This is a genomic window from Brevibacterium sp. MGP-B1, from assembly GCF_057766545.1.
Map to the genome: position 1 here is coordinate 973,407 of NZ_CM173407.1, position 57,671 is coordinate 1,031,077.

Here is a 57,671-nt window from a genome sequence, read left to right on the forward strand (position 1 = left end):
GTGCCTTGAGTGACGGTATGTCTGTTGATAGACATGCTCCCGGGTCGGATCAGCTCCCGTTCTGCGGGGACTGCGATCACCGATGCGGCTGTGGACGGGGGATTCGCCCTTAAAATTTCGGCAGACTCAGCAAACTCACAAATTCCGAAGACTGTTCGTCTTCAGAATCGGTTCAGGGCCGCCGCCACGGTTCCAGTGACGCTGTCACCGCGTCAGTGTGGTTTCCTATGATGGTCCGGTGAGCAGAGCACAGCGGTGGAGTGAAGAAGAGGTGTTGCGGGCGATCGCCCGGGGCGAGATAGAAGTGCGTCGATCGGCGCGGCGGAAGAAGACCGTCGCCGTGTCGAAGGAGGTCGAGACCTACGTGCTGCGCACTCCCGTTCGCTACAGCGTGGAGCGCAACATCCGTTCGCTGACGGATCTGTTCAATCGTCTCTCCGCCCGTGATCATTCGTCGGATGCCGACCTCGCCGAGCTGGCTGAGGAGATGAGCCGTCGCTTCTTCGGCGGCAGGCTGCGACCGACGTCGATCCGCTGGGTGACGAATCAGAATGTCAGCAGATGGGCGTCAACCACGACGTCGACAGGTGACATCCGCGTCTCTCATCGCCTGCAGGCCGTGCCTCGCTGGGTGCTGGAGACGGTCGTCGTCCATGAACTCGTCCATCTCCAGATCGGTCCGCACTCGAAGGAATTCCATGCATTGGCCGATCGCCATCCGCGGCAGTCCGACGCAAAACTCTACCTCGAAGGATTCAGCGACGGGGAGCGATTCAGGCGCGGGAGCTGAGCGCTGACACTGCGGAGCGGAAGAGGCCCGGCAGCCGGTCCGGCAGGTCGGGCATGAGGTCATCGGGCAGTCGGTCCAGAGGAAACCACGCGACGTCGAAGGACTCGTCCGACACATTCGGCGAATCGGCAGTCGAAGCCTGGGCTGCGAAGACGACGTCGAAGTGTCGGGTGCAGTTCCCGAACGCGGCCGAGAGGTCATGTACATGCACGTCGATGGGATCAGCAGTGACTCGCGTGAGCGGGCGCAGACCGCTTTCCTCTTCTGCTTCTCTGCGCGCGGCATCACGGAGCGAGGCGTCGGCGGATTCGAGGTGTCCTCCGAACTGACCCCACAGGCCGGCCTTCCGGTGGTGGTTGAGCAGAACCGCCTCGGTGACCGGATCGATGACCAGACAGCTGGCCGTGAGGTGGTGCTCACCGCCGGAGCGGTGCAGGGAAACGACGCCCAGCCGGTCGAAGAGCTCCGCGAAGGATTCGGAGAATGAGTTCCGCGGTCCGCGCTCGACTTCCTGCCGGGCGGTATCGAGATCGATCATTCAGCGATCGTCGCGATCGTCCGAGCTGTCGTCGTCGGGGCTGCTGTCGTCGGTCGGCGCAGTGTCGTTGCGATCCGTTTCCTCGGACTCTGCTTTCGCATCGCTGCCGCCGGCTCCCTCGAGGCCCTCGGCGAGGATGCGTGACAGGGCCTCATCGATGCTCGATTCATTTGTCCACTCGGCCTGACGTCGCTCGGAATAGCCCAGCGGGTCGTCCAGATCCTGCGTGGTCGGCAGCAGATCCGGATGAGAGAACACGCGATCGCGGGCTTCGGCGCCGCCCTGGGTCTCGAGGTACGCGAAGAGCGCGGCAGCATCGCGAAGACGACGGGGATTGAACTCGAGGCCCACAAGGGTTGAGAAGGTCTTCTCCGCCGGTCCCGCGGTTGCCCGCCGACGGCGCAGTGCTTCGCGGATCTGATCGCGACCGGGCAGATGCTTGCACGCTTCATAGACGACGACGTCGACCCACCCGGCGATGACGGCGAGGAGGTTCTCCAATGACGTCAGCGCCTTCTTCTGATCGTCTGTCGTCGGCGGGTTGAACAGTCCCTGGCGGATATTGTCGCTGAGGTCGGAGATGTTCGACGGATCGATGTTCGACGCCATGTCCTCGATCTGCGAGGTGTCGACCTTCAGCCCCTGCGCATAGCGAGTCAGGACAGTCTCGACCTGGGCGCTCAGCCACGGTGCACGCTCGAACAGAGCGAGGTGGGCGAGCTCCTGAGCCGCGAGGTAGATGCGGACCTCGGAGACGTCGACGTCGATCTCGGAAGCGAACGTCTCGACGTTCTTGTCAATGACCACGGCAGTGTCGTGGGGGAGCAGCGGGAGTCCCACCTCGGTGCCGGTGAGGACGCTTTCGGACAGCGCGCCGACGGCCTGTCCGATCTGCATGGCGAACATCGAATCGCTCATCGATCCGAACATCGACGATGCGCCTGCGAGGATGCCCTTCATCTCGGCCGGGACCTGGGACTCGAGCGTGTCCGTCAGGGCCGAGGACATGTTCTCCTTGATGGGGAGCACGAACTTCTGCCAGCCGGGCATCGTCTCGTTGACCCAGTCGGCTCGGCGCAGCGGACGGGCGGAGCGGTTGGCGACGGAGAAGTCGGTAGCCTCGGCGAGCCAGAGCTCGGCCAGACGGAACGCATCGGTCGTGGCCCGCTCGGCGTCCTCGGACACGGCAGGGTCGGGAGTCGGAACGGCCTTCTGAGCGATCGACACTGCCTGGGCCTGCGAATCGGCACCCTGGCCGAAGAGCCCCTGCATCTGATTCATGATCGTGGACATCATCGCCGGATCGATCGAGAAGCCCTGCGGCATGCCCGAACCGTTCTTGTCATCTCCCTGACCGGATCCGGGACCATTGGCACCGAAGAGCATTCCGAAGATCTGCTCGAACGGATTCTGCTCGTTGTTGTTGTCATCGGTCATTGTTCTACAGCCCCCAAGAATCGGTTTGACATCAACGTTAACGGTTCCGAATGTGCGAAGCTTCCCAATTCCGGGAGGTTTCGCAGGATGTTCGCACCGGGCGAAAGGAGTCTGTGAATCGGACGCTGAGGTTTCAACTAGACTGGTGGGGCGGTGCAGCGAAAGGATTACATGACAGAGAACGCCCCTCGGGCCGTGCCGGCGTCACCGGTACCGACACGCGGCACCAAACGACGACGGACTCCACGTCTGGCCACAACCTCGGGCGTCCTCACCTACGTCTTCATCGCGCTGGCCGTGCTTCTGCCGGTTCCGTACATGCTTCAGCTGCCGGGACCGGTTTTCAACACCCTCGGCGACTACCAGGGTGACCCCATGATCAGCGTCTCCGGAGCCAAGAGCTATCCGACAGCAGGCCGCATCGACATGCTCACCGTCGCCGTCAGCGGCGGACCCGGCCGCGACATCTTTGCCTCTCAGGCACTCGGCGCACTCATCAACGGCGAACAGACCGTCGTCCCCACGGAGGCGTACTACCCGCTGGACACCACTCGCGAGGATGTGACCGAATCGAATGCGGTCGAGATGTCCTCGAGCCAGGATGTCGCCATCGCCGCTGCGATGGGCCAGATGGACAAGTCGTACTCCGTGCATCTGTCGGTCGATGACGTCGTCGCCGATGCTCCGGCACAGGGCAAACTGCGCAAGGGAGACCGACTCATGTCGGTCAACGGCAAGAAGCTCGATTCCGATCCCCAGGCCGCGCAGATCATGAGCAGGACAGTGCAGGGGTCGGACTCCGTCGAGCTCGGCATCGAACGCGATGGGAAATCGAAGACGATCACCCTGACTCCAGCCAAGGTCGACGACCGCAAGGCGATCGGCATCACTATGAAGCAGGACTTCGAGTTCCCCGTCGACGTGAAGTTCAACGTCGACGGCGTCGGCGGTCCGTCGGCGGGGACGATGTTCGCTCTGGCCATCATCGATGAGCTGACTCCCGGTGCGATGACAGGCGGCAAGCATGTGGCGGGCACGGGGGAGATCACTCCTGACGGAACGGTCGGCCCGATCGGCGGTGCTCGCCAGAAGGTGGCCGCCGCCTCCGAGAAGGGAGCGACGCTGTTCCTCTCGCCAGCCGACAACTGTGCGGAGGTCATGGCCGCCGCAGACCAATCCAAGATCACGGTGGCACGCATCGACACGCTCGATGACGCGCAGACCACCGTGGAGCAGTACGCCGCCGGCAACACTTCGGACCTGCCGAAATGTCCTGCCGATGGTGCCGACAACAATGAGAAAGGGCAGTAGTGAGCACCTCGTCCTCACCCACCTCCGCACGCATGCCGGCGAATCGGCCAAGACGTTCGCCGCTGCTGCTCACCCTCGTGTCTGTGGCGATCCTGCTGATCGCCTTCATCGCCTTCACCCAGGTCTACACCGAGGTGCTGTGGTTCCGCCAGGTCGACGCAGCGAACGTCTTCCGGACCATGTGGCTCACCCGCGGACTGACGTTCCTCGGCGGATTCATCCTCATGGCCGTTCCGGTCTGGCTGAGCCTTCATCTGGCCTACCGCCATCGTCCGGTCTACGCGCCGACGACGCCGCGACAGGAGAACCTCGACCGCTATCGTGAGGCCATCGAGCCTCTGCGTCGGGTCGCGACGATCGCGATTCCCGCGGTCATGGGTGTCCTCGCCGGCATCACCGCCTCGGCGAATTGGAACACAATCCTCGAATGGATCAACTCGACGTCCTTCGGCTCGAAGGACCCTCAGTTCGGTCTCGACAAGTCGTTCTTCGTCTTCGTCCTTCCCGGTCTGCGCCTCATCGGCAACCAGCTGGGCATGGCGCTGCTCTTGGCGCTCATCGCCGCCCTCGTGGCCCACTACCTCTTCGGCGGAATCCGTCCGGGGGAGCAGAAGGGCGTCATCCTGACGAAGGCCGCCCAGTGGCAGCTGGGCATCACCGTGGCGGTTCTCGTCATCGTTCAGGCCGGCCGGCTGTGGCTCTCCCGCTACGACCGGATGACCGCTGCCGGCGGGATCGTGCCCGGCGTCACCTACGTCGATGATCATGCCGCCCTGCCGGCCATGGCGATCGTCGCCATCGCCGCCGTGCTGGTCGCACTGCTGTTCGTCTATACCGCATGGAAGGGCAACTGGCGGATCTCGATCATCGCGACGCTCACCCTCATCGTGCTCGGCGGCGTTTCGATCATCGCGTACCCGGCCCTGCTTCAGCAGTTCCAGGTCAATCCGTCGCAGCAGAGCAAGGAATCCGATTACATCCAGCACAACATCGATGCCACACGCGATGCGTTCGACTTCGATGACATCGAGGTGACTCCGTACTCGCCGAGCACCACTGGTAAGAAGGGCGATCTGCGCAAGGACGCCGAGACCGCGGCGTCGATCCGTCTGCTGGACCCGAACCTCGTCTCGGACACCTTCCGGCAGCTGCAGCAGGTGCGACCGTACTACTCGTTCCCGCAGAAGCTCGACGTCGACCGCTACAACATCGACGGGGACATGCGCGACACCGTCATCTCGGTGCGCGAACTCGCCCCGAGCTCGGTGAACAACCAGAGCTGGTTCAACCGGGCGATCGTCTACACCCACGGATTCGGTGTGGTCGCAGCCAACGGCAACCAGCGCAACCCGGACGGCGAACCGCTGTTCATGGAGTCGGATATTCCGCCGAAGGGCGAGTTCCCTGACTACGAGCCGCGTGTGTACTTCGGAGAGTCGTCTCCGGACTACTCGATCGTCGGCGCCCCGAAGGGCGCGACTCCGCGTGAGCTCGACTACCCCTCCGATGAGAAGAGCGGCTCCGGTCAGGTCAACAGCACCTTCTCCGGTGACGGCGGACCCTCGGTGGGCAATGTGTTCAACCGTCTCGCCTACGCCCTGAAGTTCCAGGACGAGCAGATCCTTCTCTCGGACGCGCTCAACGACGAGTCCCAGATCCTCTACGATCGTCATCCGCGTGAGCGTGTGGAGAAGCTCGCACCCTTCCTCAAGGTCGACGGCGATCCGTACCCGGCCGTCGTGGACGGAAAGATCAAGTGGATCCTCGACGGCTACACCACCGCCGAGGACTACCCGTATTCGACACCGCAGCCACTCCAGCAGGCCACCGAGGACTCGACCACGGCGTCGGCTCCGAACTCGGTGGCGACTCTGCCGGACGATGAGGTCAACTACATCAGGAACTCGGTGAAGATCACCGTCGATGCCTACGACGGTTCCGTCGACATGTACCAGTGGGACAAGGACGATCCGGTTCTCAAGACATGGATGAAGGTGTTCCCCGGACTCATCAAGTCGTCCTCGGAGATGTCCGGTGACCTGATGAGCCACGTCCGGTACCCGGAAGACATGTTCAAGGTCCAACGCGACCTGCTCACGAAGTACCATGTCACCTCCGCCAGTGAGTTCTACTCCGGTCAGGACTTCTGGACCCTGCCGACCGATCCGACGACGAAGGCGAGCAGCGGACTGACGCAGCCGCCGTTCTACATGACCCTGCAGATGCCGGGTCAGCAGTCCCCGTCGTTCTCGCTGACGAGCTCGTATATCCCGGCTCGATCGTCCGAGGGGCAGTCGCGTAACAACCTCACCGGGTTCCTCTCTGCCGATGCAGATGCCGGCAATAAGAAGGGCGAGACAGCCGAGGGCTACGGCAAGCTGCGCCTGCTGCAGCTTCCGCGCAACACCACCGTGCCCGGACCTGGTCAGGCTCAGAACAACTTCAACACCGCACCCGATGTGCAACGCAGTCTGAACCTGCTGCGTCAGGGTGAATCCGAAGTCGAGAACGGCAACCTGCTGACTCTGCCGATCGGCGGGGGTCTGCTGTACGTCCAGCCGGTCTATGTCCGATCCGCCGGTGAGACCTCCTACCCGCTGCTGCAGCACGTGCTCGTGGCCTTCGGTGAGGACATCGGGTTCGCTCCGACCCTCGACGAGGCACTCGACCAGGTGTTCGGCGGAGACTCCGGAGCCTCGGCCGGCGACGCCGGAACCGAGGACAGCGGAGACGGCGAATCGGGATCGACCTCGGGCGGAGAGGACGCGGATTCGAAGTCCGGCTCGCCGGACAAGGCTCTCAACGACGCTCTGCAGGAGGCGAAGAAGGCCATGGAGGACTCCGATGCCGCGCTGAAGGACGGCGACTTCGCGGAGTACGGAAAGGCTCAGGATCGTCTGAAGAAGGCACTTGAGGACGCCGTCGCCGCTGACCCGTCGCTGGCCGAGGATGCGGCGGGCAAGGAATCCTCTGCTCCCGCCTCGGAGCCGGCTGACGAAGGCGGAGACTCGGGCAACTGAGTCTGAGGCGAACCGGTACGGCGCTGTGAGGCCGTGCCGACCGAGTTCGGGCTTTCCGCGACGAACGCCCCTGGGACATCCCAGGGGCGTTCGTCGTTCTCAATGGATTCGCCGTGGTGAGACCGGCGTCGTTCGCTTCTCTGGACGCACTCCCACCGCTGTGTCAGCCTAGGTGCGGTGCGCTCTATCTGTCTGAGGCGCTGAGCCAGCTGAGGGCACCTCAGCTGGCTGAAACGCTGCCTCAGTCCGAGGTTCGGCAGCGGTCGGGACTTGAGGGAACGGCAGTGCGGAGAAACAGGCCATGCGCTCTGCGGACCGACATCTGCCAGGGCGCCTGATGGCGTTCGACTTGCCGAACGCTCGAGTTGCCGTCACTGTATCGAGTTATGCTGCGAGCGGTCGACGCTGAGTCGAGCGGTCGGCAGGGAATCGGCTCTGCAAAGTCGGTCGGCAAGGGGTGTGAATGAGAAGAACCCCCAGTCAGAGAACTGACTGGGGGTTCTGCCGCTATCGTGGCGGGGGAGGGATTTGAACCCCCGACCTCCGGGTTATGAGCCCGGCGAGCTACCGAACTGCTCCACCCCGCGGCGTGTTCTTAACTTTACACGAGGGGTCACCTGGCGGCCAAACCGAATACAGGTGACCTCCGCCACATGGTCACTTGTCGTTCATCTGCAGGGGTTGCAGATGATTGAAAGTTGAACTAGAGTACATTTTGTACTTCAAATTTCAACCAAAAGGAGAAATCGTGACTGCTCTGCCTCAGGGACTCACCGCCGGAACCTGGAACATCGACCCCATTCACTCGGAGTTCACCTTCACTGCTCGCCACGCGGGCGTCTCGAAGGTCCGCGGCCACTTCGAAGAGATCGCCGGCAGCGTGAACGTCGGTGAGACCCTCGAAGACAGCGCCGTGTCCGCCGAGGCCTCAGCGAACTCGATCAACACCCGCAACGAGCAGCGCGACGGTCACCTCAAGAGCGGTGACTTCTTCCTCGCCGAGGAACACCCGAAGCTGAGCTTCAAGTCGACCGCGATCAAGGCCGACGGCGCCGATGAGTTCTCGACCGTCGGTGAGCTTACGATGCGCGGCGTGACCAAGGAAGTCGCCTTCGCCACCGAATTCGCAGGAGTTGCCACCGACCCGAACGGCAACCAGGTCGCCGGCCTCTCGGCCACCGCCACGGTCAACCGCAAGGACTTCGGAATGTCCTTCGAAGCTCTCCTCGGCGGAGGAGAGCTCCTCGTCTCCGACAAGATCAAGATCGAACTCGAACTCGAGCTCGTCAAGGCCTGATATGTCCTGAGCTGAGCTGCTGATCGGCGCGTGCGCCGACACGGAGCCAGACTCAACGGGCAGCGTCGCTGCCCGACACAGAAGGGGCGAACCGCCTATGCGGTTCGCCCCTTCTGGCGTCTTTCGGCGCGGCGACTCATGTCACTCGGCGTGGCGACTCATGTGCCTTCCCTTGCATCAGGAACTCGTTCTGCCTCGACCGCGAAAGCGGGTGATGCTCAGTGCCTCCGACGCAGCGCCTCCGGGTGCTCCCGCAGATGCCCACCGAGTGCGATGAACAGCTGTGCGCCCTTGTCGACATCGGCAACGGACTTGCAGAACGAATATCGGATCGAGGACCTATAGGCCGCGTGCGCCGGGCTGCCCGGCCTGCACAGAGCAGGGACGGGAATCCCGACCAAGGAGAATTCTCTGGCCAGCAGCTCATTGAGCTCGAAGGCATCGAGATCTGTCAGCGCAGAGAAGTCCACCACTGTGAAATAGCCGGCCCGCGGAGTGGAGACCCGAGCACCCGGCACCGAGCGACAGGCGGGCACGAGAACCTCAGCGCGGGCCCGCAGCGAAGCTCGGTTCTCGGCGACGAACTGCGAATCGCCGACCAGCATATCGGCCATTCCGATCTGCATCGGACCGCCGGCCGTGAACGACAGGAACTGCTTGACGGTCTGAATGGCCTGGCGAACCTCGGGAGAGGCGATGACCCAGCCGATCTTCCACCCCGTCGTGTTCCATGATTTGCCCGCCGAGGAGACCGTGACGACGCGTGCAGAATCCTCGATGGCAACGGCGGGAGGGACATGCCCCAGATCGGTCAGGACGAGCTGCTCGTAGACCTCATCGGAGAGCACCCAGGCGTCGACCGCCTCGGCGGCTCGTCCGATGCGGGCGAGATCAGCGGCAGAGAAGATGAACCCGGTGGGATTGTGCGGAGTGTTGACGAGGATGATCGCCGGATCGACCTCGGCGATCACTCGGTCGAAAGCCTCCCAGTCCGGGGCGAAGTCGCCATGGCCATCGGGGATGATCGGCACCGTGTGCAGAGTGCCTCCGGCGGCAGCGATCGCCGCCGGATAGGAGTCGTAGAAAGGTTCGAAGGCGACAAGGGAGCCGCCGCGCGGCAGCAGTGCGAGGATCGCAGCGGTCAGGCCCTCCGTGGCGCCCGCAGTGTAGAGCACCTCGTCAGGATCGACGTGCTGGCCGAAATCGCGTCCGCGTTGAGCGGCCACAGCCTCGAGCAGCTGCGGGTATCCCTGACCGGGGGCGTACTGATTGAAACCGGCCCGCATCGCCTCTTCCGTCGCGGCGATGAGCTCGTCCGGAGGTTCGGTGCCTGGAGCGCCCTGCCCGAGGTTGACGGCTCCGACCTCGGCGGCGAACTTCGTCATCTGCCCGTAGATCGTCTCACCGATCGACCCATCCGGATTCGTCAGACCGGCGGCCTCGGCCATCTCATGCCACAGCGGGGCTCTCATGATGTCCGGCATCAGGAGACCTCCGCGGGAGCGACCCGACCGAGTCGATCGAGTGCGGCTTCATGGAGTCGAGAATTGCTGGCCAGCGCATTGCCGCCGAACGGCCCTGGAACACCGGCCGTGTTCGTGAAGGTGCCTCCGGCTTCGAGGACGATGGGTACGAGCGCTCCCATATCGTAGAGCGCGAGCTCGGGTTCGCAGGCGAGGTCGACAGCCCCCTCGGCGAGCAGCATATAGGAGTAGAAATCGCCGTATCCGCGAGTGCGCCACAGCGAATCGCAGAGATCGAGGAACTCATCGAGGATGCCGAGTTCCTTCCAGCCCGACAGCGACGAATACGACAGGGACGCATCGGCGAGAGAATCGACCGATGACACAGCGATGCGTTCGGCCGGGGACCCGAACTCGGTCGCATAGGCGCCCTGGCCCGCTTCCGCCCACCACCGGCGCCCGAGTGCGGGAGCGGAGACGACTCCCAGCAGCGGCTGATCACCGTCGTAGAGGGAGATCAGCGTCGCCCACACTGGCACTCCGCGCACGAAGTTCTTCGTTCCGTCGATGGGATCGATGATCCACCGTCGCGATGACTGTCCGTGTGCACCGAATTCCTCACCGAGCACGCTGTCATCGGGTCGAACCTCTGTGAGGCGATCCATGATCGCTTTCTCCACCGCACGGTCGCATTCGGTGACCGGGGTGAGATCGGGTTTGGTTTCGACGGCGAAGTCCTGTGCCCGGAAGTGCGGGTGGCTGATGGCATCGGCGAGATCGGCGAGTTCGATCGCCAGGTCGAGGTCGTTCATGCCTCCAGCCTATCCAGTCGAGGGCAGCAGCCGGCGCAGGGACTCCAGCCGTGAGACTCCTCCCGGTCCGGCCTTGCCATCGGCCACCCATTCATCGAGTCGGCAGCCGGGAGAGTCCGCGAGGTGAGTGCATCCGCGGGGGCAATCGGCCGTGGCCTCGACGAGTTCGGGGAAGGCGGAGAGCAGGGTCTCCCGGTCCACATGGGCCAGGCCGAAGCTGCGCACTCCCGGGGTGTCGATGAGCCATCCGCCGCGTTCCAACGGCAGGCACACGGCCGAGGACGAGGTGTGACGTCCGCGTCCGGTCACGTCGTTGACATGGCCCGTCGCGCGGTCGGCGGCGGGAACGAGAACGTTGGTCAGCGTGGATTTGCCCACCCCGGAATGGCCGACGAGGACGCTGATGCGTCCGCGGAGACGCTCGGCCACCTCGGCGTGGGGTTCTGCTTCGTCGCGGGCCGCATCGTTCGCGGCGATTGTCGTATCGGTCGGCTCAGCATCGGGATCGATGGAGGATTCGACGATGTCGATCCCGGACGCGGAGAAGCGTTCCTGCAGTTTCGTCGCCGGGTGCAGATCGGTCTTCGTGACGATGAGCAGCGGAGTGATCCCTGCATCGAAGGCCGCGACGAGCGCGCGATCGATGAGTCCGAACGAGGGATCCGGGTCCACGGTGGCCGTGACGATGCCCATGACGTCGACGTTGGCGACGAGGACGCGCTCTGTCGGGTCGGTGTCATCGGCGCTGCGGCGCAGCAGGGTCTGCCGCTCGGTGATCTCCACGAGCCTGGCCAGGGTCCCCTCGGCCCCCGAGGTGTCGCCGACGAGGCGGACGACGTCGCCGGGGACGATCGCGTGCTTGCGCAGGTGCGAGGCGCGTACCGCCGTCACCGAGGTGGCCCCACGTGACCGTTTCCCCTTCTTCCGAATCGGGGGACTCGACGGAAACTTCCCGTCGTCGTCAGCGAGGATGACCCGGTACCGGCCCCGATCGACCGCGGTGACCAGACCCGAAACAGCGTCCTTGTGGTCGGGACGGTTCTTCGTCCGCGGTCGTGAACCGCGTCGGTTCGGCCGGGGGCGGTAGTCCTCATCGCGCAAGATCTTCGCCATATCAGGCTCCGGGGGTGAGCATGGCTTCCCACAGCTGAGTGAAGGCAGGCAGGGTCTTGGCGACAGTGCCGGCGTTCTCGATGACCATACCGTCATTGCGCAAGGCGAGGACGGCACCGGCCATGACCATGCGGTGGTCGTGGTAGGTATGCCACAGCGCCGGGCGCAGGTGCGTGGTGCCGGTGATCGTCAGCGCCTCGGCATGTTCGACGACATCGACGCCGATGGCACCGTACTCTCTGGTCAGAGCCGCCAGACGGTCGGTCTCGTGCCCACGCAGATGCCCGATACCGCGCAGCTGCGACGTTCCTTCGGCCAAAGCGGCGAGAGCCGAGACCACTGGGGTGAGTTCGCCGACGGCCGACAGGTCGAGATCGACCGGGGTGAGCCGGTCCGGGCCCTGCACATGCAGTCCTTCCCTATCGAGGCGCACCGTGGCTCCGAACGCCTCGGCGATCTCGCGGAAGCCGTCACCTGCCTGCGTGGTGTGCACGGGCCAGTCGGCGATGGTCACGGATCCGCCGGTGGCCACGGCCGCCGCTGCGAAGGCTGCGGCATTGGACAGGTCGGGTTCGACCTGCACGTCGAGACCGCGCGGAAGTCCTGGTTCGACGATCCAGCGCTCGGGTTCGGGCTCGCTGATGTCGACGCCCGCATCGCGGAGGACTTCGATCGTCATGTCCACGTGCGTTCGGCTGGGCACCGAGTCCGCAGTGTTGGTGAGTTCGAGTCCCAAAGGCATGACGGGAGCGGTGAGGAGCAGACCAGAGACGAATTGGCTGGAGGCGCTGGCGTCGATGCCGAGGTGGCCGCCGCGCAGCTGTGAGTCGGCGTGGATCGTCATCGGCAATGTGTTCGCGGCGGAGGTGATCGACGCACCGAGCTCCCGCAGCGACTCGATCGTCACCGACATCGGCCGCACCCGGGCCTGTTCGTCGCCGTCGAGGACGACCTCACGGCCGGTGAGCGCGGCAAGTGGGGGGATGAAGCGCATCACGGTTCCGGCGAGACCGCAGTCGATGGTGATCGGTGCGGAATCCTGCGCAGCTGCGTCTGTGGGCGCGTGTCCGCCCGAGAAGGGGATCGGCTCGATGTGGAGCTCATCGCCGTCTTCGTCGATCACGGCGCCGAGGCGACGCAAGGCGTCGACCATGAGCAGGGTGTCGCGGCTGCGCAGCCATCCCTTGAGATCGGAGCCGGAACGGGCGAGAGCCGCAAGGATGAGATAGCGGTTCGTCAGGGACTTGGAACCGGGAACGGTCACAGTGGCAGAGACGGCGGAACCGGCGACCGGCGGCTGCCAGTCGCCGGTCGCCGGGGGAGTGTGCGTGGAGATGTCAGTCAACTCCGAGTGCGCTCAGAGCCTGCTTCGAGGTGTCTTCCACGCTCGACCACAGGTCTTCGGCCGCGTGCTGGGTCCGCCACCACAGGCCGGGGCGTCCAGCAGTGTCGACGGCGGCGAGCAGGGCACCGCCGAGCATCGAGGTGCGCAGAAGAGTGCGTTCGTTGCGGACCTTCTTCTCCTCCTTCGACGTCGTCTTGTCAGCAGACAGACGCTCCCCGACGGTGTCGAGCAGGTAGGTGCCGACGAGGATCGATGCGCTGAGGCGGGGGAAGCGTCCGATGGCGAGCATCGAACCGGCAGCGACCTGGGCAACCCCGGTGGCTCGGGCGAGAGTCACTGCGTCGACGGGGACGTCGACCCGCTTGCGAGCCTGGTTGAGGAGCGGGCCGACCGATGCGGCCGCTGCCTCCGGCTTGCGCAGTCGTTCGACGCCGTTGAGGATGTAGCCGGCGGCCAGCATGGGCCGTGCGATAAGACGAATGGGAGACACAGTGGTCCTTCCTACGTGGCGGTCATCTCACTGGCAAGCATAACTGCTGAGGTGGGAATAGTGGGACGTCGGTCCGATGTTGTACGGGGTGAAGCCATTCGACGGGTGCACCCGTCGGGAAGTCGACAGGCAGAAGGAGAAGTCTGTGAGCGCCACTGCCGTCCTGGAGAGAACGGGCGTACCATTGACTGCGATGACCGAATCAGTCAAAGAAGCCCCCGAAACCGACGCCGAGAGGTCGGCGCGTTTCGAACGGGATGCTCTGGAATATGTCAACCAGCTCTACGCAGCTGCTCTGCGTATGACCCGGAATCCGGCCGACGCCGAAGACCTCGTCCAGGAAGCCTATGCGAAGGCGTATGCCGCCTTCCACCAGTACAAGCCCGGAACCAACCTCAAGGCCTGGCTGTACCGGATCCTGACGAACACCTTCATCAACAACTACCGCAAGAAGCAGCGTCAGCCGCAGGAACACGGCAGCGAAGACATCGAGGACTGGCAGATCGCCCAAGCGAACAGCCACTCGTCCTCCGGCGGTCGTTCCGCGGAACTCGAAGCCCTCGACCACCTTCCCGACTCCGACGTCAAGGAAGCGCTCTCGGCACTGCCCGAAGACTTCCGCATGGTCGTCTACTACGCCGATGTCGAAGGCCTGCCGTACAAGGAGATCGCCGAGATCATGGAGACGCCGATCGGCACTGTGATGTCCCGACTGCACCGCGGTCGCCGACAGCTGCGGGAGATGCTGGCCGACTATGCCGCCGAGCGCGGTTTCGTGAGTCCCGAGGGAGGTGCGAAATGAGCGACGAAGGATGCTGCGAAAGCGTCAGGACCGAGTCACTGATGCGCATCTACCACTACCTCGACGGAGAACTGACGACGACGGAGATCCGCGAGATCTCGATCCACCTCGAACAGTGCCCGTCGTGTCATGACGAGTACGAGATCGAAGCGCTGCTCAAAGAGCTCGTGCGTCGTTCGTGCAGTCACGACCGTGCCCCGATGGGACTGCGAGAGAAGATCCGGCAGCGGATCGCGCTCGAACAGAACTCCTGACCGGCGCCCAGACACAGGGCAGTCCACGGACACAACGAAGGCGGGAAGAGAATCGAATCTCTTCCCGCCTTCGTCATTCACCGAACGTATCAGCGAATCATGCGTTTGGACGCTTGCCGTGGTTTGCTTTCTTACGGCGGCGATCGCGACGCTTACGGCCACGCTTGCTCATTGTGCCCTCCTTTGATAGACGCTCAATTGTCTCATGATCACCCGAGCAGAGCAAAGTCGGACCAGGTCACCCACCTTGCCGAATCGGTCTGACAAGAGGATGCGACTGTCACCGCTGAGCTCTTCGTCGGCCGGGCACCGCAGAGATCTTCGGTCGGGCGCCCCATCGACGGCTCAGCTGTCGCCGAGGACGTCCTGGACTCCCAGCCAGTTGAACCAGCCGCGATGGAGAACGAGCCAGGCCAGCAGACCGTATCCTTCCTGCGCCGGCAGATGGTCCCGCGACGATGCGACCTCGCGCTGCCATACGGGATGGCCGAGGAGGGGCGTGAAGGTGTCGACATAGGTGATGCCGCGCCGCTTGGCCACATCGGAGAAGCTGGCGTTGAGCTCGGCGATGCGACGGTTGCGGTCACCGTCGTGTTCAGGCGGTGGGCCCAGCACGAAGGTCGAGACCTTCCGAGCCAACGCCTCGTCGAGGATGTTGGCCACATCGAGCCGGGCCCTGGCCACCGAACGCCCCGAATCGAGATCCCCGGAACCCAGAGCCAGCACGAGACGATTGTCCCCTTCCCGAGTGAACCGCAGGGACGCCTCGGCGATGGTCCGAGCGTGAAGACCCGCGGAATCCTCGGTCGGGACGGCCAGGGGATACACCTTGAGCTCAGGCAGACTCGGCAGAGTCCTCGCCGTCACCCGACCGACCCACCCCAGGCCACGGCCATCGCCGTGGCCGGCGACCAAAGGGCCTCCGACCACGGCGATGGTTGTGGTGACGTCGCTGCTCACCGGCTGAAGATCCGGTCGACGAGTTCCTTCTGCTGGGCTTCGTGGAAGTGCTTGAGCCCGGTCGAGGTGGCGGCAGAAGCGGCACGGGAGATGACCTTGACCTCACGACCGCCGAGGAGCTCGGGCAGGTGCAGTGCCATGAACGGCCATGCTCCCTGGTTCTCCGGCTCTTCCTGGGCCCAGACGATCTCGGCATCGGCCGGGAAGCGATCGAGCACGGCGGTGATGGCCGCCTCGTCGAGCGGGTAGAGCTGCTCGAGGCGGACGAGCGCCATCTTCGTGTCGTTGTCCTTCTCCCGCTTGGCTTTGAGCTCCCAGTAGAGCTTGCCGGAGACGAGGACGACGCGCTCGACCTGCGAGGCGTCGACGTCCGTATCGTCGATGACGGCCTGGAACTTGCCCGAGGTGAAGTCCTCCGGCGAGTTCGCCGCAGCCTTGAGGCGAAGCATCGACTTCGGGGTGAAGACGATGAGCGGACGCTTGTTCGTCGTCGAGGCGTGGCGACGCAGCAGGTGGAAGTACGAGGCACCCGAGGACGGGTAGGCCACCGTCATGTTGTTCTCCGCGCACAGCTGGAGGTAACGCTCGATGCGACCCGAGGAATGGTCGGGTCCCTGCCCCTCGTAGCCGTGGGGCAGGAGCATGACGACACCGGAGTTCTGCTGCCACTTCTGCTCGGAGGAGGAGATGAACTCGTCGATGACGGTCTGCGCACCCTGTGCGAAGTCACCGAACTGAGCCTCCCACGCCACGAGGGCGTCCTTGCGTTCGACGGAGTAGCCGTATTCGAAGCCGACGGCGGCGTACTCGCTGAGCAGGGAGTCGTAGACCCAGAAGCGAGCCTGCTCCTCGGTGAGGTTCTGCAGCGGCGTCCATTCGTTGCCGTTGACCGAGTCGATGAGCACGGAGTGGCGCTGGACGAATGTTCCGCGACGGGAGTCCTGACCTGCCAGCCGCACCGGCACGCCGTCCATGAGCAGCGAACCGAAGGCCAGCAGCTCGGCGAAGCCCCAGTCGATTCCGCCGGACAACGACATCTCCTTGCGCTTCTCGAGCAGCGCCCGCAGCTTCTTGTGAACCGTGAAGCCTTCGGGGATCTCGGTGAAGGCCTCGCCGATGCGCTGCAGCGTCTCGGGGCTGATGGCCGTCTCGGCGTCGTTGAAGGTCTCGATGTCGCTAGGCTCGTAGGGAGCGTTGAATGCTTCTCCGTCGTAGGAGCCGGTCTCGGCTTCCTTGGTCTCGGCGAAGGCCGATTCCAGCTTGGACTGGTAGTCCTTGAGCGCCTCGGCGGCCTCTTCGTCGGTGATGCACTTCCTGCCGACGAGGGATTCGGTGTAGAGCTTGCGCACCGAGCCCTTCTTCTCGATGAGGGAGTACATCGTCGGCTGGGTCATCGACGGATCGTCGCCCTCGTTGTGGCCGCGGCGGCGGTAGCACACGAGGTCGATGACGACGTCCCGGTTGAATTCCTGGCGGTATTCGAAGGCCAGGCGGGCCGCCCGGACGACGGCCTCGGGATCATCGCCGTTGACGTGGAAGATCGGGGCGTTGATCGACTTGGCGACGTCCGTGCAGTAGAACGAGGACCGCGCCGAGGCGGGGGGAGTGGTGAACCCGACCTGGTTGTTGATGATGACGTGGACCGTTCCGCCGGTGCGGTAGCCGCGCAGCTCGGAGAGGTTGAGCGTCTCGGTGACCACACCCTGTCCGGCGAATGCGGCATCGCCGTGGACGAGGACCGGCAGCACGGTGAAGCCGGACTCGCCCTGGTCGACGAGATCCTGCTTGGCGCGCACGATGCCTTCGAGGACCGGATCGACGGTCTCGAGGTGGCTGGGGTTGGCCGCGACGTAGACGCCGGTGGTGTTGCCTGCCGGCGAGGTGAACGAACCCTTGGTGCCCAGGTGGTACTTCACATCGCCGGAGCCCTGGACGCTGTCCGGGGACATGGTTCCGTCGAACTCACGGAAGATCTGCGCATAGGACTTGCCGGCGATGTTCGTCAGCACGTTGAGGCGACCACGGTGGGCCATGCCGATGGCGACCTCATCGAGGCCGGTGTCGGCGGACTGGTTGAGGATCTCGTCGAGCAGGACGATCGCGGACTCTCCGCCTTCGAGGCTGAAGCGCTTCTGTCCGATGTACTTCGTCTGGAGGAAGGTCTCGAAGGCCTCGGCGGCGTTGAGACGGCCGAGGATGTGTCCCTGCTCCGAACGGGTGAGCTCCTGATGCGGGACCTCGATCTTCGACTGGAACCAGCGGCGCTGGACCGGGTCGGCGATGTGCATGTATTCGAAGCCGGTGGTCCGGCAGTAGCTCTCACGCAGCAGCCCGAGGATGCTGCGGAAGGGCATCATCGGCTTCGATCCGAACCCGCCGGTGGGGAACTCGCGTTCGAGATCCCACAGGGTCAGACCGTGCTGATTGATGTCGAGATCCGGGTGGGACCGCTGACGGTAGACCAGAGGATCGATATTGGCCATGAGGTGACCGCGCGTGCGGTAGGCATCGATGAGTTCGATGACGCGTGCGGTCTTGTTGACGTCGTCCTGGTCTTCGGCCGAGACGTCGGGAACCCAGCGCACCGGCTCGTAGGGCAGGCGCAGGGATTCGAAGACATCGTCGTAGAAGCCGTCTTCGCCGAGCAGGTAGCTGTGGACGAGCTTGAGGAACTCGCCCGAACCGGCTCCCTGGATCACGCGGTGATCGTAGGTCGAGGTCATGGTCAGCACCTTGGACACGGCCAGAGAGTTGATGGTCTGCTGGCTGGCACCCTGGAACTCGGCGGGGTAGTCGAGCGCGCCGACGCCGATGATGCAGCCCTGACCCTTGGTCAGACGCGGAACGGAGTGGACCGTGCCGATTCCGCCGGGGTTCGTCAGCGAGACGGTGGTGCCGGCGAAGTCGTCGGCGGTGAGCTTGCCCTGCCGTGCCTTGTCGACGAGGCCGTCGTAGGCGTCGACGAACTGGCGGAAGGTCAGCGTCTCGGCCTTCTTGACGTTGGGCACCAGCAGGGTGCGTGATCCGTCCTTCTTCGGCACGTCGATGGCGAGGCCGAAGTTGATGTGGGCGGGGGAGACCATCACGGGCTTGCCGTCGCGGACGTCGTAGGAGACGTTCTGCGAGGGGAAGTTCTGCAGGGCGCGGATCACGGCGAAGCCGATGAGGTGGGTGAAGGAGACCTTCCCGCCTCGGGTGCGCTTGAGGTGCGAGTTGATGACGATCCGGTTGTCGATGAGCGCCTTGGCAGGCAGGGCCCGGACCGAGGTGGCGGTCGGGACTTCGAGCGACTCATCCATATTCTTGGCGATGAGCTTCGCGGGGCCGCGCAGGGGAGTGATCGTCTCCTCCGGTGCGGGCTTCGGTGCGGCTTCCTTCGCGGTGACCTTCGGCACGGACTTGGTCTCTGCCTTCAGCGTCTCGGACTCAGCCGAAGACGGGGAGACGCCGCGAGAGGTCTCACGGGAGGTCGCCGGGGCTGCAGCTGAGGCAGGGGCCTTGGCATCCGACTTCTTCGCGGCCGGCTTCGCCTCCTGCTTGGCGGCGGGCTCGGCAGCGGACTGAGCGCCTCCGCCGTTCTTTTCGTACTTGTCGAAGAAGGGCCACCAAGACTGGTCGACCGAATTCTTATCTGACTTGTACTGCTCATACAATTCCTCGACCAGCCACTCATTCGACCCGAAGTCTTCAACGGTGCGGTTCGGAGTATTGACGGACACGGCGTTGATCGCCTACTTCCTGATTCAAGACTTGCTGCTTAACGACATCTCCAAGCCTAACGTGATGTGCCATCGAATGTGCAGTTAAGGGACAATAGTGTTATGCGTTTCATCTCAAATGACCCGAACACCGATCTCACCTACTCAGATGTCTTCCTCGTGCCGAACTCGTCGGCGCTGACTTCGCGCTTCGAAGTCGACCTCACAACGACCGATCCGACCGGGTCGACGACGCCACTCGTGGCAGCGAATATGACCGCTGTGTCCGGTCGACGGATGGCGGAGACGATGGCACGTCGCGGGGGACTGGCGGTGCTGCCCCAGGACATTCCGCTGACCGTTGCGCAGGAGACCATCGCCTGGGTCAAGAGCCGCGACCGGATCTTCGAATCCGCGCTGCGCTTCTCACCCGAGGACACAGTGCTCAATGCTCTGCACGTGCTGGCCAAGCGTCCGCACGGCTTCGGCGTCGTCGTCGACGACGCGGGAAAGCTCGAAGGCATCATCAATGCCGCAGATCTGCGCGGAGTCGATCGCTTCACCTCGGTGGCGGAGCTGTTGGACTCCTCACCGCATGTCATCCGCGCCTCCGAGGTCGACTGGGAGGACGCTGCGCAGCTGGAGTCCCTCTTCGAGTCGATGACGGAGTCGCGAGCCGAGTTCGCCGCCGTCGTCGACGATGAGAACACGGTGCTCGGCAGCCTGACTCCGAAGTCGCTGCTGCGCTCGTCCATCTACACGCCCAATTTCGACGATCGGGGACGGCTGAAGGTCGCCGTGGCCATCGGCGTCAACGGTGCCGCGGTCGAACGTGCCACAGCGCTGGTCGAAGCCGGTGCGGACGTCCTCGTCGTCGACACCGCCCATGGCCACCAGGTGAAGATGCTCGACACACTGTCGGCGATCGCCGATGCCGAACTCGGGGTGCCGATCGTGGCCGGAAACGTCGTCACCGCCGAGGGGGTCCGCGACCTCGTCGCTGCCGGCGCTGACATCGTCAAGGTCGGAGTCGGCCCGGGCGCCATGTGCACGACCAGGATGATGACCGCGGTCGGTCGTCCCCAGTTCTCCGCAGTGCTCGAATGCGCCGAGGCGGCTCGCGAGCTGGGCGCCCACGTGTGGGCCGACGGCGGAGTCCGCTACCCCCGCGATGTCGCTCTGGCCCTGGCGGCCGGGGCCTCTCAGGTGATGGTCGGATCCTGGTTCGCCGGGACCCACGAATCGCCTGGCGACCTGCTCGTCGACGGAGAGGGCCGGAAGTACAAGGAGAGCTTCGGCATGGCTTCGGCTCGGGCCGTGGCCAACCGGACCAGAGCGGAATCGGCCTTTGCGCGCGCTCGGAAGGGACTGTTCGAAGAAGGCATCTCTTCGTCGACCATGTACATCGACCCTGAATCTCCTGGGGTCGAGGACCTGCTCGACGGCATCACTTCGGGCGTCCGCAGCTCCTGCACCTACGCCGGGGCCGGTGATCTCGGAGAATTCGCGCGTCTGGCCGCGGTCGGTGTCCAGAGCGCCGCCGGCTACGAAGAGGGCCGACCGCTGTCGGGAAGTTGGTAAGATCTCCTCATGCACAGTGACAGTCCCGGCCGGCGGGAAGCCGGCGCCCCAGATGACGACCCTCACCCCGCGAGGGTCTCACACCTCAACTGCTCTGCTGAGCAGATAGCGAACTGCGGGGACAGTCACTGATGGAATGGATACTCCTCGCCCTCGCACTGCTGCTCATCCTCGGCACCGGAGTCTTCGTAGCAGCCGAATTCTCGCTGCTGACGCTCGACCGGCACACAGCCGATAAGGCGGTCGAAGACGGCGTCGTCGGCGCGAAGACGCTGCGGCGCTCGATGACCCACCTGTCCACCCAGCTCTCGGCAGCGCAGGTGGGCATCACGATCACCACTCTGCTCACCGGTTACCTCATGGAACCATCCTTGGGCAGGCTGCTGGCGCCGCTGTTCGAAGCCTGGGGCGTCGGCCCCGGCCTCGCGGCCCCACTGGCGCTGACCATCGCCCTCATCGTCTCCACCGTGGGATCGATGATCTTCGGAGAGCTCGTGCCGAAGAACCTCGCCATCGCTGTGCCGCTGGCGACCGGTCGCATCGCCGCACCGATGCAGTACGTCTTCTCGATCGTCTTCAAGCCCGTGATCGCCGTCCTCAACGGCACGGCGAACAAGATCCTCATGTCGATGGGCATCGAGCCGCAGGAAGAAGGTTCGGTGGGGCGTTCCCCGGAGGAGCTGACCTCACTCGTGCGGCACTCCGCCGAAGAGGGCGTGCTCGATGAGCAGACAGCAGGTCTGCTGGAGAGGACTCTGAGCTTCTCCGAGCGCACAGCGGAAGACGTGATGACTCCGCGCACGCGCATGTCCACGGTGGACAAGGACACCACGGCTCGACAGATCATCGAACAGGCCCGGGACACCGGATTCTCCCGGTTCCCCGTGGCTGACGAGGACAAGGACCACATCGTCGGAGTCGTTCACGTCAAACAGGCCTTCGCCGTGCCTCCGAGCAACCGCGACGATGCCTACGCAGGAGGGCTGATGACCGAGGTCCGTGAGATCCCGGAGACGCAGCGCCTCGACCCGCTGCTCCTGGAGCTGCGCGCCACCGGCCTGCAGATGGCTGTGGTCGTCGATGAGTTCGGCGGCACAGCCGGAGTGGTCACCCTCGAGGATGTCGTCGAGGAGCTCGTGGGCGAGGTCGCCGATGAGCACGATCGGATGCGCGTCGCGGCACGGCCGGCTCGCGACGGCTCCTGGATCGTGCCCGGTCAGCTGCGACCCGATGAGATCTCGTCGACGATCGGAGTCACCATCCCGGAGGACTCGGACTACGAGACTCTGGCCGGATTCGTCCTCAAGGAGCTCGGACGGATTCCCGAACCGGGTGACGAGGTCTGTATGGAGGATGCCCGCATCGTGGTCGAACGGATGCACGGACGACGCATCGAACGCCTCCGGGTGGTGCTGCGCGCCGCTGACGCAGGGGCTTTCGAAACCGGAGGTGAGACTCGATGAGCGCCGATTGGTTCGGACTGGTCTGGCTGGTCGTTCTCCTGCTGGGCAACTCCTTCTTCGTCGCCGCTGAATTCGCGATTGTCGCTGCCAAGCGATCACAGATCGAACCGCGAGCGGCCGAAGGCTCCGCGGCGGCCAAGACCGCTCTCTATGCGATGGAGCACGTGTCACTGATGCTGGCGATCTGCCAGCTCGGAATCACCGTGTGCTCCCTGCTTCTGGGCAATGTGGCCGAACCGGCCATCCACCACCTGCTCGCCGGTCCCCTCGAGGGCCTGGGCATTCCCGCCGGACTGTCCTCGACGATCTCCTTCGTCCTGGCGCTCGGCGTCGTCACCTACCTGCACGTGGTCATCGGTGAGATGGTGCCGAAGAACCTGGCACTGGCCGCCTCTGGCCAGGCCGTGATGCTGCTGGCGACACCGCTGGTGTTCCTGGCGCGGGTCTTCGGCTTCGTCATCCGCCCCCTCAACGGCCTGGCCAACGGGGTCCTTCACCTGTTCAAGATCGAGGCCCGTGACGAGGTCAACGAGGCCTATACGATCGAGCAGGTCGAATCGATCGTGGCCGAGTCGAAGCGCGAGGGACTGCTCAGTGATGACACCGGGCTGCTCAAGGGTGCCATCGAGTTCAGCGACAAGACTGCGTCCGACATCATGGTCCCGATGTCCGAACTCATCACGATCTCGGACAAGGTGACCCCGAACGAGCTTGTGACCTTGGTCGGCAAGACAGGCTTCTCCCGATACTTCGTCGTCGGTGACGACGGGTATCCGCAGGACTACCTCCACATCAAGGATGTCCTCTACGCAGACACCGAAGAGGCCTTCGACGCTCCAGTGCAGAGCAAGCGCTTCCGCCCCCTGTTCACGGTCACCGCCGATGACGAGGTCGAAGAGGCGCTGGCGCAGATGCAGAAGGCGGGAATCCATGTCGCCCGCGTCATCGACTCGCAGGCGCAGGTCCTCGGCCTGCTGTTCCTCGAAGACGTGCTCGAAGAGCTCGTCGGCGAAGTCCAGGACGCGATGCAACGGGGACGATTCGACTTCCGTCGCTGAGCATTCTGCGCCGACCGATCCGCCCGGCTCACCCACTCGCCTCGACGGCGGTCTCCTGATTGCGGGGAGGCCGCCGTCGAGGTTTCGCGTCCGCTCCCGGCGCTGTGCAGGTGCGCTGGGGCCATGCGTTCGGGCGTGAGGCCATGCCTGTGCTCGTGGGAAGTGCCGTTCGGCGCGGAGTCCCAAACGTGTCCGACTGTGTAACGGTTCGTAACAAAACAGTGATTCAGGACACCTGGAGTAGGGCGCCTGTAGTGATCTGTGATCAAGCATCGACAGAGAATGACCTGGTCACACGCTGTGTATGAACTGAAGGTGACATTCTGTAACGATGTCGTTATAGTGTTGTGACATAAGCTTTCGGGCGCCCGGCAGAGGGCTTCCACCGCACAATCTTCACCAACAGTATGGAGCACTATGTCGAGTGAGCTCTCGACCGTCGAGGCGCCGCCGGTCCGCCGACGTGATCTGCGGAAGCAGAACGCCTCTTCGCAGGTTTCGACGATCAACTCTTCGCATCTCGTGACATCGCAGTCGCGGAACAGCGCATCCGCAGCCCTCTCACCTCGTCGCGCGGCGATGGCCGCCGAGGCCCGCGCAGCAGCGGGCTCACCGCGGCGGGCAGCGATGGCAAAAGAGGCTTCTCGGCCGATGACCCCTGCGGGTCATACGTCGACGCTGGCCGCGGCTCAGCTCGGCAACCGCGGTTCCGACGGTTCGCTGCTGCGCTCGGTCCGCCGCCGTCAGGTCACCACCTTCTCTGCTCTGGCCACTGTCTCGGTCACCGGCACCGCCATCGCTGCCGTGATGGTCGCCGGCAACATGAGCGGCAACCAGGAAGTCAAGGTCGACGACTCGGCCGCACAGTCCCAGCCACGCGCGATCAACGCCGAATCGGTCTCCGCCGACATCAAGGTCGACGACGATGACAAGACCTCGATGACCATCGGTGCCCCGAGCGCCAAGCAGACCAAGGTCGACGCGGCATCTCGCGCGATCACGAAGACCGTTCTGCCCGGCTGTGACGAAGCAGCGCCGAAGGGCGAGGCGAGCAACGGCGAGCTGCCCGACGGATGGCTGTGCGAGATCGGCGTGGGCAACCACAAGCTGCGCTCCGATGCGGCCGTGTCGTTCGCGAAGATGAACGCTGCCTTCAAGAAGGACACCGGCAAAGACCTCGCAGTCACCGACTCCTACCGGTCGCTGGAATCACAGGTCTCCGTCGCCGCACGCAAGCCCGGCTTCGCAGCTCGTCCCGGAACCTCCAACCACGGTTGGGGCCTGGCTCTGGACCTCGGCGCGGGAACGCAGAACGGAACCGGCCAGCAGTACGAATGGCTCGTCGCCAACGCTGAGAAGTTCGGGTGGGAGAATCCGGACTGGGCCAAGCGCAATTCCTATGAGCTGTGGCACTGGGAATACGTGCCCGGCCGCAAGGCTATGAAGGGTGCCTGATCTGCTCGAACATCGCTGATCACAGCCCTACGACACCGCGGGCAGTCCTCGAAGGACTGCCCGCGGCGTCGTTTTGGGAGGTGGTGCCCAACGGTGATAGAGTTGCATCCGTTGCCCGCGTAGCTCAGTGGATAGAGCGTCTGCCTCCGGAGCAGAAGGTCGTAGGTTCGAATCCTGTCGCGGGCACCACGACACCGCCCATCTCAACTTCTGAGGTGGGCGGTTCTGCATACGCGATCCGGGTGGTCGATGGTGCAGACAGGATCTAAGGTAGTCGGAGACGAGACCCGGACCGCGATGTGAGGCATACGATGTCGGAACCTGCTGAAGAGCCCGTCCAGACCGGCGCGGGGGAAGACGAGATCGTCCTCCGAGCGCAGGGTCTGCGCAAGAGCTTCGGCCGCGGTGATACGGCAGTCGACGCTCTCGACGATATCAGCGTCGACTTCGAATCGGGACGATTCACCGCCATCATGGGGCCCTCCGGATCCGGAAAATCGACGTTCATGCATGTGCTTGCCGGGCTCGACCGTGTCGATTCGGGTTCGATCATCATGCGGGGTCAGGACATCACCCGTCTCAATGACCGGCAGCTGACTCAGCTGCGACGTGACCGCGTCGGCTTCATCTTCCAGGCCTTCAACCTCGTCCCGACGCTGAGCGCTGAACAGAACATCGAACTGCCGGTCTCGCTGGCCCGGAAGAAGATCGATCGCGAGTGGAAGGCCGAAGTGGTCGAACGCCTCGAACTCGGCGATCGTCTGCAGCATCGTCCGCACGAGCTCTCCGGCGGTCAGCAGCAGAGAGTCGCCGTGGCCCGGGCTCTGCTGACGCGGCCGGATGTCATCTTCGCCGATGAGCCCACGGGAAACCTCGACTCCCATGCCGGAGCGGAGGTCCTGTCCCTGCTCGGTCGGGCCACGACCCTGTACGGGCAGACGATCATCATGGTCACCCACGACCCCGTCGCGGCATCGCACGCCGGTCGGGTCGTCCTGCTCAAGGACGGACGAGCCACGGGTGAAGTTCGTCAGCCGACGCGAGAGAGCGTGGTCACGGCGCTGAGTGAACTGAGCTCTCTGTGATCGCAGTCGCCCTCGCGCAGATTCGGATCCACTGGGCCCGATTCCTCGCAATCGGCCTCGGCATCGCATTGGCTTCCGGATTCGTCGCAACCACCCTGGTCATCAACTCCTCACTGCAGGACAGCCTCGAACACGCCGTCGGCCGTTCTTTCGAGAAAGCCGACCTCACCGTCGTCCCGGACAGGGACGTTTTCGTCGGGGGAGACGAGGCCTCTCCGCTCCTGCGCCCCTTGGCCGAAGTCGACGGAGTGGATACCGCGTCGTTGTCGGCCCGCACAGTGACCACGGGACGAGGTGCCGCATTCTCCGAAAGCTCATTTGCGCTGTCTCCGGTGCCTGCCGATGAACGGCTCGACACGTTCGACATGGTCTCCGGTCAGCGACCGGAAGCGACGACGGACCTCGTGCTCGACACTCGCACGGCCAGCGATCTCAACGTCGGAGTCAGTGATGAGATTCGCTTCACCGTCGATGCGGTCCCGGTGGAGAGCGGAAACGATGACATGCCGATCTATCGGGGTCCGAGTCAGAGCAGCGTCACCTTCTCCGTCGTCGGCATCGCGGAAATGGGGCAGGATCCGGCGCTGCCCGGCGCCACTCGAGCGCTGACGACAGCATCGGGCTATCAGGAATATTTCGCTCAGCAGGGCGATGTCATCGCCATCCAGATCGCCCTCGAGAGCGGCGCGGACCCTGAGGCTGTGCGTGCTCAGCTGCAGAGGGTCATCGACGGTTCGGAACTGAGCGGCAGCCTCGAAGCGCTCTCCGTCGACGACGCCGTGAAGGCGAAGACCGATCGCCTCTCCGGCGGCAACGCCGTCGTGACCGGTCTCCTGCTCGTCTTCGCCGGAATATCCGTCATCGTCGCCATCCTCGTCGTCTCCAACACCTTCTCCGTCATCGTCGCCGGACGCCGTCGGGAGTTCGCTCTGCTGCGCTGCCTCGGCGCCACCCGCCTGCAGATGTACGGCTCGGTCGTGGCCGAAGGGCTCTTCGTCGGACTGCTCGGGTCCATCTTCGGTGTGCTCGCCGGGGTCGCCGGCAGCCGCGGACTGATGGCCGTGGCGGTGCGCTACTGGCCGCAGGAGTTCCCGTACGACACTCTCACCGTTCCCGTATCCGCCCTGGTCAGCGGTGTCGTCGTCGGTGCCTTGCTGACGATTGTGGCGACCATCCGACCGGCTCGCAGTGCCATCGCAGTGACGCCGCTCGAAGCACTCCAGCCCTTCGACGCCTCCATCTCACCGAGCACCCGCGCCCGCCCCCGCCATCTCGTGGGTTTCGGCTGCATCGGGCTGGGTGTGGTTCTCGTCATCGTCTCCGTCTATGCGGTGTCGGCTTCGCAGCTCTGGATCCTCGGTGGGGCGCTGGGTGGAGGGCTCGTGGTCACGGGACTGGTCATCAGCGCGGCGAAGATCATCCCGCCCGTCGTCGCCTGGACGGGGGAGGTGCTCTTCAGCCCCTGGGGCGTTCCCGGTCAGCTGGCGACCCTGAACACATTGCGCAATCCGCGTCGCACCGCGGCCACAGCCACGGCGCTCATCATCGGTGTGACCCTGGTGGCGACGATCCTCGTGGGCGGCATGTCGACGAAGGCGACGCTCAGCCACGGACTTGACCAGCGTTATCCCGTCGACATCTCCGTGCCGCGGTCGGGCCTCGTCGATGACGACCAACTCGACGATGTGCGCGAGATCCCCGGCGTGTCCACCGCGGTCATCGCCCACCGCGCCGAGGCGGTCGAAGACTTCAAGGGATCCCGCCCCGAGATCTTCGTCATCGACCCGGACAGCGCCGAGACCGTCCTCGGAGACGGCGCCGCCGATATCGTGTCCGGGCGGGTCACGGTCCCCGAAGACTATCCTTCACCGACAGTGCGGGTGAAAGGTCTCAACGAGATGAGCGTGCCCGCGCACAGGGACGGACTCTCCAGCCTCGCTTTCTTCACCACCCCCGACGTCGGCAACGATCTCGGCATCTCGGCGACGACGACGGCCGTGCTCGTCCGCCTCGACGAGGATGTCGACGTCGACGAGATCACCCGGATCCGCCAGTCCGTGGCCGAGACGCTCGACGTCTCCAGCGACGAGGTCGGCGGCTCGGCCGTCGCCCGGGGCGCCTATTCCGAACTCATCGATGTCATGCTGGCCGGAGCCGTGGCTCTGCTCTTCGTCTCCGTGGTCATCGCGCTCATCGGCGTCTCGAACACGGTCAGCCTCTCCGTCATCGAGCGCCGCCGGGAGAACGCGCTGATGCGGGCGCTGGGGCTGAGCATCGCGCAGCTGCGGACTCTCCTGGCGCTCGAGGCGGTGCTCATCTCATCGGTGGCCGCACTGCTGGGCCTCGTGCTCGGCAGCGCCCTGGGCATCGTCGGCACACGATTGGTCACCCACGACTATTCCACCGACCTCATCGTCGACTTCTCCGCGCCGTCCTTCCTCGGCATCCTCGGCGTGGCGGTCGTCGCCGGCATCCTCTCCGCTCTGGCACCGGCCAGGCGAGCGTCCCGACTCTCACCGGTCGAAGGTCTCAAACTCGACTTCTGATGGGCCCCGGACACCGAACGGGAAGTCGGTGTCTGATAGGAAAGAGCTCATGAACTCCGCGCGCATCCGCATTCTGATCGTCCTCGGAATCGTCTTCGCTGCCTTCAACCTGCGCCCCGGAGTCACCGGGCTCTCGCCTCTGCTCGATGCCATGGGCGACGAGATCGAACTGAGCGCGGTGTTCCTGGCCGTCATCGGCATGCTGCCGCCGCTGCTCTACGGCATCAGCGGCTTCATCACCCCGCGGCTCTATGCCCGCTTCTCCGGACTCGGCCTGACCTTGGCCGCCATGGTGATGGTCATGATCGGACTGGGTGTCCGCGCGGTCATCGATTCTCCGTCGCTGTTCCTGGCGCTGAGCGTGCTGGCCCTGCTGGGAATGGGAATCGGCAACGTCGTCCTCCCGCCCCTGGTGAAATCGTATTTCCCCGACAGAGTGGCCCTCATGTCGACCGTGCACGTCGGGCTCCTCCAGTTCGGGACGTTCATTCCGCCGCTCGTGGCGGTTCCCCTCGCCTCCGGTGTCGGTTGGAGAGGATCACTGCTCGTCTGGGCCGGATTCGCGGCTCTGGGTGCGGTCGTGTGGATCGTCATCCGCATCGTCAGGCCCGCACCCGCCGCCGAGGTGGCCGTCGCCGTCGTCGGGGGCAGTGAGCTCTCCCGCCTTCTGCGCAGCCCTCGGGCCTGGGCGCTGATGACGATGACGGGTCTGACGTCGTTCAACAATTTCATCCTCTTCACCTGGCTGCCGGGCCTGCTCACCCGCTCCGGGTTCGATGCTGCCTTCGGCGGGGCGATGCTGGCGCTGGTCACCGCCATCCCTCTCGTCCTCGGTTTCGTCCTGCCGACCCTGGCTCAGAAGATGACCTCGGCCTATCCCATCGTCGTCGGCTTCTGCCTCAGCCTGGCCGTGGGGTACCTGGGTCTGTGGCTGCTGCCGACAGCGGCTCCCGTGCTGTGGACAGTGCTGCTGGGCATCGGCATCTCCACGTTCCCACTCGCACTGACACTCATCACCCTCCGCGCACGAAACGCCGAAGCGGCGGCTTCACTGTCCGGTTTCGTCCAAGGCGGCGGGTACCTTCTTGCGGCCACGGGCCCGCTGATCTTCGCCTTTCTCCTCCAGAGCTTCGACAGCATGTGGCCGGCATTCGTCGTGGTGCTCGCCTCGGTGGCCGTCAAATTCTTCGTCAGCCACGCCGCCTGCCGACCCGGCGCCATCTGAGGCCCAGTGGGCATCCGTCTCGTCATGAGAGCGAAGATGACATCGGATTCGTCCTCGCCTCCCGGGCCCGAGTACTCTGTTCGAGTGACCCCGGAAGACTTGCAGACTGCACTCGCGCGCGCCTTGGCGACAGCCGAGGCAGGCCTCGTCGCACCGGGGTTCGCCGAGCAGATCGACGTCCTGGCTCCGACCCGTTCCGAACTCGGTGACTGGACGACGCCGGTGGCGCTGCGCGCCGCCGCTGCACCCGAGCAGCGGACCGAGCTCGCCGCACATCTGTGCACCGAACTGCGTGTTCTCCCCGAGGTGGGTGATGCCGTCATCGCCGGCCCCGGCTTCGTCAACGTGACCCTCACCCCTGCCGGCCGAGCACATTCGCTCAGCGACATCATCACCGCAGCGGGGGAGACCGATTCGATCGAGGGAGCGGAACATGACCGGTCGCCGCTGTGCACGCTGCTCGCCGCTGCGGACCGGGAGTCGGCTCAGGCTCCTGACCCCGGCGACGACGGCTGTGTGGTCGACCCGGTCGCAGTGAAGTTTCTGCAGCGCAGCCATGCCGCCGCCTGCCGGGAGCAGCGGCGGGCGCACCGGGCGGGAATCCCGTCCGAGGCCGTCGACGCGGCGAGACTCGAGGATCCGAGCGAGACTCGAATGCTCAATGCTGTGGCGGGACTGCCGTCAGCGCTGGAACGCTCGCGTCGCCTCGGCGAGAACGATCTGTTCGTCAACGCTCTTATCGACCTCGGCGATGCCGTCGAGGACTGGATCCGCCGCTGTCCGGTCACTCCGACGGTCGATGAGGACATCACCGTCACCCATATCTCCCGGCTCTTCGCTCTGAGAGCCGTCATCATCGTCCTCGCCGCAGGACTACGACAATTGGGCGCTTCGGCCCCGGAGAGGATCTGATGCCCGCACATATCGCAGGGACTCTGCACGCGACACCGGCCCCGGTGTGGCTGCCCTATCCCGATGACGTCAATGCGCTGCTGCCGAGTCTGTGGTCGGACAACGTCACGAAGACCGATGACGGAGTGCTCACGATCGCCGGTCATTCCGTGACAGACCTGGCCGAGCGCTTCGGCACCCCCACTCTCGTCATGGACGTCGCTGACTTCCGCAGCCGCGCCGAGGCCTACCTGAGCACGTTCTCCAACGCCTTCTCCGTGGAGAAGGGACTCGCGGGAGCCGATGTGTTCTACGCCGGGAAGGCCTTCCTCTGCACAGCTGTGGCCCGCTGGGTGTACGAAGCCGGACTCGGCCTCGACACCTGCTCCCTGGGTGAGATGATGGTCGCCCGGGCCGCCGGTGTCCCCGGGGACCGAGTCGGGTTGCACGGAAACAACAAATCGACGGCGGAGCTCGAATACGCCCTCGACTACGGCGTGTCCAGGATCTTCGTCGACAGCCTCGACGAGGTCGCACGTCTGGAATCCATCGCCGCGGCCAAAGCAACGGTCGCCCCGGTCATGCTGCGAGTCACGGTCGGCGTCGAAGCGCACACCCACGACTTCATCGCCACGGCCCACGAAGACCAGAAGTTCGGGCTCTCTCTCGCCGACGGCACCGCCGCCCGGGCGGCTCGTCTGGTTGCGGAATCCGAACATCTGCGTCTCGACGGTCTCCATTCCCATATCGGTTCGCAGATCTTCGACATCTCCGGATTCCAGGTCGCCGCAGCCCGCGTACTCGCCTTCCGAGCCGAGATCATGGGTGAACACGGCATCGACCTTCCCGATGTCGACCTCGGCGGCGGCTTCGGCATCCGCTACACCTCCCAGGACACCCCGATCCCGGTCGCGGAGATGGCTGCAGAGCTCGCCGCCGTCGTGGCCAAGGAATGCCGGGGCCTGGGCACGAGCGTCCCCAGGATCTCCATCGAACCCGGACGCGCCATCGTCTCCCCGGCGGTGTTCACCCTCTACGAGGTCGGCACCGTCAAACAGGTGAGCACGGACAGCGGCACTCGCACCTATGTCGCCGTCGATGGGGGAATGAGCGACAACATCCGCACGGCACTCTACGACGCGGACTATTCGTGCACGCTGGCCAACCGGAACTCGAACGCCGAGCCCGCGATCGTGCGTGTCGTCGGCAAGCACTGCGAATCCGGTGACATCATCGTCCGCGACGAATACATGGGCGCCGACGTCACCGCAGGCGATCTCGTCGCGGTCCCCACCACCGGGGCGTACTGCCGCTCGCTGGCCAACAACTACAACCATCTGCCCCGCCCGGGCGTGCTGGCCGTCGAGGCCGATAGAGTTGAGTGGATCGTGACCCCCGAAGACCACACGCAGATGTTCGCCACGGACCCGGGAATGGCCGGAGGAGGGGCGTCGAACTGATGAGTGAGAGAGACAAGAGCGGAAAAGGTGAGGAAATGCAGGCACTGAAGGTTGCCATGCTCGGGTGCGGAGTCGTCGGCACGGAGGTTGCCGCCCGAATCCAGAATCGGGCTGAGGGCCTGGCCGAGCGCATCGGCGCTCCGCTGGAGCTGAGCGCCATCGTCGTCCGCGATGCCGCGAAGGCCCGCCCGGGAATCGACGAGAAGCTGCTGACGACCGACGCCGAGGCGGCCATCGCCGGAGCCGATATCGTCGTCGAGCTGATGGGCGGAATCGAACCCGCCCGCTCGCTCATCACCGCAGCGCTGCGCCAGGGATCATCGGTTGTGACAGCGAACAAGGCTCTGCTGGCCGCCAGCTACGGCGAGCTCATGTCCGCTGCCGACGCCGCTGGCGTGCGCCTCGAGCACGAAGCGGCGGTGGCAGGGGCCATCCCGATCATCCGACCCGTCGGCGATTCGCTGGCCGGCGACCGGATCGAACGCATCATGGGCATCGTCAACGGCACGACGAACTACATCCTCGACCAGATGGACTCCGAGGGCTGGGATTTCGACCAGGCACTCACCGCCGCCCAAGGACTCGGATACGCAGAGGCCGATCCGACCGCTGACATCGGCGGACACGATGCGGCGGCGAAGGCTGCGATCCTGTCCTCTCTGGCCTTCCACGCACCCGTGTCGATCGACGACGTCCACGTCGAAGGCATCGAAGGCGTCACCGCCGAGATGGTCGAGACCGCCCGGGACCAGGGCTTCGTCATCAAACTCCTCGCCGTGTGCGAACGTGTGGCCTCATCACCGGCAGGCGCCGGACTCTCGGCGCGCGTCTACCCGGCGCTTCTCGACCGAGGCCACGCACTGGCATCCGTCCGCGGAGCCTTCAACGCCGTGTTCATCGAGGCCGAAGCCGCCGGCGAGCTGATGTTCTACGGACAGGGAGCCGGGGGAGCACCGACCGCATCCGCCGTGTTGGGAGACCTAGTGTCCGTGGCCAGGCGCAAGGTGCTCGGCGGTCGCGGACAGTACGAACGTCCCTTCCACGAGGACTACCCGATCCTGCCGATCTCGGCGATTACGACCAGGTACCACATCACCCTCGACGTAGTCGACCGTCCCGGTGTGCTCGCTGCGGTCTCCGAGGTCTTCGCCGATGAAGGGGCATCCATCGAACTGATGCGACAGACGATCGGGGACATCGACGACAACGGTGTCCAGCACGCGAAGCTCGTGCTGGCCACCCACTCGAACACCGACTCGACTCTGCAGAAGACGGTCGATCGACTCGTCGATCTGCCCGTCGTCCACACCGTCAAATCCGTGATCCGCGTAGAAGGACAGTGACTATGAACTACCGCAGACACCAGTGGCAGGGCGTCGTCGAGGAATACCGCAGCCTCCTCGACATCTCCGCTGACACTCCGGCCGTCACGCTCGGTGAGGGCGGGACCCCGCTGATCAGGGCGGAAAAGCTCAGCGCACGTACCGGTGCCCAGGTGTGGGTGAAGTACGAGGGGCTCAATCCGACGGCGTCGTTCAAGGACCGCGGTATGACGATGGCGATCACCAAGGCCGTGGCCCACGGCGCCAAAGCCGTCATCTGCGCCTCGACGGGCAACACCTCGGCCTCTGCCGCCGCCTATGCCACGAAGGCCGGACTCACCTGCGCCGTGCTCGTGCCCACCGGCAAGATCGCGCCGGGGAAGATGAGCCAGGCCATCGCCCACGGAGCGACCCTGCTCGAAGTCGACGGAAACTTCGACGACTGCCTGACGCTGTGCCGCAAGCTTTCGGAGTCCTACCCGGTCCACCTCGTCAATTCGGTCAATCCCGATCGCATCGAAGGTCAGAAGACCGCGGCCTTCGAAATCGTCGACGTCCTCGGAGACGCTCCCGACATCCATGTTCTGCCCGTCGGCAACGCCGGCAACATCACGGCGTACTGGAAGGGCTACAACGAATACCGCGAACACGGGATCTCCCAGCAGCTGCCTCAGATGTGGGGCTTCCAGGCCGCCGGTGCCGCACCGCTGGTGCTCGGCCACCCCGTCGACGAACCGGACACGGTGGCGACCGCCATCCGCATCGGCAACCCCGCCAGCTGGACGCAGGCCGAAGCGGCGCGTGACGACTCGGGCGGTCTCATCGATTCGGTCACCGACGACGAGATTCTCGCCGCCCACAAGATCCTGTCCAGCGAAGAGGGCATCTTCGTCGAGCCCGGTTCGGCCGCCTCGGTGGCGGGTCTGCTGAAGATGGCCGATGCCGGTCGGGTCCCTGCCGATGCGACGATCGCGGTGACCGTGACCGGTCACGGGCTCAAGGACCCCAGCTGGGCACTGCACACTGCCGACGGATCCGATATCGAGACCAAGCTGGTCTCCGTCGATGCCGTCAGCGCCGCACGCGCGCTGGGACTCGAGGACAGCTGAGGGTGCGCGTCCGACTCGAGGTCCCGGCCACCTCGGCGAATCTGGGACCCGGCTACGACTCGTACGGGCTGGCTCTCGACATCGTCGACACCCTCACCCTCACCGTCCACGACGCAGCGGTCGATCCTCACCGCTGCGTCGAGGTCACGGGGGAGGGCGCCGAGGTGCTGCCCCGGGACGGCTCGCACCTGATCATGCGCATCATCGGTGAGGTGCTCGACTCGGAGTTTCCCGCCGTCGCGGCGGAGTTGAGGCCGCGTCTGTCGCTGGAGTGCGACAACCGGATTCCTCATTCCCGCGGACTGGGCTCCTCGGCCGCAGCCGTCGTGGCCGGCATCGGCCTCGCAGCGGAGCTCGGAGCCTGGTCGACAGGAGTCGAGCTGAGCCGGGATCGGATCCTCGAGATCGCCACCGCCGTCGAGGGGCATCCGGACAATGCCGCCCCCGCGATCTTCGGCGGACTCACCGTCTCTCTGTCGGCGCCCGTGAAGTCGTGGCAGGTGCCGGTGCGCACCGTCGAGGCGGTCACCGTGCTTGTGCCCTCGTTCCGTCTTGACACCGAGGTTGCCCGTGGTCTCATTCCCGCCGGCATCGATCACGCGATCGCGGCCGACAATTCGGCTCGGGCGGGCCTGCTCGTCCACGGGATGAGCAATGACTCCCAGGTGCTCTTCGAAGCTACCCGCGACCAGCTCCATCAGGAGTTCCGCCGCGGCGCCTATCCGGAGTCGATGGCGCTGGTCGACGCACTGCGCGCCGAGGGTCTCCCGGCGGTCATCTCCGGCGCCGGACCGACGGTGCTCGTCCTCGCCGAGGCGGTGCCCGACGCCCTCGTGTCGGAAGGCTTCGTCGCTCAGCGCACCGCGATTGACCTCGGCGGTTATCGGGTGAGCCGAGAAATCTGAGGAAACGATTCGCCAGATCGTCTCCGAACAAGTAGACTGTGGGTGTTCCGACACGGCACGGCTTCCCGCTGTTCTTCACAGGTCCGTCGCCGATGTCATACATTCTGGAACATCTCCTGCTCATTCTTTAGCAGGTTTTCTTTCACAACGCACCGTCAATGGTGTTTCCGTCGCCGTGAGCAAACGGCACATGCCGCACGGCCGAAAGAGGGAGAAGGACCTTCGTGTCTGAAACCACCACTCAGGATTCCACCCCGCGCACAGGCAGCCTCACAGCGCTGCGGCTGCCTCAGCTCCAGGAAATGGCTGCCGGTCTGGGAATCAAGGGTTACCGTCGCCTTCGCAAGAGCGAACTGATCGACGCCATCAACAGCCACTCGGGCGGATCCGCTGAGAAGAAGTCCGCCCCCACCGAGAAGAAGCCCGCCGCAGAACCGGCCGCCAAGACCGAGAAGCCGGCGGAGAAGCAGGACGAGAAGAAGCAGGAGTCAACGAACCGTCGCTCCTCGCGTCGCTCTGCCGCTTCCGCGTCCGAGGACGCTCCGGCGCTCATCATCGAACCGGACTCCGAGTCCTCGTCGTCTTCGACGGCGAACGAGTCCGGTGCGGACCAGTCGGCGGGAGCACCCTCCGAGGAGAACAGCGGCGACCAGGATCGTCAGCGCTCTCGCCGCAGCCGTTCTCGCTCCCGGGGCTCCGAGTCCCAGACCGAGGGCAGCGACAGCAGCGGTGAGGAATCGGCCGACCGCGGTGGCCAGGATCGCTCCGGCGACCAGGACCGCTCCGACCGTGACCACCGCGGAGGACGCGACAACGACCGTCGCAGCCGGAACAACGACCGCTCCGATGACAACCGAGGCGGCAATGACCGCAACGGCGGCAACGGCCGGGGCAACAACGACCGGGACGGCGGCAACGATCGCGGCCACCGCAACGACCGGGGCGGCAACAACGACCGCAACGATCGTCGCAACCGCAGCAACGACGATGACGATCGCGGCAACAACCGCCGCGGACGGGGTCGTGACCGGAAGCGCCGCGGCCGTGGCAACGACGAGCCGGACATCCGCAACGACGATGTGCTCATCCCCGTCGGCGGCATCCTCGACGTCCACGACAACTACGCATTCCTCCGCACCTCCGGCTACCTGCCGGGACCGAACGACGTCTACCTTTCGGCATCCATGGTGCGCAAGAACGGTCTGCGCAAGGGCGACGCTGTCGCCGGTGCGATCCGTCAGCCGCGTGAGAACGAACAGCGGAACAACAAGCGCGAGAAGTTCGATGCTCTCGTCCGCCTCGATTCCGTCAACGGGCTCACCGTCGACGATGCCCGCAGCCGTGTCGAATTCTCGAAGCTGACTCCGCTCTACCCGCAGGATCGTCTGCGCCTCGAGACCACCTCGAAGCTGCACTCGACTCGTCTCATCGATCTCATCACCCCCATCGGCAAGGGCCAGCGCGGACTCATCGTCGCGCCTCCGAAGGCCGGCAAGACGACGATCATGCAGCAGATCGCCAACGCGATCACGGAGAACAACCCTGAAGCGCACCTCATGGTCGTCCTCGTCGACGAACGTCCCGAAGAAGTCACGGACATGCAGCGTGCGGTCAAGGGCGAAGTCATCGCCTCGACCTTCGACCGTCCGGCCGACGACCACACCACGATCGCCGAGCTCGCCATCGAACGCGCCAAGCGTCTCGTCGAGATGGGTTCCGATGTCGTCGTGCTGCTCGACAACATCACGCGCCTGGGACGTGCCTACAACATCGCCCAGCCTGCATCCGGTCGGATCCTCTCCGGCGGTGTCGACGCCAATGCGCTCTACCCGCCGAAGAAGTTCTTCGGTGCTGCACGCAACATCGAAGGCGGCGGCTCGCTGACCATCCTCGCCACCGCTCTCGTCGAGACCGGCTCCAAGATGGACGAAGTCATCTTCGAAGAGTTCAAGGGCACCGGCAATATGGAGCTGCGTCTGAGCCGTCAGCTTGCCGACAAGCGCATCTTCCCGGCCATCGACGTCAACTCCTCGAGCACCCGCCGCGAAGAGATGCTCATGACCAAGGAAGAGACGAAGGTCATGTGGCAGCTGCGCCGACTGCTCTCGGGCCTCGAACAGCAGCAGGCTGTCGAACTGCTCATGTCGAAGCTCAAGGAGACCGGCTCGAACGTCGAGTTCCTCATGCAGGTGCAGAAGACGACCCCGTTGCCGAAGTCGTCGACCGACAACAGCTGAGATGGTCGACGACACCCTCACGGCCAGCGTCAGCGCACTGCTCGATGAGCACGCCCGGGTGCAGGAGGAACTCTCCGACCCCGCGGTCCACGCTGACGCCGGCCGGGCCAAGAAGCTGACCAGGCGGTACGCGGAACTCGACAAGGTCGCCGCGGCCGTCCGGCACTTCGCCCAACTCGAAGCCGACCACGCAGCCGCCGTGGAGCTGGCCGAGGACGATGCCGACTTCGCTGCGGAGGCCAAGCGTCTGTCCGGAGAGATGGAGACGGCCGAGGGTGAGCTCAAGGAACTCCTGGTACCCAGCGACCCGGATGACTCCCGAGACGCCATCATCGAGATCAAAGCCGGCGAAGGCGGGGACGAATCCGCACTGTTCGCCGGTGACCTGCTGCGGATGTACCAACGGTGGATCGACTCGCGCGGCTGGTCGAGCCAGATCCTCGACGCCACGCATTCGGATCTCGGCGGATACAAGGACGTCACCATGGCCGTCAAAGCGAAGAACGACGGCGCCTACGGCTGGGTGAAGTTCGAAGGCGGAGTGCACCGTGTCCAAAGGGTGCCGGTCACCGAATCGCAGGGACGTATCCACACCTCCGCAGCCGGTGTGCTCGTCTTCCCCGAAGTCGATGAACCCGAAGAGATCCAGCTGGACGAACACGATCTGCGCATCGACGTCTATCGCTCGTCCGGACCCGGCGGCCAGTCCGTGAACACCACGGACTCCGCTGTGCGCATCACGCACCTGCCGACCGGAATCACCGCGAGCTGCCAGAACGAGAAATCCCAGCTGCAGAACAAAGACGCAGCGATGCGCATGCTCCGCGCTCGGATCTTGGCCAAGCAGGCCGAAGAGGCCGCAGCGGAAGCCGCAGACATCCGTCGTTCACAGGTGCGCACCGTCGATCGCTCGGAACGCATCCGCACCTACAATTTTCCGGAGAACCGGATCACCGATCACCGCACCGGATACAAGGCCTACAATCTCGATCAGGTGCTCGCAGGCGACCTCGATCCGGTCATCGGATCCTGCCGCGACGCCGACAAGGCCGCACGCCTCGACGCACTGGGGGAGTGACCTGGACACCGTCAGGCCGACTCTCGTCTCCGGCCTTCTCCGCGGGGCGACCACGCTCTTCACCGAAGCAGGCATAGCGAGTCCCGAAGCGGATGCGCTCGAACTGCTCGCCCACGCATGGTCGATCGACCGGGCAGCTCTGAGCCGCCGCCGTCTCTTCGACGAACCCGTGCCGGAGTCGGTGAGGACTCGATTCGCCGAACTCTGTGACCAGCGGCGCCGGCGGACACCGCTGCAGCATCTCACCGGCATCGCCCACTTCCGGCATCTGCAGCTGCAGGTGGGCCCCGGAGTCTTCGTGCCCCGTCCGGAGACGGAGCTGCTCGCCGGAGCCGTTCTGACCGAACTGTCCGAACTCGCCCAAACTGACTCGACGACGAAGAACGACAAGGCTCGGCGACCCTTCGTCATCGACCTGTGTTCCGGTTCGGGAGCGATCTCCCTGTCCGTTGCCACTGAATTCGACCACGTCGACGTCCTCGGCGTCGAACGCGAACCCGCCGCCCTGGAATGGTCGCTGACGAACCTCGAGCAGTGCCGCCTCGGCGAGTCGACGGTCGAGTTCATCTCCGGTGATGCGACGACGATCGCGAAGGCCCGGCTCGATCTGTGCGGGCGTGCCGACATCGTGGTGACGAACCCGCCCTATGTTCCCGATTCCGCCGTGCCGCGGGACCCGGAGGCCGCCGAACACGATCCCGCGGCCGCGCTCTACGGCGGGGATTCGGGCTTGGAGATTCCGGGACTTATCATCAGTCAAGCCGAGCAGCTGCTGCGACCCGGCGGACTCTTCCTCATGGAACACAGTGAGGAACAGGGCGAAGGGGCACGGGAACTCCTGGCGGCCACGGCCAGTCTGCGACACGCCTTCACATTCCAGGACTACACTGGACGCGACCGCTATACAGTGGCGCGCCGCGAGGCGTAGGGGACCGCGGAGACCAATCCCGTGCCCCGCACGGCCCAGCACCGAGACCACACCGAACATTCGAAACGGAGAACTCGTGTCGAGACGATTCGACGTCAGCCAAGAAGAGATCCGTGAACTCGTCTTCGACGAGTGCGCGCGAGTCGTCGACACAGGCAACCTGCTCGTCATCCCCACCGATACGGTCTACGGGATCGCCGCCGATGCCTTCAGTGCATCGGCCGTTGCGGCTCTGCTCGCGGCCAAGGGCCGGGGTCGGAACATGCCGCCTCCGGTTCTCGTCCCACGCGCGGAGACCATCTTCGGTCTCGTCGACGGGGTCGATGAGACTGTGCTGGCACTGACCGCGAAATTCTGGCCCGGACCGCTGACGATCATCGCGAACGCTCAGCCCTCCCTCGATTGGGACCTCGGTGATACCCACGGAACAGTCGCCGTGCGCATGCCCGACGACGAGTCGGCGCTGGCCCTGCTCGGCCGCACCGGGCCGCTGGCCGTGTCGAGTGCGAACATCTCCGGACAGCCCGCCGCCCGGACCGCCGACGAAGCGCAGGAGATGCTCGGCGACGATGTCGACATCTACGTCGACGGGGGTGCCCGCGAATCGGGCAGGTCATCGACGATCATCGACCTCAGCGGCGACGTGCCCCGCATCCTGCGCCGCGGCCCGATCACCGCCGAGGACCTGCGCGAAATCGTCCCCGAACTCATCGACCTGGACGGCTGAGTGCGCGCCTACCTCTTCATCCTCGTCGTCTCCGCCCTCGTGGCGTACCTGCTGACCCCCATGGTCAAGCGGGTGGCCGAACGAGGAAAGATCTTCTCACCGCTGCGTGACCGCGACGTCCACTCCATTCCGACGCCGAGGCTGGGCGGAGTCGCGATGTTCGGCGGGCTTCTGGCCGGCCTCATCTTCGCCTCCCAGATGCCCTTCCTCAATCGGATCTTCGTCGAATTGGGCCCGATCGTCGGAATCGCCGGAGCCGCCGGCCTGTTGTGTCTGCTCGGAGTCATCGACGACATCTGGGACCTGCATTGGATGGCGAAGCTCGCCGGTCAGGCTCTCGCCGCAGGCTTCATGGCGATCAAGGGAGTGGCGCTGCTGTCGATTCCCTTCGGCGGAGTCATCATCGGCTCCCCGCGGATGTCGATCATCGTCACGGTCCTCGTCGTCCTCGTGACCATCAATGCGGTGAACTTCGTCGACGGACTCGACGGTCTCGCCGCGGGTGTCGTCGCCATCGGCGGCAGCGCCTTCTTCATCTACTCCTACTGGCTCGCTCGTGACGCTTCCCCGGAGTCGTATGCGAACCTCGCCTCGCTCATCATCGCGATCCTCGTCGGCGCCTGCCTCGGTTTCCTCCCGCACAACTTCAATCCGGCGAGGATCTTCATGGGCGACTCCGGGTCGATGCTGATCGGCCTGCTGCTCGCCGCCTCGACGATCAGGGTCACCGGCCAGGTCGACCCGGCGCTGATCGGCCAAGAGCGAGCGTTCGCCACATTCATGCCGATCATCCTGCCGGTGGCCGTGATGTTCCTGCCGCTGCTCGACCTCGGACTGGCCGTGGTGCGCAGGCTGCGTGCCGGACAGTCTCCGTTCTCCGCCGATGCCAAACACCTCCACCACCGGATGCTGCGCCTGGGACATTCCCACGCGCGTGCGGTGCTCATCCTCTACACCTGGACGGCGCTCATCGCCTTCGGATCGGTGCTGCTCCTGTTCAAGGGCTGGCTGTTCTCGGCCTGTGTCATCGGCGGCCTCGCTGCCATCACCCTGATCTTCACTTTCTATCCCCTTCGCATGCGTCAGAAAGCCAGAGAGGAAATCTCGTGACCGACCCGACACCGCGCCGAGAGACTGAAGTCGAAGCAGCCTGGACCCGAGTCTGGAGGACACTGCTCATACGGGGCATCATCCTCGTCCTCGTCGTCGCGGCCCTCGGAATGGGCATCGGCTGGCTGGTCTCGGGGATGACGGGACTCGTCGGCGGAGCCGTCGGCGGGGGACTGGCTGCGGTCTTCATCATCATCACCCTCGTCGTCATGTACGTCGGACGGAACATGGGACTGACCGCGATCGCCGGGTTCCTCGGCATCGGGTTCCTCTTCAAGGCTTTCATCTTCATGATCGTCATCTGGCGCATCAAGGATGCGGCCTGGCTCGACGGCACGGTCGCCTTCTTCACGATCGTCGTCGCGGTCATCGGCTCCTCGCTCGTCGAGGCGATCACCGTGGTCAAGGGACGCGTTCCCTATGTCGATCCGGAGGCGAGATAGGCGAGCGGAGGCCAATCGTCGCTCCCATCTGAGACGCGTCGTGGGGTGAGGCGCAAGACGAATGACGTGTCGTATAAAATCGTTGACAGAAATTGCACAGAGAAGCCTGATGAATTTGTCGGTCACTCTCTACAGTTGGTAGAGTAGACCCGGTGCTTGGGCGGATCTTCGCCCTTTGTCGCTCCTGAACCTCAAGCCTCGCCATCAGTGCGGGGCCAAGGCCAGGCCATCAGGGCCCTTGACCATGGGAGAGTAGTAAAAACGTGGGAACACTCAACGCCGCGAACACAACAGTCAGTGCTGCAGAAGGCGGCTTCCACGCACCGTCGATGGCTGAGTTCTTTCCAGCCTCGTTCCTCTTTGAGGGCACTCCGTTCGAAATGAACCGCGTGATGCTCATCCGCATCATCGCCACTGTCGCCGTCGTTGTGCTTCTGGCCGTCTGGGCCAAGCGCATGAAGCTCATTCCGTCCCGCTTCCAGTCGAGCATGGAGCTCGCCATGGAATTCGTGACCGTCGGCATCGCCGAGGACACGATGGGCAAGGAGAAGGCCAAGAAGTTCATGCCGCTCATCGTGGCGATCTTCTTCGGAATCCTCTTCTGGAACGTCACGAAGCTCATCCCGTTCCTCAACATGCCGGGCACCGGCGTCATCGGCATGCCGATCGTGCTGACCCTCGTGGTCTATGTGACCTACCACTGGGCCGGCATCGCAGAGAAGGGGCTCGGCCGCTACCTCAAGGATTCGCTCATCCTGCCCGGCGTCCCGCCGGCAATGCACATCCTGCTCATCCCGATCGAGTTCATCACGAAATTCGTCACCCAGCCGTTCACTCTGGCGATCCGACTCTTCGCGAACATGATGGTGGGCCACCTCCTGCTCGTCCTCTGCTTCTCCGCCACGAGCTTCTTCCTCTTCGACGCCGCCAACGGATTCCAGTTCTTCGGCATCGTCACCTTCGCCGGCGGCATGTTCGTCTTCATCCTGGAGATGCTCATCGTCGTGCTGCAGGCCTACATCTTCGCTCTTCTGTCCTGTGTGTACATCAATGCCGCGATCTCGGACGAACACTGAGATCGCACCCAGTCTGTAACCCCCTAGTGTTACAAAGCCGGGCCAACCACCCGGCTGCCATATGAAAGGAAAAGCATCCTATGGATACGCTCGCTGCAGTTGAGATCACCGGTAGCCTCAGCACCATCGGCTACGGCCTCGCCGCAATCGGCCCCGGTGTCGGTGTCGGCATCGTCATCGGCAAGACCATCGAGGGAACCGCCCGTCAGCCCGAAATGGCCGGCGCCCTGCGCGGAAACATGTTCCTCGGTATCGCTCTGATCGAGGCCCTGGCCCTCATCGGTATCGCCACCCCGTTCTTCCTGCCCTGATCTCGAAGAGGACTGAAAGATGACTCCGGTAAACATCGTCGCCTCCGCGGAGAACCCGCTTCTCCCGGCGCTGTACGACATCGTCTGGAGTGCCGTCTGTCTGCTGATCGTCTTCCTGGTTGTCTGGAAGTACGTCCTTCCCGCCTTCAACAAGACCCTCGACGAGCGCGCTGAGCGCATCCAGGGTGGAATTGAGAAGGCCGAGAAGGTGCAGGCCGAAGCCGATCAGGCTCTGGCCGAGTATCAGAAGCAGCTCGCCGACGGTCGTGCCGAAGCTGCACGACTGCGCGCCGAGGCTCAGGAAGAAGGCGCCCAGATCATCGCCGACATGAAGGCCCAGGCTCACTCCGAGGCTGATCGCATCATCGCTCAGGCACAGACCCAGATCGACGCCGAACGTCAGTCCGCCATGGTGCAGCTGCGTTCCGAGGTCGGCACTCTTGCCACGGACCTGGCATCGCGCATCGTCGGTGAATCACTCACCGATGACCAGCGTTCGGCCAATGTGGTTGATCGCTTCATCTCCGATCTCGAGTCCAACTCGTCCGCGCAGCCGGTCAAGGGGGCGTGATGCTCCAGTCGAGCAGATTGTCCCTGCAGGCCGTCCTCGAGACCGCGAATTCCGAGATCTCCGGGGGAGACCCCCGACAGATCGGTGAGGAGACTCTGGCACTCGTCGGCGTCCTCGCCGAGAATGTCGGACTGCGCAAGGCTCTGGCAGACTCCTCCGAGTCGGCCGAGAGGAAGCAGCAGCTGCTGCGGACTCTGTTCTCGACTCGGATCACGGATGCGGTTCTGCGTATCAGCGACAAGGCCGTCGGTCATCGTTGGGCGCGGACCCAGGACCTCGTCACCAGCCTCGAAGTCGCCGGTGCGACAGCAATCGCCGCTGCCGCACAGGCCGACGGGAAACTGGGACAGGTCGAAGAGGAGATCTTCCGCTTCGCGCGTCTGCTGGAATCCAACCACGAGCTGTCCCGCGCGCTTGATTCGCAGGCCACCGATGAGAGCAAGCGCGCTCTCGTCTCCGACCTGCTCACCGGCAAGGCACAGCCAGACACCATCAAGCTGGTCGAACAGGCAGCTCTGCACCCTCGCGGACTCCGCGTGGCGAAGGCGCTCGATCAGTACAGCGATATCCTCGCCGCCCGCCAGCAGCGGTCGGTTGCGGACGTCACCGTCGCCAGACCTCTGAGCGAGTCGCAGACCGAAAGGCTGCAGGCGGCATTGTCGGCCAGCTATGGTCGCGAACTCGTCCTCAATGTCCAGGTCGACCCCGATGTTCTCGGGGGAGTCCGGGTGCAGGTCGGCGACGAGATGATGAACTCGACCGTGGCCGATCGACTGGCCGATGTGCAGCGCAAGCTCGCAGGTTGACACTAGTGGCCGGCTTCTCCGGCATCGGCGGCCCACCGGTCGTCGGACGCAAGATTTGAGTAAAGGAAGCAGGGAAACCAGATGGCGGAACTGACAATTCGCCCGGAAGAGATCCGGGACGCTCTCGGGAAGTTCGTGGATTCGTACAACCCGGAGAGCTCGGAAAAGACCGAGGTCGGCAAGGTCGTCACCGCTGGTGACGGTATCGCTCACGTTTCGGGCCTGCCCGGCACCATGGCCAACGAACTCCTGCGGTTCGAAGACGGCACACTGGGCCTGGCACAGAACCTCGACGAACGCGAGATCGGCGTCGTCATCCTCGGCGAGTTCTCCGGAATCGCCGAAGAGCAGAACGTGTACCGCACCGGCGAGGTCCTCTCGATTCCGGTCGGCGACGGCTACCTCGGCCGTGTCGTCGATCCGTTGGGCCGTCCCGTCGACGGACTCGGCGACATCGAGACGGTCGGCCGCCGTGAGCTCGAGCTCCAGGCCGCCGGCGTCATGGACCGCCAGGAAGTGCGTGAACCGCTCCAGACCGGCTACAAGAGCATCGACGCGATGATCCCCGTCGGCCGTGGTCAGCGTCAGCTGGTCATCGGTGACCGCAAGACCGGTAAGACCGCTCTGGCGATCGACACGATCATCAACCAGAAGGCCAACTGGGAGACCGGAGACCCGAAGAAGCAGGTCCGCTGCATCTACGTGGCCGTCGGCCAGAAGGGCTCGACCATCGCCGGCGTTCGCCGTTCGCTGGAAGAGGCCGGAGCGCTCGAGTACACGACCATCGTGTCTTCGCCTGCCTCGGACCCAGCGGGCTTCAAGTACCTGGCTCCTTACTCCGGTTCCGCAATCGGCCAGCACTGGATGTACGACGGCAAGCACGTCCTCATCGTGTTCGACGACCTGTCGAAGCAGGCTGAGGCTTACCGCGCCGTGTCCCTGCTGCTGCGTCGTCCGCCGGGCCGTGAAGCCTACCCCGGCGACGTCTTCTACCTGCACTCGCGTCTGCTGGAACGCTGCGCGAAGCTCTCCGATGAGCTCGGCGGCGGTTCGATGACCGGTCTGCCGATCATCGAGACGAAGGCCAACGACGTCGGTGCGTTCATTCCGACCAACGTCATCTCGATCACCGACGGTCAGATCTTCCTGCAGTCCGATCTGTTCAACGCCGGTCAGCGTCCCGCTGTCGACGTCGGTGTGTCCGTGTCTCGAGTCGGTGGTGCCGCTCAGACGAAGGCTCTCAAGGGAGTCTCGGGCACGCTGAAGATCTCGCTGGCCCAGTACCGTTCGCTCGAAGCCTTCGCGATGTTCGCATCCGATCTCGACGACGCGACCAAGCGCGATCTGGCCCGGGGCGCGCGTCTGACCGAACTGCTCAAGCAGGGTCAGTACGCTCCGATGCCGTTCGAGAAGCAGACTGTGTCGATCTTCGCCGGAACCAACGGCTACCTCGACGAGATCCCGGTCGACGACGTTCTCCGCTTCGAGTCCGAACTGCACGATCACATCGAGCGCAAGACCGGTATCTTCACGACCATCCGTGAGACGCTGAAGCTCGACGACGACACGACCGAAGAGCTGAAGAGCGTCCTGGCCGAGTTCACCCAGAACTTCGCCAGCTCGGACCAGAGCGGTTCGAAGGCCGGCAGCGAAGACACCGCAGCCGCGTCCTCCGACGAGGTCGAGCAGGAGCAGATCGTTCGGCAGAAGCGTTGAACCTGTTCCGTAACGGCGAAAGGAAGAACTGATGGGAGCCCAGCAGAGGGTCTTCAAACAGAAGATCCGCTCGACCCAGTCCTTGAGGAAGATCTTCAAGGCGATGGAGCTCATCGCTGCTTCGCGGATCCAGAAGGCCATTGCCCGCTCGCAGGCCGCAAGCCCGTACGCGAACGCCCTGACCCGGGCCGTGTCGGCAGTGGCCAGCGAGTCGAACGTGGACCACGTTCTCACCACGGAGTCGGACAACGTCAAGCACGCTGCCGTCCTCGTGATCGGACCCGACCGCGGATTCGCCGGTGCCTATTCGGCGAACCTGCTGCGCGAAGCCGAGGAACTCATTCGGCTGCTGCGCAACGAGGGCAAGAGCGTCGACCTGTTCACGATCGGCAGCAAGGCCAAGAACTACTACACCTTCCGCGATCGCAAGATCGAGAAGTCCTGGACAGGCATCTCCGAGAACCCGCTGGCCGAACACGCACGTGAGATCGGCGAGGCGCTGTTGGAGAACTTCGACCCGGAGTCGGCCGACTCCGGGATCGACGAGATCTACATCGTCTTCACCCGTTTCGTCTCCAGCGTCACGCATGACCCGGAATACCGGCGACTGCTTCCGCTGGAGGTCGTCGATGCAGAAGAGGCATCGACCGGCGGACAGGCTGGGGAATCGTCCGATGCACCTGCGTTCCCGCTCTATGAGTTCGAACCGAGTGCGGAGGCTGTGCTCGACGCACTGTTGCCGCGATACATCGATTCGCGGATTCTGTCGGCGCTGCTCAGCGCAGCAGCATCCGAGCAGGCCTCGCGACAGGCGGCGATGAAGACAGCCACGGACAACGCGGATGATCTCATCAAGACCTACACCCGGTTGGCCAATACGGCTCGCCAGGCGGAAATCACCCAGGAACTCACCGAGATCGTCGGTGGGGCGGATGCCCTCGCGGCATCGGCAGCCGGCGACTGACCGGCGAGAGCAGAGAGAAAGAGACCATGACTGCCACAGCAACGGAAACCTCTCCGGCACAGGGCACTGCCCTCGGCCGGATTTCCCGAGTCATCGGCCCGGTTGTCGACATCGAGTTCCCGCTCGACTCCGTGCCCGAGATCTACAACGCACTGACCGCGTCGGTGGAACTGTCCGAAGGAACCCGGAAGCTGACCTTCGAGGTCGCACTTCACCTGGGCAACGGACTGGTCCGCGCAGTGTCGCTGCAGCCGACCGACGGACTTGTCCGCGGACAGGAAGTCGTCGACACCGGCGCACCGATCTCCGTTCCCGTCGGAGACGTGACCAAGCACCACGTGTGGAACACCACCGGTGACTGCCTCAACCTCGCCGACGGCGAGGAGCTGGAGATCTCCGAACGGTGGCCCATCCACCGTCCGGCACCGTCCTTCGACGAGCTCGAGTCCAAGACCGAGATCCTCGAAGTCGGCATCAAGAGCATCGACCTCCTGACCCCCTATGTCCAGGGTGGAAAGATCGGTCTGTTCGGCGGCGCCGGCGTAGGCAAGACCGTCCTCATCCAGGAGATGATCTTCCGTATCGCGCACAACCACTCGGGCACCTCGGTGTTCGCCGGTGTGGGCGAGCGTACCCGTGAGGGCAACGACCTCATCATGGAAATGGATGAGGCAGGAGTCTTCAAGGACACCGCACTGGTGTTCGGCCAGATGGACGAGCCGCCAGGCACCCGTCTGCGCGTGGCGCTGTCGGCGCTGACCATGGCGGAGTACTTCCGCGATGTGCAGAACCAGGACGTGCTGCTGTTCATCGACAACATCTTCCGTTTCACCCAGGCCGGTTCCGAGGTCTCGACCCTGCTGGGTCGCATGCCCTCGGCCGTGGGCTACCAGCCCAACCTGGCTGACGAGATGGGTCTGCTGCAGGAGCGCATCACCTCGACGCGTGGTCACTCGATCACGTCGATGCAGGCGATCTACGTTCCCGCCGATGACTACACCGACCCGGCGCCTGCGACGACATTCGCCCACCTCGACGCGACGACGGAGCTCAGCCGTGACATCGCTTCGCGCGGTCTGTACCCGGCGATCGACCCGCTCGCATCGTCCTCGCGCATCCTCGACCCGCTGATCGTCGGTGACGAGCACTACCGCGTGGCCAACGAGGTCAAGGCGATTCTGCAGAAGAACAAGGAGCTGCAGGACATCATCGCCATCCTCGGCGTCGACGAACTCGGTGAAGAGGACAAGCTCGTCGTTCACCGTGCACGTCGCATCGAGCAGTTCCTCTCGCAGAACACCTACACCGCTGAGAAGTTCACTCAGGTTCCCGGTTCGACCGTGCCGCTTGCCGACACGATCGAAGGCTTCTCGAAGATCTGCTCGGGCGAAGTCGACCACATCCCGGAGCAGGCATTCTTCAACGTCGGCGGCCTCGACGACGTTATGCGCAACTACGAAGAGATGCAGAAGTAAGCCATGGCGACGCTCGAAGTGAATGTCGTGGCTGCTGACCGCGAGGTATGGGTCGGTGAGGCCAAGCGCGTCATCGCCCGTACCCTCGACGGCGAGATCGGCATCCTGCCGGGCCACGAGCCCGTGTTGGGTGTCGTCGCCGACGGCGAAGCACGGATTCTCACCCCGGACGAGGACACCATCAGGGTCAAAGCCGATGGCGGATTCCTCTCGGTGGAGAACAACCGTGTGATCATTGCCGCTGATCAGGCCGAACTTCTCTGATCCGCAGGTTACACTGGCAACCGTGAACCCTTCTGTCCTGCTGATCGTTCTGCTCTCGTTGGTAGGACTCGCGCTTGCTCTGATCGTGGTCGTCACGATCCGACGCAGGTCGATCTCGAAGCTCTCGGGTGCCTTTGACTGTTCCATCAACGTGGGCGAGGAGTATTCTTCTCGCCCACGTTGGCGTTTGGGCGTGGCCGTGTTCTCGGTCACTTCCCTGGACTGGTATCCGGTCTTCGCACTGACGCGGCGCGCCGCGTTCCGATTGCCGCGCGCCGATCTCGACATCCTCGTCCGGCGCAAGCCCACCTCCGGTGAGCAGTACTCGGTTCTGCCCGAAGCGGTCGTCGTCGACTGCTCGTATGGCAAGGCAGACGGTCGTCCGCGTTCCGTGTCTCTGGCAATGGACACCGAATCCCTGTCCACGATGGCTTCGTGGCTCGAATCATCACCTCCTGGCTTCAATCCGACGATGGGACGTTTCACTTAATGGATGTCTTCCGCTTGACCGGGCCCGCACAGTTGGCGGGAACCATCGATGTCAGAGGCGCCAAGAACAGCGTCCTCAAACTCATGGCCGCGAGTCTCCTCGCCGTGGGACGTACCACCATCACCAACGTCCCGGCCATTCTCGACGTGCGGATCATGGTCGAACTGCTCGTCCGCCTCGGCTGCGAGGTCGACTACGACGCCAGAGACGGCGTCGTGAGCATCGACGTCCCCGCCGAGGTCGGCATCCAGGCCGACTACGAACTCGTCCGCGCAATGCGGGCTTCGATCTCCGTCCTCGGCCCACTGACCGCACGGATGCGTGCCGCACATGTGGCTCTTCCCGGCGGTGACGCCATCGGTTCCCGGGGACTCGACATGCATCAGGCCGGTCTCGAGGCCCTGGGCGCTGTCGTCCACCTCGACCACGGCTATTTCGTCGCAGAGGCTCCGACGGGTCTGCGCGGTACCGAGATCGTCCTCGAGTTCCCCTCCGTCGGAGCCACCGAGAACCTCGTCATGGCGGCAACTCTCGCCCATGGCACCACGACCATCGCCAACGCCGCGCGCGAACCCGAGATTGTCGACATCTGTACGATGCTCGTCGAGATGGGGGCGCAGATCGAGGGAATCGGCACCTCTGACCTCACCATCACCGGTGTCGAATCGCTGCATCCGGTCACCCACCGCACCGTCGGCGACCGCATCGTCGCCGGAACCTTCGCCTTCGGCGCCGCATTGAGCGCGGGCGATGTGACCGTACGCGGAGTCGGGCTCGACATCATGCCCAATATCGGTATGAAGCTTCGGGATTCGGGCGCCACGGTGGAAGACCTCGGTGAGATCATCCTCGGTGACGGAACGCGGGGCAAGGGATTCCGCGTCATCGGCGCCTCGCGTCCACATGCCATCCGGGTGGCCACCATGCCGTTCCCGGGATTCCCGACGGATCTGCAGCCGTTCGTCATCGCGTTGAACTCGGTGTCCGACGGTATCGGTCTGCTGTCTGAGAATCTGTTCGAAGCGCGCTGGCGCTTCGTGCAGGAGATCGCCCGCCTCGGTGCGAAGGTCCGCATCGACGGCAACCATGCACTGGTCACCGGCAGCGAGATTCTTTCCGGTGCCGAAGTCGAAGCTTCCGACATTCGCGCGGGAGCGGGCCTGGTCATGGCCGCCCTCCGGGCCGGGGGAGTCACCGAGGTATCGGGAATCGATCACATCGAACGCGGCTACGAGAATTTCGTCGACAATCTTCGCGTCCTCGGTGTCGACATCGAACGCGTCGAGAAGCGCGACGTCCTCAGCTTCGACTAGTTCTCTCTCGACGAACTCCGCGGACCCTGGCAGTCAGGATTTGCCTCGTTCGTGCAAGTCGGCCCTCGGTTTTCGGGCTCATCGTAAACGAGAGTGTAAGTCGGGTCTGAATCCAACCGATTTGAGCAGACACTTGGCGATGTAATGGGTAAGGTTGCGGAACCCCCGGTTAGATCCGTTCAGATGCTCAAGCCTGCCGTTGATCGATTCCGTCGGCGGGTTCGACGTTCCGGCGCAGTTGGCCAACGCATCGGCCGCTCGCCGCCACAACGTGCGTACCAAGCGTTTTAACTCCACCAATCCAGCTGGCAGCTCCGATGATTGCTACATCCAGAAGTCTCCTGCCTTCGTGGCGGTCGGTACTCCGGCGGGCGATCACGTTGTCTTGACACACGCTCCAGGTGACGTTGACTTCGGCAGGGGGCTTCGGATCGGCGAAAAGATCGAAAGTTCGCTCAAACTGACGCTTGGCGAGCAGACTGCCGCAGGTAAGCAGGATCCTGTGCGGCGGCACAACGCATCGGACCATCATGCTGAAGATCACAGTTAGATCACATTGCCACTCAACCCTCCGAAGTACGCGCCGATTTGCAGTCCGACTCTCCAGAATGAGTTCAGACCACCCTGGTCAACTTCGATACTGCGCACTATGGCACCGAAGCCCCTGTGACATATGGAGATCCCCAAAGTGACAATTCATCCATTGGTGAAGGCGGGTTCGCTCGCCCTAGCCCTTGCTATCGCACTGCCAACCACATCCCCAGTCCAGGCACAGACATCTTCAGGCCTTCTTGAACGACCAGACGATGCTCAAGTGGCGCTTGACAACTCGCAGTCACAGCCGATCGCAATGCCCACCGCACTTGATACCGGCGACGAAGAGGTCACGTGGAGCCGCGATGGCGTCGTGACATCTCTGAGCGCAGATGGAAGCTTGCGAGCCTCCACCAGCGTCGACGATCGGGTCGATGTTGGACTCTCGGTTACAGAACATGCCGCGCCGAAAGATCTGTCTGTGACAACCGATGGCACTGCCATCATGCATCGAAGCGGGACCGAGGCAGCCCATGCGATGCAGATCCTCGACAATGGTGCGATTAGCGCCAGTGTTCTTTTGGCAGGGCCTGACGCCGAGAAGACGACCCAGTACGATTTCACCGAAGATGTTGCACCTGTTCTTCAGAAGACCGGTGCGGTGGCGCTGTACAAGGACGACGTGCTGGTCGGTGTGGTCGAACAACCGGTTTCGCACGACGCTTCCGGGGCCGAAGTCGACTCTCACTATTCCATCGAAGGGAATCGACTGGTGCAGACCGTGGACCCCGAGCCGAAGAGCGTTTACCCGATTGTGGCGCAGGCTGCGGTCGCCGTCTTCTACACGAGGGGTGACTATGTCCATGTCACTAGAGGTCAGGCTTCAGGTCACGGGTGGTGGATCAAAGGCACGGCCAAAGCGACGAAAGCGAAGGTCACGGTGCAGCTGCAGTACAAGCCGAAGAAGACTTCGTCGTGGAACAGAAGGGGCAAGGCTGGGGTGAAGATAATCGGGCCGGGCACTTCGAAGAGAGCCAACGCCCGGATGACGTGTAGGTCGCAGGCTAGAAAACAATGGCGTAGCTGGGTGGATGTCAATCTCATTGGATACCTCGATTCCCCCAATAAGCTCTACACAAGCGCAAGGACTCTTAAATGCACATTGTGAAAGGTTCGACTGACCCAATCATCGTAAGTGTCGACGGTACATTGGAGGTCACGGAGGCAATCCACAGAGGTATCCAAGCGGGCGAAATCGACGAAGAGGGCGCGTTTGCGCGGTTCTTCGGACTGTGCACGGCCTTGAGCCCGCAGAGCTCCGCCAACAAGGCGTTTGAAGCACATGAGGGCTTCTGGGCATTCGGCGGCGCAGAGACTCTGCGAACGCTGAGGGGGGAGCTTGGATGGTTTCAGATCGAACATCTTGGCGGAGTTCCACCAGCTATGCTTGTGCCGCTGTTCGTTCATGCAGCTGCCGATACCGTCGCCCAGTTAGGGAGCCTGTCGATATCGTCGTTCAGCATTCAGATCCCGGGGCATGTTGCGCCGGTCGACCCCGTGTGGATCCAGACGCTCCTCGACCAGTTCGCTGCAGTCGACGGTACGACAGAGCCAACCAAAGCCACCGTGAGCCTATTTACGACTCCCCGGGCGCGATTACGCGATTCCGCGGTCGAAAATTGGTTTGAAGCCACGCATACCGGCGGTATCGTGCTCCGTGCGTTGACCGACGAAAACTCTAGGGCCACGTTCGATGATCGGTGGGCGTTGCGTTCGTCACCGATGGTGTTACGTGCAGTGTTCGATGTTCCCGAGTGGTCTGCTGCGAGTGCGTCGATGCTTGTTGCCTTCATACTCGAAGCTGCGCGAGCAAGTAAGATCGACGGCCCGGTCATCGTCAATGTGGGCCGTAGTGAGTCTGCCTGAAGCAGATCGGCATATGCAATCTGATCATCTGCCGTTTTCAGCCCTATCGTGATTGAGAATGTAAGGTCGGCCTGAATCCGCCGGACTCGAGCAGACTTCTCGCGATGTAGTGCGTGAGGTTGCGGAATCCCAGAGCAGACCCGCGGAGATGTTCAAGCCTGCCGTTGATAGCTTCAGTCGGACCATTGGACGTTCCCGGTCGGGTGAAGAACGCGAGCACATCAGCAGCGCGACGCTTCAGAGTCCTTCCCAACCGTTTGAGCTCAACCAGCCCTGTCGGCAGATTCGTCGCCAGTGCGTCGATGACCGTTCTCAAGAGCTTCTTGCCATCGTTCCGGTCGGCGGTTCGGTAGGCGCTGACAACGTCTTGGTAGACGGCCCAGGTGACTTCGACTTCGGTGAAACTCGAATCGGCGAACAGGCCCGCGATCCTCTCCTGTTGCTTGGTTGTGAGCAGATCAGCGCCTGTGTGCAGAGTCCTCCTCGCACGATACAAGGGGTCTTTGGCTCGCCCACGATGGCCAGTTGTCTCCTGCTGAATACGACGGCGCACTTCGTCGAGAGCATCACCGGCGAGCTTGACGACGTGGAAGGGGTCCATGACTTCGACAGCGTCGGGCAGTTCCTCAACCGAGGCTGTTTTGAAGCCGGAGAATCCGTCCATCGCGACGACGTCGATGCCATCACGCCAGTCCTTCGGGCGGGCTTTCAACCATTGCTTGAACACCCGCTTCGAACGTCCGGGCATCATGTCGAGCAGACGTGCTGGGCCTGTTGCCTGGCTGATCGGGGTGAGGTCGATGATGACGGTGACGTACTTGTTGCCACGTCGGGTGTGCCGTCATACGTGCTCGTCGACGCCGATCACGGTGACCCCGTCGAAACGGGTCGGGTCGTTGATCAACAGTCGGCGACCTTCAGCGAGGATTGCGGAGTTTGCGGTGTGCCAGGACGCGGCGAGTTTGCTTGCGATCACGGACACGGTGTCGTGGTCGATGACGAGAGCACGCAGCGCCCAGTCGAGGCCGGTTCGAGAGATCTTCGCTCGTGGTGGTGCCGCAGCAGTGGTGTCTTGACGCCATACGCGGCCGCACTCGACGCATTTGTAACGGCGGAGGCGAACATGAAGCGTCGTCGGTCGGTGGCCGAAGGGTTCGTGCGCCAGACGGCGGACGACGGTATCGCGAACGATCCCGTGGCCACCGCACCGTCGGCACCAGTCATCGGCAGTGTTGGGACGGCATTCCAGGATGGCTTTGTGTCCGGTGATGTGCTGGCCGATACAGGTCAGGTCGAGGGTGTCGAGTCGGCAGAATGTCGTGAGGTCAGGGGTCGAGAAAGTAGGCTTGGCCACGTCGAGGTCTTTCGGATGGACTGTGTGAGAACTTCCATCATCGGAAGACCTCGACGTCTATCCGGGCAGCGACTCGCCGTGTCCTGGAATCACCGATCTACACCCTCAATTACGAAGAGCCGGTTTTCGGTAGTCGTCGCGCTCGTTCAATCGGTAGCCATTGCGCTCGTTCAAGCCGGCCCCCGTCTGTCCGAGGTTCGCTCTCTCGTTCAAGCCGGCCCCCGTCTGTCGATAGGTCAACGGCGCGGAATTCGCGCTTCGCCTTGAACGGCGACTGCGACCGACCGCCGTTCGAGGGCCTGCGCGGTGGTTCCGCGGACCTTCACGTCGGTCGATCCTCGTTACGATGCGGTCTGTGTGGATGAGTCGAGGGTTGTCCACAGCCCGACTTCTCATCCTGGTTCTCCCGCGGCTCGTCACCCATGCTTGAAGGCATGTATGGATGTCTGTCGACTGCCGCACTGCTCGCGGCCGGGTGGGACTGTCATCGGATCAAAGCCGCCGAACGATGCTGTCTGCGACGATTGGAGCGAGGGCGATATGTTGTCACCGCAGAATGTTCTGATCCGGTGCACAGTTTCGTCAGTGCGATTGCGGCGGCTCCCACAACCACACTGCCGATAGAGTCGACGGGCCTGCGCAAACGCGTGGAGGATTTGAGAATCCTCGTCCGGTCGTACGTCGATCGCCTGCCTCCGGACGCAGTATTCTCTCACCGCAGTGCACTCATCGTTCACGGCCTTCCAATTCCATACGTCGAGCGGGACGATGTCTTCGCCGAATCGGTGAGTCCGCGCAGCGGAGTTCGTCTGGCGAAGATGCTCGTGCGGCGACGCGTCTTAGATCCTGCAGGGCACGAGTTCGTCGATGGGATCCCGGTGACGACGGTCCTGCAGACGCTGCTCGACATTGCTCGGGACTGTCCGCTCGCATTGTCTGTCGCGGCGCTCGATGCAGCGGTGCGCAGCTCGGTCGTGACCGTCGAACAGATGCGTTCCTTCAGTGAAGCGCATCCTGTTCGCACAGGCACACGGAAGATCGTCAAGGTATTCGAGAGTGTCGATTCACGCCGCGAGAGCGTCGCTGAGTCGATCTGCGCGGTGCGGTTCGTCGAGCATTCGATTCCGGGGTTCGAGCCGCAGGTCGACATTCGTGATGACGACGGCAAGCACTTGGGCCGTACCGATTTCGCCAATAGACGGGCGAAGGTCATCGCAGAGTTCGATGGTGCAGGAAAGTACCACCTCGACGGAGCGGATCCGCAAGTGACTTTCGAACGTGAACGGCGCCGCGAGTATGCGTTGCGCAACGAGGGCTGGTTGGTCTTCCGTGTCCGGTGGAGCGATCTCTTCTCCGCCGATCTCTTCCTGCGTATCGGAGAGTCAGTGCGACGACGACTGGTCATGGACGACAGCCGTCGCGAAGTATGATCCTGACGCTCGATCAAGGCGGACAGCGTAAGTCGCTCCGTAGACGGGGCGATAGACGCTGTCCGCCTTGATCGACGGTGTGGGCCCGCGCTGAGGAGCTACGGACGTTGCACGAAGGGAGCGACACGGCTCGGCTTGATCGGCGAGGCTGGAGTGAGTGGAGGGTTAACCCGCAGCTTGATCGGCGAGGCTGGAGTGGGTGGCCGGCTATCCCGCGGGTTGACCGTGAGCATATCCGCCGGCTGACCGTGAGTGATCAGAAGAGGCGCGTCTCGGGGTCGTCCATTCCGCGGAGAGCATCGTAGTCGAGAACGACGCAGCGGATGCCGCGGTCCTCGGCGAGAGTGCGCGCCTGCGGTTTGATCTCCTGAGCAGCGAAGACTCCGTTGACTGGGCTGAGGAGAGGATCGCGATTCATCAGCTCGAGATAGCGGGTCAGCTGCTCAACACCGTCGATATCGCCGCGGCGTTTGATTTCCACCGCCACAGACTTCTGTCCGTCGTCACGAGCCAAGATGTCCACCGGACCGATCGCGGTCATGTATTCGCGGCGTACCAGACTGTAGCCCTCGCCGAGGGTCTCGATATGCTCGGCGAGCAGTTCCTGCAGATGCGCTTCGACCCCGTCCTTGACCAGCCCGGGATCGACACCGAACTCATAGGAGTCGTCAGCGAGAACCTCGGCGATGGAGATGACGAGACGGTCTCCGGTCTTCGTCTGCGACACCTCCCACAGCTCCGTCAGACCGGCCTCTGCCTGCTCGGCGTCGGGCTCGATGTGCCGAACCGTGCACGGGGGAGTCATCCAGTTCAGCGGCTTATAGGAACCGCCGTCGGAATGGATGAGCACCGAGCCGTCGGACTTGAGCATAATGAGGCGGGTGGCCATCGGAAGGTGGGCGGTCAGACGACCGGCATAATCAACGGAGCATTGGGCAATGACTAGACGCACGCGCTTCAGCCTACGTGAGACAATGACTCAATGCCACGATCTTCATCCTCGCGTCGCAAGAACAAATGGCAGCAGGCTCCCCGCGACCTGTCCGACTCTGTGGCAGGCATGAGGACAAGCCGTTCACTGCCGGACGGAAACTGGTCCGTGCAGACCGTGAAGGGAAACGAATCCGGTAAGGTCTATGTCTGCCCCGGCTGCGGCCGCGATGTCAGTGCCGCCACGAGCCATATCGTTGCGTGGCGTCAGGATGCTCCCCACGGAATCGAGATCGGGGTTGAGAGCAGGCGGCACTGGCACCAGCACTGCTTCGACCGCTTCCGGTGAGGGCAGATGATCTCTGGGCTGTCGGAAACAGGGCTGGAGTCGATTGAGACCTCAGTCAGCCAACCTGCCTCACAATGACGAAGGGACCCGCATCAGCGGGTCCCTTCGTCATAGTCGATTCGGCCGGTCTCAGATCAATCGTGCTGGACCCAGTCGGTCTCGACTCAAACGATCTCAGCGCAGCGAGTTGCGCGAGCGCGAGGTCTTCG

The 57,671-nt window shown here is 64.0% G+C and carries 50 protein-coding genes, 2 tRNA genes and 2 pseudogenes (1 of these 54 only partly in view); 39 read left to right on the forward strand and 15 right to left on the reverse strand.

The genetic code is table 11. The annotated features are described in order from the left end of the window. The first annotated feature begins 238 nt into the window (after positions 1 to 238). Entirely contained in the window at positions 239 to 790 is a 552-nt protein-coding gene (locus tag AC3CD9_RS04485; protein WP_488366515.1) for a M48 metallopeptidase family protein, read from the forward strand. Here the strand turns inward: AC3CD9_RS04485 and AC3CD9_RS04490 are convergent. Both AC3CD9_RS04490 and AC3CD9_RS04495 read right to left on the reverse strand, forming a co-directional pair. Beyond that, on the reverse strand, positions 774 to 1,328 hold the full coding sequence (locus tag AC3CD9_RS04490) for an NUDIX hydrolase (protein ID WP_488366516.1): 555 nt from the start codon (positions 1,326 to 1,328) through the stop codon (positions 774 to 776). The two genes, AC3CD9_RS04485 and AC3CD9_RS04490, sit on opposite strands and share 17 nt — an antisense overlap. Next, a complete protein-coding gene (locus tag AC3CD9_RS04495) occupies positions 1,329 to 2,765 on the reverse strand; it encodes a zinc-dependent metalloprotease (RefSeq protein ID WP_488366517.1) in 1,437 nt (478 codons plus the stop codon). Between the two features lie 171 nt (positions 2,766 to 2,936). Here AC3CD9_RS04495 and AC3CD9_RS04500 point away from each other — a divergent pair, with 171 nt between their 5' ends. Both AC3CD9_RS04500 and AC3CD9_RS04505 read left to right on the forward strand, forming a co-directional pair. After that, positions 2,937 to 4,076 (forward strand): YlbL family protein, encoded by a 1,140-nt coding sequence (locus AC3CD9_RS04500; protein ID WP_488366518.1) that lies wholly within the window; start codon positions 2,937 to 2,939, stop codon positions 4,074 to 4,076. After that, positions 4,076 to 7,096: a UPF0182 family membrane protein gene (locus tag AC3CD9_RS04505; protein WP_488366519.1), complete on the forward strand. Its 3,021-nt coding sequence runs from the start codon at positions 4,076 to 4,078 to the stop codon at positions 7,094 to 7,096. Before AC3CD9_RS04500 ends, AC3CD9_RS04505 begins: the two co-directional genes overlap by 1 nt. Positions 7,097 to 7,609: 513 nt before the next feature. On the opposite strand, the gene AC3CD9_RS04510 is transcribed toward AC3CD9_RS04505, so the two are convergent. Further along, positions 7,610 to 7,683: transfer RNA gene (locus tag AC3CD9_RS04510), tRNA-Met, on the reverse strand. A 161-nt stretch (positions 7,684 to 7,844) separates the two neighbouring features. Here AC3CD9_RS04510 and AC3CD9_RS04515 point away from each other — a divergent pair. Next, positions 7,845 to 8,393 carry a YceI family protein gene (locus AC3CD9_RS04515; protein WP_488366520.1) on the forward strand — a complete coding sequence of 183 codons (549 nt, stop codon included), beginning with the start codon at positions 7,845 to 7,847 and terminating at the stop codon, positions 8,391 to 8,393. A gap of 218 nt (positions 8,394 to 8,611) precedes the next feature. On the opposite strand, the gene AC3CD9_RS04520 is transcribed toward AC3CD9_RS04515, so the two are convergent. The 5 genes from AC3CD9_RS04520 to AC3CD9_RS04540 are packed head-to-tail and all read right to left on the reverse strand — an operon-like array spanning position 8,612 to position 13,616. Next, positions 8,612 to 9,877 carry an aminotransferase class I/II-fold pyridoxal phosphate-dependent enzyme gene (locus AC3CD9_RS04520; protein WP_488366522.1) on the reverse strand — a complete coding sequence of 422 codons (1,266 nt, stop codon included), beginning with the start codon at positions 9,875 to 9,877 and terminating at the stop codon, positions 8,612 to 8,614. Further along, on the reverse strand, positions 9,877 to 10,668 hold the full coding sequence (hisN, locus tag AC3CD9_RS04525) for a histidinol-phosphatase (protein WP_488366523.1): 792 nt from the start codon (positions 10,666 to 10,668) through the stop codon (positions 9,877 to 9,879). Before hisN ends, AC3CD9_RS04520 begins: the two co-directional genes overlap by 1 nt. Before the next feature lie 9 nt (positions 10,669 to 10,677). After that, positions 10,678 to 11,781: a ribosome small subunit-dependent GTPase A gene (gene rsgA, locus AC3CD9_RS04530; RefSeq protein ID WP_488366524.1), complete on the reverse strand. Its 1,104-nt coding sequence runs from the start codon at positions 11,779 to 11,781 to the stop codon at positions 10,678 to 10,680. 1 nt (position 11,782) lies between these two features. Beyond that, the gene (aroA, locus tag AC3CD9_RS04535; protein WP_488366525.1) at positions 11,783 to 13,126 is read right to left on the reverse strand and encodes a 3-phosphoshikimate 1-carboxyvinyltransferase; all 1,344 of its coding nucleotides are present in this window, start codon (positions 13,124 to 13,126) and stop codon (positions 11,783 to 11,785) included. Beyond that, positions 13,119 to 13,616, reverse strand: a complete 498-nt coding sequence (locus AC3CD9_RS04540; RefSeq protein WP_488366526.1) for a DoxX family protein — start codon at positions 13,614 to 13,616, stop codon at positions 13,119 to 13,121. The genes aroA and AC3CD9_RS04540 overlap by 8 nt, the downstream gene beginning before the upstream one ends. 76 nt (positions 13,617 to 13,692) lie before the next feature. On the opposite strand from AC3CD9_RS04540, the gene AC3CD9_RS04545 reads away from it, so the two are divergent. Then, positions 13,693 to 14,418 carry a sigma-70 family RNA polymerase sigma factor gene (locus AC3CD9_RS04545; protein ID WP_488366527.1) on the forward strand — a complete coding sequence of 242 codons (726 nt, stop codon included), beginning with the start codon at positions 13,693 to 13,695 and terminating at the stop codon, positions 14,416 to 14,418. Beyond that, positions 14,415 to 14,672 carry a mycothiol system anti-sigma-R factor gene (gene rsrA / locus AC3CD9_RS04550; RefSeq protein ID WP_039210641.1) on the forward strand — a complete coding sequence of 86 codons (258 nt, stop codon included), beginning with the start codon at positions 14,415 to 14,417 and terminating at the stop codon, positions 14,670 to 14,672. The genes AC3CD9_RS04545 and rsrA overlap by 4 nt, the downstream gene beginning before the upstream one ends. A 97-nt stretch (positions 14,673 to 14,769) precedes the next feature. Here rsrA and AC3CD9_RS04555 read toward each other — a convergent pair whose 3' ends face one another. The 3 genes from AC3CD9_RS04555 to AC3CD9_RS04565 form a co-directional block, all read right to left on the reverse strand. Continuing rightward, positions 14,770 to 14,844: a 50S ribosomal protein bL37 gene (locus AC3CD9_RS04555; protein ID WP_098731028.1), complete on the reverse strand. Its 75-nt coding sequence runs from the start codon at positions 14,842 to 14,844 to the stop codon at positions 14,770 to 14,772. A gap of 173 nt (positions 14,845 to 15,017) precedes the next feature. Then, positions 15,018 to 15,632 carry a GDSL-type esterase/lipase family protein gene (locus tag AC3CD9_RS04560; RefSeq protein ID WP_488366528.1) on the reverse strand — a complete coding sequence of 205 codons (615 nt, stop codon included), beginning with the start codon at positions 15,630 to 15,632 and terminating at the stop codon, positions 15,018 to 15,020. After that, on the reverse strand, positions 15,629 to 19,351 hold the full coding sequence (locus AC3CD9_RS04565; RefSeq protein ID WP_488366530.1) for a multifunctional oxoglutarate decarboxylase/oxoglutarate dehydrogenase thiamine pyrophosphate-binding subunit/dihydrolipoyllysine-residue succinyltransferase subunit: 3,723 nt from the start codon (positions 19,349 to 19,351) through the stop codon (positions 15,629 to 15,631). Before AC3CD9_RS04565 ends, AC3CD9_RS04560 begins: the two co-directional genes overlap by 4 nt. A gap of 102 nt (positions 19,352 to 19,453) precedes the next feature. Between AC3CD9_RS04565 and guaB1 the strand changes: the two genes are divergently transcribed. The 29 genes from guaB1 (at position 19,454) to murA (ending at position 50,939) form a co-directional block, all read left to right on the forward strand. Continuing rightward, complete coding sequence (gene guaB1, locus AC3CD9_RS04570; protein WP_488366531.1) at positions 19,454 to 20,911, forward strand: GMP reductase; 1,458 nt, start codon at positions 19,454 to 19,456, stop codon at positions 20,909 to 20,911. Between the two features lie 131 nt (positions 20,912 to 21,042). Beyond that, positions 21,043 to 22,374: a hemolysin family protein gene (locus AC3CD9_RS04575; RefSeq protein WP_488366532.1), complete on the forward strand. Its 1,332-nt coding sequence runs from the start codon at positions 21,043 to 21,045 to the stop codon at positions 22,372 to 22,374. After that, entirely contained in the window at positions 22,371 to 23,432 is a 1,062-nt protein-coding gene (locus tag AC3CD9_RS04580; protein WP_101545483.1) for a hemolysin family protein, read from the forward strand. The genes AC3CD9_RS04575 and AC3CD9_RS04580 overlap by 4 nt, the downstream gene beginning before the upstream one ends. 417 nt (positions 23,433 to 23,849) lie before the next feature. After that, positions 23,850 to 24,887 carry a M15 family metallopeptidase gene (locus tag AC3CD9_RS04585; RefSeq protein ID WP_488366533.1) on the forward strand — a complete coding sequence of 346 codons (1,038 nt, stop codon included), beginning with the start codon at positions 23,850 to 23,852 and terminating at the stop codon, positions 24,885 to 24,887. Positions 24,888 to 25,000: 113 nt separating this feature from the next. Then, positions 25,001 to 25,076, forward strand: a tRNA-Arg gene (locus AC3CD9_RS04590). Between the two features lie 122 nt (positions 25,077 to 25,198). Continuing rightward, complete coding sequence (locus tag AC3CD9_RS04595) at positions 25,199 to 25,972, forward strand: ABC transporter ATP-binding protein (RefSeq protein WP_488366534.1); 774 nt, start codon at positions 25,199 to 25,201, stop codon at positions 25,970 to 25,972. Continuing rightward, positions 25,969 to 28,518 carry an ABC transporter permease gene (locus AC3CD9_RS04600; RefSeq protein ID WP_488366535.1) on the forward strand — a complete coding sequence of 850 codons (2,550 nt, stop codon included), beginning with the start codon at positions 25,969 to 25,971 and terminating at the stop codon, positions 28,516 to 28,518. The genes AC3CD9_RS04595 and AC3CD9_RS04600 overlap by 4 nt, the downstream gene beginning before the upstream one ends. Positions 28,519 to 28,567: 49 nt before the next feature. Continuing rightward, the gene (locus tag AC3CD9_RS04605; RefSeq protein WP_488366536.1) at positions 28,568 to 29,743 is read left to right on the forward strand and encodes an MFS transporter; all 1,176 of its coding nucleotides are present in this window, start codon (positions 28,568 to 28,570) and stop codon (positions 29,741 to 29,743) included. An 84-nt stretch (positions 29,744 to 29,827) separates the two neighbouring features. Next, entirely contained in the window at positions 29,828 to 30,655 is an 828-nt protein-coding gene (locus AC3CD9_RS04610; protein ID WP_488366537.1) for a DALR anticodon-binding domain-containing protein, read from the forward strand. Beyond that, entirely contained in the window at positions 30,655 to 32,094 is a 1,440-nt protein-coding gene (gene lysA, locus AC3CD9_RS04615) for a diaminopimelate decarboxylase (protein ID WP_488366538.1), read from the forward strand. Before AC3CD9_RS04610 ends, lysA begins: the two co-directional genes overlap by 1 nt. 35 nt (positions 32,095 to 32,129) lie before the next feature. Next, on the forward strand, positions 32,130 to 33,437 hold the full coding sequence (locus AC3CD9_RS04620; RefSeq protein WP_488366539.1) for a homoserine dehydrogenase: 1,308 nt from the start codon (positions 32,130 to 32,132) through the stop codon (positions 33,435 to 33,437). Positions 33,438 to 33,439: 2 nt separating this feature from the next. After that, the gene (thrC, locus tag AC3CD9_RS04625) at positions 33,440 to 34,525 is read left to right on the forward strand and encodes a threonine synthase (RefSeq protein WP_488366540.1); all 1,086 of its coding nucleotides are present in this window, start codon (positions 33,440 to 33,442) and stop codon (positions 34,523 to 34,525) included. Positions 34,526 to 34,527: 2 nt separating this feature from the next. Next, a complete protein-coding gene (gene thrB, locus AC3CD9_RS04630) occupies positions 34,528 to 35,430 on the forward strand; it encodes a homoserine kinase (RefSeq protein WP_488366541.1) in 903 nt (300 codons plus the stop codon). Positions 35,431 to 35,654: 224 nt separating this feature from the next. Continuing rightward, the gene (gene rho / locus AC3CD9_RS04635) at positions 35,655 to 37,667 is read left to right on the forward strand and encodes a transcription termination factor Rho (protein ID WP_488366543.1); all 2,013 of its coding nucleotides are present in this window, start codon (positions 35,655 to 35,657) and stop codon (positions 37,665 to 37,667) included. A gap of 1 nt (position 37,668) precedes the next feature. Beyond that, on the forward strand, positions 37,669 to 38,745 hold the full coding sequence (gene prfA, locus AC3CD9_RS04640; RefSeq protein ID WP_488366544.1) for a peptide chain release factor 1: 1,077 nt from the start codon (positions 37,669 to 37,671) through the stop codon (positions 38,743 to 38,745). A 1-nt stretch (position 38,746) separates the two neighbouring features. Beyond that, a complete protein-coding gene (prmC, locus tag AC3CD9_RS04645; protein ID WP_488367502.1) occupies positions 38,747 to 39,673 on the forward strand; it encodes a peptide chain release factor N(5)-glutamine methyltransferase in 927 nt (308 codons plus the stop codon). A 76-nt stretch (positions 39,674 to 39,749) separates the two neighbouring features. After that, the gene (locus AC3CD9_RS04650) at positions 39,750 to 40,400 is read left to right on the forward strand and encodes an L-threonylcarbamoyladenylate synthase (RefSeq protein WP_488366545.1); all 651 of its coding nucleotides are present in this window, start codon (positions 39,750 to 39,752) and stop codon (positions 40,398 to 40,400) included. After that, on the forward strand, positions 40,401 to 41,510 hold the full coding sequence (locus AC3CD9_RS04655) for an MraY family glycosyltransferase (RefSeq protein ID WP_488366546.1): 1,110 nt from the start codon (positions 40,401 to 40,403) through the stop codon (positions 41,508 to 41,510). Then, a complete protein-coding gene (locus AC3CD9_RS04660; protein WP_488366547.1) occupies positions 41,507 to 41,953 on the forward strand; it encodes a Cg1360 family ATP-synthase-associated protein in 447 nt (148 codons plus the stop codon). The genes AC3CD9_RS04655 and AC3CD9_RS04660 overlap by 4 nt, the downstream gene beginning before the upstream one ends. A 263-nt stretch (positions 41,954 to 42,216) precedes the next feature. Continuing rightward, positions 42,217 to 43,029 (forward strand): F0F1 ATP synthase subunit A, encoded by an 813-nt coding sequence (gene atpB / locus AC3CD9_RS04665; RefSeq protein ID WP_235355140.1) that lies wholly within the window; start codon positions 42,217 to 42,219, stop codon positions 43,027 to 43,029. A gap of 80 nt (positions 43,030 to 43,109) precedes the next feature. After that, positions 43,110 to 43,340, forward strand: a complete 231-nt coding sequence (gene atpE, locus AC3CD9_RS04670; RefSeq protein ID WP_139907920.1) for a F0F1 ATP synthase subunit C — start codon at positions 43,110 to 43,112, stop codon at positions 43,338 to 43,340. Between the two features lie 19 nt (positions 43,341 to 43,359). Then, positions 43,360 to 43,911 (forward strand): F0F1 ATP synthase subunit B, encoded by a 552-nt coding sequence (locus tag AC3CD9_RS04675; protein WP_039210678.1) that lies wholly within the window; start codon positions 43,360 to 43,362, stop codon positions 43,909 to 43,911. Further along, a complete protein-coding gene (locus AC3CD9_RS04680) occupies positions 43,911 to 44,717 on the forward strand; it encodes a F0F1 ATP synthase subunit delta (RefSeq protein WP_488366548.1) in 807 nt (268 codons plus the stop codon). Before AC3CD9_RS04675 ends, AC3CD9_RS04680 begins: the two co-directional genes overlap by 1 nt. 81 nt (positions 44,718 to 44,798) lie before the next feature. Next, entirely contained in the window at positions 44,799 to 46,433 is a 1,635-nt protein-coding gene (gene atpA / locus AC3CD9_RS04685) for a F0F1 ATP synthase subunit alpha (RefSeq protein WP_139907924.1), read from the forward strand. 31 nt (positions 46,434 to 46,464) lie between these two features. Next, the gene (locus AC3CD9_RS04690; protein ID WP_139466984.1) at positions 46,465 to 47,397 is read left to right on the forward strand and encodes a F0F1 ATP synthase subunit gamma; all 933 of its coding nucleotides are present in this window, start codon (positions 46,465 to 46,467) and stop codon (positions 47,395 to 47,397) included. Between the two features lie 26 nt (positions 47,398 to 47,423). Further along, positions 47,424 to 48,872, forward strand: a complete 1,449-nt coding sequence (atpD, locus tag AC3CD9_RS04695) for a F0F1 ATP synthase subunit beta (RefSeq protein WP_025776912.1) — start codon at positions 47,424 to 47,426, stop codon at positions 48,870 to 48,872. A gap of 3 nt (positions 48,873 to 48,875) precedes the next feature. After that, positions 48,876 to 49,136, forward strand: coding sequence for a F0F1 ATP synthase subunit epsilon (locus AC3CD9_RS04700; protein ID WP_488366549.1), 261 nt, complete (start codon positions 48,876 to 48,878; stop codon positions 49,134 to 49,136). Positions 49,137 to 49,158: 22 nt separating this feature from the next. Further along, positions 49,159 to 49,626 carry a DUF2550 domain-containing protein gene (locus AC3CD9_RS04705; RefSeq protein ID WP_025776910.1) on the forward strand — a complete coding sequence of 156 codons (468 nt, stop codon included), beginning with the start codon at positions 49,159 to 49,161 and terminating at the stop codon, positions 49,624 to 49,626. Next, a complete protein-coding gene (murA, locus tag AC3CD9_RS04710) occupies positions 49,626 to 50,939 on the forward strand; it encodes a UDP-N-acetylglucosamine 1-carboxyvinyltransferase (RefSeq protein ID WP_488366550.1) in 1,314 nt (437 codons plus the stop codon). The genes AC3CD9_RS04705 and murA overlap by 1 nt, the downstream gene beginning before the upstream one ends. A gap of 78 nt (positions 50,940 to 51,017) precedes the next feature. Here murA and AC3CD9_RS04715 read toward each other — a convergent pair. Next, positions 51,018 to 51,441, reverse strand: a pseudogene (locus AC3CD9_RS04715) (transposase); the annotation flags it as partial. Between the two features lie 171 nt (positions 51,442 to 51,612). Here AC3CD9_RS04715 and AC3CD9_RS04720 point away from each other — a divergent pair. Next, positions 51,613 to 52,641 carry a hypothetical protein gene (locus tag AC3CD9_RS04720; protein ID WP_488366551.1) on the forward strand — a complete coding sequence of 343 codons (1,029 nt, stop codon included), beginning with the start codon at positions 51,613 to 51,615 and terminating at the stop codon, positions 52,639 to 52,641. Next, complete coding sequence (locus AC3CD9_RS04725; RefSeq protein ID WP_488366552.1) at positions 52,629 to 53,399, forward strand: thioredoxin domain-containing protein; 771 nt, start codon at positions 52,629 to 52,631, stop codon at positions 53,397 to 53,399. Before AC3CD9_RS04720 ends, AC3CD9_RS04725 begins: the two co-directional genes overlap by 13 nt. A 43-nt stretch (positions 53,400 to 53,442) precedes the next feature. Here AC3CD9_RS04725 and AC3CD9_RS04730 read toward each other — a convergent pair. Further along, positions 53,443 to 54,753: pseudogene (locus tag AC3CD9_RS04730) on the reverse strand (ISL3 family transposase). A 656-nt stretch (positions 54,754 to 55,409) separates the two neighbouring features. On the opposite strand from AC3CD9_RS04730, the gene AC3CD9_RS04735 reads away from it, so the two are divergent. Next, a complete protein-coding gene (locus tag AC3CD9_RS04735) occupies positions 55,410 to 56,183 on the forward strand; it encodes a type IV toxin-antitoxin system AbiEi family antitoxin (protein ID WP_488366554.1) in 774 nt (257 codons plus the stop codon). A gap of 256 nt (positions 56,184 to 56,439) precedes the next feature. Here AC3CD9_RS04735 and nucS read toward each other — a convergent pair whose 3' ends face one another. Next, positions 56,440 to 57,135, reverse strand: a complete 696-nt coding sequence (nucS, locus tag AC3CD9_RS04740) for an endonuclease NucS (RefSeq protein WP_139466990.1) — start codon at positions 57,133 to 57,135, stop codon at positions 56,440 to 56,442. 30 nt (positions 57,136 to 57,165) lie between these two features. On the opposite strand from nucS, the gene AC3CD9_RS04745 reads away from it, so the two are divergent. Continuing rightward, positions 57,166 to 57,462, forward strand: a complete 297-nt coding sequence (locus AC3CD9_RS04745) for a hypothetical protein (RefSeq protein ID WP_488366555.1) — start codon at positions 57,166 to 57,168, stop codon at positions 57,460 to 57,462. A 174-nt stretch (positions 57,463 to 57,636) separates the two neighbouring features. On the opposite strand, the gene AC3CD9_RS04750 is transcribed toward AC3CD9_RS04745, so the two are convergent. Next, positions 57,637 to 57,671: the final stretch of a cell division protein gene (locus AC3CD9_RS04750; protein WP_488366556.1), read on the reverse strand. The gene runs 1,585 nt beyond the window's last position; the window shows 35 of its 1,620 coding nt (coding positions 1,586-1,620); its start codon lies beyond the right edge, outside the window; it ends in the stop codon at positions 57,637 to 57,639.

Bases quoted from the DNA above. Each gene is read 5' to 3' on its own strand.
- AC3CD9_RS04490 (WP_488366516.1), bottom strand. From the start codon at position 1,328: ATGATCGATCTCGATACCGCCCGGCAGGAAGTCGAGCGCGGACCGCGG.
- AC3CD9_RS04495 (WP_488366517.1), bottom strand. From the start codon at position 2,765: ATGACCGATGACAACAACAACGAGCAGAATCCGTTCGAGCAGATCTTC.
- AC3CD9_RS04500 (WP_488366518.1), top strand. From the start codon at position 2,937: ATGACAGAGAACGCCCCTCGGGCCGTGCCGGCGTCACCGGTACCGACA.
- AC3CD9_RS04520 (WP_488366522.1), bottom strand. From the start codon at position 9,877: ATGCCGGACATCATGAGAGCCCCGCTGTGGCATGAGATGGCCGAGGCC.
- hisN (WP_488366523.1), bottom strand. From the start codon at position 10,668: ATGAACGACCTCGACCTGGCGATCGAACTCGCCGATCTCGCCGATGCC.
- rsgA (WP_488366524.1), bottom strand. From the start codon at position 11,781: ATGGCGAAGATCTTGCGCGATGAGGACTACCGCCCCCGGCCGAACCGA.
- AC3CD9_RS04545 (WP_488366527.1), top strand. From the start codon at position 13,693: ATGTTGTACGGGGTGAAGCCATTCGACGGGTGCACCCGTCGGGAAGTC.
- rsrA (WP_039210641.1), top strand. From the start codon at position 14,415: ATGAGCGACGAAGGATGCTGCGAAAGCGTCAGGACCGAGTCACTGATG.
- guaB1 (WP_488366531.1), top strand. From the start codon at position 19,454: ATGCGTTTCATCTCAAATGACCCGAACACCGATCTCACCTACTCAGAT.
- AC3CD9_RS04575 (WP_488366532.1), top strand. From the start codon at position 21,043: ATGGAATGGATACTCCTCGCCCTCGCACTGCTGCTCATCCTCGGCACC.
- AC3CD9_RS04580 (WP_101545483.1), top strand. From the start codon at position 22,371: ATGAGCGCCGATTGGTTCGGACTGGTCTGGCTGGTCGTTCTCCTGCTG.
- AC3CD9_RS04585 (WP_488366533.1), top strand. From the start codon at position 23,850: ATGTCGAGTGAGCTCTCGACCGTCGAGGCGCCGCCGGTCCGCCGACGT.
- AC3CD9_RS04595 (WP_488366534.1), top strand. From the start codon at position 25,199: ATGTCGGAACCTGCTGAAGAGCCCGTCCAGACCGGCGCGGGGGAAGAC.
- AC3CD9_RS04605 (WP_488366536.1), top strand. From the start codon at position 28,568: ATGAACTCCGCGCGCATCCGCATTCTGATCGTCCTCGGAATCGTCTTC.
- lysA (WP_488366538.1), top strand. From the start codon at position 30,655: ATGCCCGCACATATCGCAGGGACTCTGCACGCGACACCGGCCCCGGTG.
- AC3CD9_RS04620 (WP_488366539.1), top strand. From the start codon at position 32,130: ATGCAGGCACTGAAGGTTGCCATGCTCGGGTGCGGAGTCGTCGGCACG.
- thrC (WP_488366540.1), top strand. From the start codon at position 33,440: ATGAACTACCGCAGACACCAGTGGCAGGGCGTCGTCGAGGAATACCGC.
- prfA (WP_488366544.1), top strand. From the start codon at position 37,669: ATGGTCGACGACACCCTCACGGCCAGCGTCAGCGCACTGCTCGATGAG.
- atpE (WP_139907920.1), top strand. From the start codon at position 43,110: ATGGATACGCTCGCTGCAGTTGAGATCACCGGTAGCCTCAGCACCATC.
- AC3CD9_RS04675 (WP_039210678.1), top strand. From the start codon at position 43,360: ATGACTCCGGTAAACATCGTCGCCTCCGCGGAGAACCCGCTTCTCCCG.
- AC3CD9_RS04680 (WP_488366548.1), top strand. From the start codon at position 43,911: ATGCTCCAGTCGAGCAGATTGTCCCTGCAGGCCGTCCTCGAGACCGCG.
- atpA (WP_139907924.1), top strand. From the start codon at position 44,799: ATGGCGGAACTGACAATTCGCCCGGAAGAGATCCGGGACGCTCTCGGG.
- AC3CD9_RS04690 (WP_139466984.1), top strand. From the start codon at position 46,465: ATGGGAGCCCAGCAGAGGGTCTTCAAACAGAAGATCCGCTCGACCCAG.
- atpD (WP_025776912.1), top strand. From the start codon at position 47,424: ATGACTGCCACAGCAACGGAAACCTCTCCGGCACAGGGCACTGCCCTC.
- AC3CD9_RS04700 (WP_488366549.1), top strand. From the start codon at position 48,876: ATGGCGACGCTCGAAGTGAATGTCGTGGCTGCTGACCGCGAGGTATGG.
- murA (WP_488366550.1), top strand. From the start codon at position 49,626: ATGGATGTCTTCCGCTTGACCGGGCCCGCACAGTTGGCGGGAACCATC.
- AC3CD9_RS04720 (WP_488366551.1), top strand. From the start codon at position 51,613: ATGGAGATCCCCAAAGTGACAATTCATCCATTGGTGAAGGCGGGTTCG.
- AC3CD9_RS04725 (WP_488366552.1), top strand. From the start codon at position 52,629: ATGCACATTGTGAAAGGTTCGACTGACCCAATCATCGTAAGTGTCGAC.
- AC3CD9_RS04745 (WP_488366555.1), top strand. From the start codon at position 57,166: ATGCCACGATCTTCATCCTCGCGTCGCAAGAACAAATGGCAGCAGGCT.